Origin of the sequence: Nodosilinea nodulosa PCC 7104 (assembly GCF_000309385.1) — a bacterium.
Lineage (GTDB): Bacteria > Cyanobacteriota > Cyanobacteriia > Phormidesmidales > Phormidesmidaceae > Nodosilinea > Nodosilinea nodulosa.
In genome coordinates, this window is sequence record NZ_JH976537.1 from 2126795 (window position 1) to 2183203 (window position 56409).

Annotated in this window: 52 protein-coding genes and 2 tRNA genes (2 of these 54 only partly in view); 24 read left to right on the plus strand and 30 right to left on the minus strand. The window is 58.5% G+C overall.

All coding sequences use genetic code 11. From position 1 onward, the window contains the following. From LEPTO7104_RS0109690 to LEPTO7104_RS0109700, 3 genes are all read right to left on the minus strand, one after another. Positions 1–772 carry the 5' portion of a glycosyltransferase family protein gene (locus LEPTO7104_RS0109690; RefSeq protein ID WP_017298376.1) on the minus strand. Its footprint begins 485 nt before the window's first position, so the window shows 772 of its 1257 coding nt (coding positions 1–772); it begins with the start codon at positions 770–772; the stop codon falls past the left edge of the window. A gap of 453 nt (positions 773–1225) precedes the next feature. After that, positions 1226–1696, minus strand: a complete 471-nt coding sequence (locus LEPTO7104_RS0109695; protein WP_155523578.1) for a hypothetical protein — start codon at positions 1694–1696, stop codon at positions 1226–1228. A 44-nt stretch (positions 1697–1740) separates the two neighbouring features. Continuing rightward, positions 1741–1947, minus strand: coding sequence for a hypothetical protein (locus tag LEPTO7104_RS0109700; protein ID WP_017298378.1), 207 nt, complete (start codon positions 1945–1947; stop codon positions 1741–1743). Positions 1948–2245: 298 nt separating this feature from the next. Here LEPTO7104_RS0109700 and LEPTO7104_RS33345 point away from each other — a divergent pair, with 298 nt between their 5' ends. After that, the gene (locus LEPTO7104_RS33345; protein ID WP_017298379.1) at positions 2246–5425 is read left to right on the plus strand and encodes a hybrid sensor histidine kinase/response regulator; all 3180 of its coding nucleotides are present in this window, start codon (positions 2246–2248) and stop codon (positions 5423–5425) included. A gap of 6 nt (positions 5426–5431) precedes the next feature. On the opposite strand, the gene LEPTO7104_RS0109710 is transcribed toward LEPTO7104_RS33345, so the two are convergent. The 4 genes from LEPTO7104_RS0109710 to LEPTO7104_RS0109725 all read right to left on the minus strand — a co-directional run bounded on the left by LEPTO7104_RS0109710 (position 5432) and on the right by LEPTO7104_RS0109725 (position 11060). After that, on the minus strand, positions 5432–6127 hold the full coding sequence (locus LEPTO7104_RS0109710) for a type 1 glutamine amidotransferase domain-containing protein (protein WP_017298380.1): 696 nt from the start codon (positions 6125–6127) through the stop codon (positions 5432–5434). A gap of 113 nt (positions 6128–6240) precedes the next feature. Next, positions 6241–8907: a hybrid sensor histidine kinase/response regulator gene (locus LEPTO7104_RS33350; RefSeq protein WP_071527207.1), complete on the minus strand. Its 2667-nt coding sequence runs from the start codon at positions 8905–8907 to the stop codon at positions 6241–6243. Positions 8908–9547: 640 nt separating this feature from the next. After that, positions 9548–9964, minus strand: coding sequence for a hypothetical protein (locus LEPTO7104_RS0109720; protein WP_017298382.1), 417 nt, complete (start codon positions 9962–9964; stop codon positions 9548–9550). A gap of 67 nt (positions 9965–10031) precedes the next feature. Beyond that, on the minus strand, positions 10032–11060 hold the full coding sequence (locus LEPTO7104_RS0109725) for a hemerythrin domain-containing protein (RefSeq protein ID WP_017298383.1): 1029 nt from the start codon (positions 11058–11060) through the stop codon (positions 10032–10034). 259 nt (positions 11061–11319) lie between these two features. Here LEPTO7104_RS0109725 and LEPTO7104_RS33355 point away from each other — a divergent pair, with 259 nt between their 5' ends. Together LEPTO7104_RS33355 and LEPTO7104_RS36855 are read left to right on the plus strand one after the other, a co-directional pair. After that, positions 11320–11781 carry a BON domain-containing protein gene (locus tag LEPTO7104_RS33355; RefSeq protein ID WP_017298384.1) on the plus strand — a complete coding sequence of 154 codons (462 nt, stop codon included), beginning with the start codon at positions 11320–11322 and terminating at the stop codon, positions 11779–11781. A gap of 370 nt (positions 11782–12151) precedes the next feature. Further along, positions 12152–16252, plus strand: a complete 4101-nt coding sequence (locus LEPTO7104_RS36855) for a PAS domain S-box protein (RefSeq protein ID WP_017298385.1) — start codon at positions 12152–12154, stop codon at positions 16250–16252. 35 nt (positions 16253–16287) lie between these two features. On the opposite strand, the gene LEPTO7104_RS0109740 is transcribed toward LEPTO7104_RS36855, so the two are convergent. Beyond that, positions 16288–16680: a response regulator gene (locus LEPTO7104_RS0109740; RefSeq protein ID WP_026072538.1), complete on the minus strand. Its 393-nt coding sequence runs from the start codon at positions 16678–16680 to the stop codon at positions 16288–16290. Positions 16681–17027: 347 nt separating this feature from the next. Beyond that, the gene (locus tag LEPTO7104_RS0109745; protein WP_017298387.1) at positions 17028–17708 is read right to left on the minus strand and encodes a hypothetical protein; all 681 of its coding nucleotides are present in this window, start codon (positions 17706–17708) and stop codon (positions 17028–17030) included. A gap of 650 nt (positions 17709–18358) precedes the next feature. On the opposite strand from LEPTO7104_RS0109745, the gene LEPTO7104_RS0109750 reads away from it, so the two are divergent. Both LEPTO7104_RS0109750 and LEPTO7104_RS0109755 read left to right on the plus strand, forming a co-directional pair. After that, positions 18359–19648, plus strand: coding sequence for a glucose-1-phosphate adenylyltransferase (locus LEPTO7104_RS0109750; protein ID WP_017298388.1), 1290 nt, complete (start codon positions 18359–18361; stop codon positions 19646–19648). A 262-nt stretch (positions 19649–19910) separates the two neighbouring features. Then, positions 19911–20093 carry a CsbD family protein gene (locus tag LEPTO7104_RS0109755; RefSeq protein WP_017298389.1) on the plus strand — a complete coding sequence of 61 codons (183 nt, stop codon included), beginning with the start codon at positions 19911–19913 and terminating at the stop codon, positions 20091–20093. Between the two features lie 241 nt (positions 20094–20334). Here the strand turns inward: LEPTO7104_RS0109755 and moaC are convergent, their stop codons facing one another. Further along, the gene (gene moaC, locus LEPTO7104_RS0109760; protein ID WP_026072539.1) at positions 20335–20844 is read right to left on the minus strand and encodes a cyclic pyranopterin monophosphate synthase MoaC; all 510 of its coding nucleotides are present in this window, start codon (positions 20842–20844) and stop codon (positions 20335–20337) included. A gap of 48 nt (positions 20845–20892) precedes the next feature. Between moaC and LEPTO7104_RS0109765 the strand changes: the two genes are divergently transcribed. Further along, a tRNA-Arg gene (locus LEPTO7104_RS0109765) sits at positions 20893–20966 on the plus strand. 18 nt (positions 20967–20984) lie between these two features. On the opposite strand, the gene LEPTO7104_RS0109770 is transcribed toward LEPTO7104_RS0109765, so the two are convergent. Then, the gene (locus LEPTO7104_RS0109770; protein ID WP_017298391.1) at positions 20985–22298 is read right to left on the minus strand and encodes an MFS transporter; all 1314 of its coding nucleotides are present in this window, start codon (positions 22296–22298) and stop codon (positions 20985–20987) included. A gap of 88 nt (positions 22299–22386) precedes the next feature. Between LEPTO7104_RS0109770 and LEPTO7104_RS0109775 the strand changes: the two genes are divergently transcribed. Beyond that, positions 22387–22920: a DUF1643 domain-containing protein gene (locus tag LEPTO7104_RS0109775; protein ID WP_017298392.1), complete on the plus strand. Its 534-nt coding sequence runs from the start codon at positions 22387–22389 to the stop codon at positions 22918–22920. On the opposite strand, the gene LEPTO7104_RS0109780 is transcribed toward LEPTO7104_RS0109775, so the two are convergent. Further along, complete coding sequence (locus tag LEPTO7104_RS0109780; protein ID WP_017298393.1) at positions 22878–23582, minus strand: rhomboid family intramembrane serine protease; 705 nt, start codon at positions 23580–23582, stop codon at positions 22878–22880. The two genes, LEPTO7104_RS0109775 and LEPTO7104_RS0109780, sit on opposite strands and share 43 nt — an antisense overlap. Positions 23583–23783: 201 nt before the next feature. Then, positions 23784–23856: transfer RNA gene (locus LEPTO7104_RS0109785), tRNA-Arg, on the minus strand. A gap of 264 nt (positions 23857–24120) precedes the next feature. Here LEPTO7104_RS0109785 and LEPTO7104_RS0109790 point away from each other — a divergent pair. The 6 genes from LEPTO7104_RS0109790 (at position 24121) to LEPTO7104_RS0109820 (ending at position 28999) form a co-directional block, all read left to right on the plus strand. After that, positions 24121–24792, plus strand: a complete 672-nt coding sequence (locus LEPTO7104_RS0109790) for an Npun_F0813 family protein (protein WP_017298394.1) — start codon at positions 24121–24123, stop codon at positions 24790–24792. Between the two features lie 258 nt (positions 24793–25050). Further along, the gene (locus tag LEPTO7104_RS0109800) at positions 25051–26034 is read left to right on the plus strand and encodes a hypothetical protein (RefSeq protein ID WP_026072540.1); all 984 of its coding nucleotides are present in this window, start codon (positions 25051–25053) and stop codon (positions 26032–26034) included. A 68-nt stretch (positions 26035–26102) separates the two neighbouring features. Continuing rightward, positions 26103–27236 (plus strand): hypothetical protein, encoded by a 1134-nt coding sequence (locus LEPTO7104_RS33365; protein WP_017298397.1) that lies wholly within the window; start codon positions 26103–26105, stop codon positions 27234–27236. Positions 27237–27381: 145 nt separating this feature from the next. Beyond that, positions 27382–27939 (plus strand): DUF4126 domain-containing protein, encoded by a 558-nt coding sequence (locus LEPTO7104_RS0109810; protein WP_017298398.1) that lies wholly within the window; start codon positions 27382–27384, stop codon positions 27937–27939. Positions 27940–28005: 66 nt separating this feature from the next. Next, positions 28006–28617 (plus strand): hypothetical protein, encoded by a 612-nt coding sequence (locus tag LEPTO7104_RS0109815; protein ID WP_017298399.1) that lies wholly within the window; start codon positions 28006–28008, stop codon positions 28615–28617. Continuing rightward, positions 28610–28999 (plus strand): phage holin family protein, encoded by a 390-nt coding sequence (locus LEPTO7104_RS0109820; RefSeq protein WP_017298400.1) that lies wholly within the window; start codon positions 28610–28612, stop codon positions 28997–28999. Before LEPTO7104_RS0109815 ends, LEPTO7104_RS0109820 begins: the two co-directional genes overlap by 8 nt. Before the next feature lie 232 nt (positions 29000–29231). On the opposite strand, the gene LEPTO7104_RS0109825 is transcribed toward LEPTO7104_RS0109820, so the two are convergent. The 3 genes from LEPTO7104_RS0109825 to LEPTO7104_RS0109835 form a co-directional block, all read right to left on the minus strand. After that, positions 29232–29852 carry a glutathione S-transferase family protein gene (locus tag LEPTO7104_RS0109825; protein ID WP_017298401.1) on the minus strand — a complete coding sequence of 207 codons (621 nt, stop codon included), beginning with the start codon at positions 29850–29852 and terminating at the stop codon, positions 29232–29234. A gap of 136 nt (positions 29853–29988) precedes the next feature. Further along, positions 29989–30744 carry an ABC transporter permease gene (locus LEPTO7104_RS0109830; protein WP_017298402.1) on the minus strand — a complete coding sequence of 252 codons (756 nt, stop codon included), beginning with the start codon at positions 30742–30744 and terminating at the stop codon, positions 29989–29991. Positions 30745–30914: 170 nt separating this feature from the next. Beyond that, positions 30915–31127 (minus strand): hypothetical protein, encoded by a 213-nt coding sequence (locus tag LEPTO7104_RS0109835; protein ID WP_017298403.1) that lies wholly within the window; start codon positions 31125–31127, stop codon positions 30915–30917. A gap of 328 nt (positions 31128–31455) precedes the next feature. Between LEPTO7104_RS0109835 and ppsA the strand changes: the two genes are divergently transcribed. Then, positions 31456–33948 carry a phosphoenolpyruvate synthase gene (gene ppsA / locus LEPTO7104_RS0109840; RefSeq protein ID WP_017298404.1) on the plus strand — a complete coding sequence of 831 codons (2493 nt, stop codon included), beginning with the start codon at positions 31456–31458 and terminating at the stop codon, positions 33946–33948. Between the two features lie 166 nt (positions 33949–34114). On the opposite strand, the gene LEPTO7104_RS0109845 is transcribed toward ppsA, so the two are convergent. The 5 genes from LEPTO7104_RS0109845 to LEPTO7104_RS0109865 all read right to left on the minus strand — a co-directional run bounded on the left by LEPTO7104_RS0109845 (position 34115) and on the right by LEPTO7104_RS0109865 (position 38348). Then, on the minus strand, positions 34115–35413 hold the full coding sequence (locus LEPTO7104_RS0109845) for a dihydroorotase (RefSeq protein ID WP_225886958.1): 1299 nt from the start codon (positions 35411–35413) through the stop codon (positions 34115–34117). Beyond that, positions 35410–36771, minus strand: a complete 1362-nt coding sequence (locus LEPTO7104_RS0109850; protein WP_026072543.1) for a histidine phosphatase family protein — start codon at positions 36769–36771, stop codon at positions 35410–35412. Before LEPTO7104_RS0109850 ends, LEPTO7104_RS0109845 begins: the two co-directional genes overlap by 4 nt. Positions 36772–36901: 130 nt before the next feature. Then, the gene (locus LEPTO7104_RS0109855) at positions 36902–37123 is read right to left on the minus strand and encodes a toxin-antitoxin system HicB family antitoxin (RefSeq protein WP_017298407.1); all 222 of its coding nucleotides are present in this window, start codon (positions 37121–37123) and stop codon (positions 36902–36904) included. A gap of 5 nt (positions 37124–37128) precedes the next feature. Beyond that, on the minus strand, positions 37129–37551 hold the full coding sequence (locus LEPTO7104_RS0109860; RefSeq protein WP_017298408.1) for a putative toxin-antitoxin system toxin component, PIN family: 423 nt from the start codon (positions 37549–37551) through the stop codon (positions 37129–37131). Between the two features lie 59 nt (positions 37552–37610). Continuing rightward, entirely contained in the window at positions 37611–38348 is a 738-nt protein-coding gene (locus LEPTO7104_RS0109865) for a DUF554 domain-containing protein (RefSeq protein WP_017298409.1), read from the minus strand. Positions 38349–38618: 270 nt separating this feature from the next. On the opposite strand from LEPTO7104_RS0109865, the gene LEPTO7104_RS0109870 reads away from it, so the two are divergent. Beyond that, the gene (locus LEPTO7104_RS0109870; protein ID WP_017298410.1) at positions 38619–39584 is read left to right on the plus strand and encodes an Npun_F2552 family protein; all 966 of its coding nucleotides are present in this window, start codon (positions 38619–38621) and stop codon (positions 39582–39584) included. Between the two features lie 27 nt (positions 39585–39611). Here the strand turns inward: LEPTO7104_RS0109870 and LEPTO7104_RS0109875 are convergent, their stop codons facing one another. Beyond that, positions 39612–40913 carry a S41 family peptidase gene (locus LEPTO7104_RS0109875; protein ID WP_040695369.1) on the minus strand — a complete coding sequence of 434 codons (1302 nt, stop codon included), beginning with the start codon at positions 40911–40913 and terminating at the stop codon, positions 39612–39614. A gap of 374 nt (positions 40914–41287) precedes the next feature. Further along, complete coding sequence (gene hemC, locus LEPTO7104_RS0109885; protein WP_017298413.1) at positions 41288–42265, minus strand: hydroxymethylbilane synthase; 978 nt, start codon at positions 42263–42265, stop codon at positions 41288–41290. Between the two features lie 350 nt (positions 42266–42615). Between hemC and LEPTO7104_RS0109890 the strand changes: the two genes are divergently transcribed. The 7 genes from LEPTO7104_RS0109890 (at position 42616) to LEPTO7104_RS0109920 (ending at position 47756) form a co-directional block, all read left to right on the plus strand. After that, entirely contained in the window at positions 42616–43839 is a 1224-nt protein-coding gene (locus LEPTO7104_RS0109890) for a tetratricopeptide repeat protein (RefSeq protein ID WP_026072544.1), read from the plus strand. After that, positions 43839–44150: a TIGR03792 family protein gene (locus tag LEPTO7104_RS0109895; RefSeq protein WP_017298415.1), complete on the plus strand. Its 312-nt coding sequence runs from the start codon at positions 43839–43841 to the stop codon at positions 44148–44150. Before LEPTO7104_RS0109890 ends, LEPTO7104_RS0109895 begins: the two co-directional genes overlap by 1 nt. 157 nt (positions 44151–44307) lie before the next feature. Beyond that, positions 44308–44814, plus strand: a complete 507-nt coding sequence (locus LEPTO7104_RS0109900) for a hypothetical protein (RefSeq protein ID WP_017298416.1) — start codon at positions 44308–44310, stop codon at positions 44812–44814. A 184-nt stretch (positions 44815–44998) separates the two neighbouring features. Continuing rightward, on the plus strand, positions 44999–45274 hold the full coding sequence (locus LEPTO7104_RS0109905; protein WP_026072545.1) for a BrnT family toxin: 276 nt from the start codon (positions 44999–45001) through the stop codon (positions 45272–45274). Next, positions 45237–45524 (plus strand): BrnA antitoxin family protein, encoded by a 288-nt coding sequence (locus tag LEPTO7104_RS38110; RefSeq protein ID WP_071527208.1) that lies wholly within the window; start codon positions 45237–45239, stop codon positions 45522–45524. The genes LEPTO7104_RS0109905 and LEPTO7104_RS38110 overlap by 38 nt, the downstream gene beginning before the upstream one ends. A 267-nt stretch (positions 45525–45791) precedes the next feature. Then, positions 45792–47300: a DUF6399 domain-containing protein gene (locus LEPTO7104_RS41185; RefSeq protein ID WP_225886959.1), complete on the plus strand. Its 1509-nt coding sequence runs from the start codon at positions 45792–45794 to the stop codon at positions 47298–47300. Positions 47301–47402: 102 nt separating this feature from the next. Continuing rightward, the gene (locus tag LEPTO7104_RS0109920; RefSeq protein WP_017298420.1) at positions 47403–47756 is read left to right on the plus strand and encodes a hypothetical protein; all 354 of its coding nucleotides are present in this window, start codon (positions 47403–47405) and stop codon (positions 47754–47756) included. Here the strand turns inward: LEPTO7104_RS0109920 and LEPTO7104_RS0109925 are convergent. The 4 genes from LEPTO7104_RS0109925 to LEPTO7104_RS0109945 form a co-directional block, all read right to left on the minus strand. Then, on the minus strand, positions 47753–48709 hold the full coding sequence (locus tag LEPTO7104_RS0109925; protein ID WP_017298421.1) for an alpha-E domain-containing protein: 957 nt from the start codon (positions 48707–48709) through the stop codon (positions 47753–47755). The genes LEPTO7104_RS0109920 and LEPTO7104_RS0109925 overlap by 4 nt on opposite strands. 65 nt (positions 48710–48774) lie before the next feature. Then, entirely contained in the window at positions 48775–49338 is a 564-nt protein-coding gene (locus LEPTO7104_RS0109930) for a Uma2 family endonuclease (RefSeq protein ID WP_026072546.1), read from the minus strand. 92 nt (positions 49339–49430) lie between these two features. Then, positions 49431–50912, minus strand: coding sequence for a circularly permuted type 2 ATP-grasp protein (locus LEPTO7104_RS0109935; RefSeq protein ID WP_017298423.1), 1482 nt, complete (start codon positions 50910–50912; stop codon positions 49431–49433). 363 nt (positions 50913–51275) lie between these two features. Then, complete coding sequence (locus LEPTO7104_RS0109945; RefSeq protein WP_017298425.1) at positions 51276–52448, minus strand: transaldolase; 1173 nt, start codon at positions 52446–52448, stop codon at positions 51276–51278. 335 nt (positions 52449–52783) lie between these two features. Here LEPTO7104_RS0109945 and LEPTO7104_RS0109955 point away from each other — a divergent pair, with 335 nt between their 5' ends. Continuing rightward, the gene (locus LEPTO7104_RS0109955) at positions 52784–54175 is read left to right on the plus strand and encodes an IctB family putative bicarbonate transporter (protein WP_017298427.1); all 1392 of its coding nucleotides are present in this window, start codon (positions 52784–52786) and stop codon (positions 54173–54175) included. A 94-nt stretch (positions 54176–54269) separates the two neighbouring features. Here the strand turns inward: LEPTO7104_RS0109955 and LEPTO7104_RS0109960 are convergent, their stop codons facing one another. Together LEPTO7104_RS0109960 and LEPTO7104_RS33375 are read right to left on the minus strand one after the other, a co-directional pair. Beyond that, positions 54270–54587 carry a hypothetical protein gene (locus LEPTO7104_RS0109960; RefSeq protein WP_017298428.1) on the minus strand — a complete coding sequence of 106 codons (318 nt, stop codon included), beginning with the start codon at positions 54585–54587 and terminating at the stop codon, positions 54270–54272. Between the two features lie 312 nt (positions 54588–54899). After that, the gene (locus LEPTO7104_RS33375) at positions 54900–55478 is read right to left on the minus strand and encodes an SRPBCC family protein (RefSeq protein ID WP_017298429.1); all 579 of its coding nucleotides are present in this window, start codon (positions 55476–55478) and stop codon (positions 54900–54902) included. A gap of 92 nt (positions 55479–55570) precedes the next feature. On the opposite strand from LEPTO7104_RS33375, the gene LEPTO7104_RS0109970 reads away from it, so the two are divergent. Continuing rightward, entirely contained in the window at positions 55571–56083 is a 513-nt protein-coding gene (locus LEPTO7104_RS0109970) for a HugZ family pyridoxamine 5'-phosphate oxidase (protein WP_017298430.1), read from the plus strand. On the opposite strand, the gene LEPTO7104_RS0109975 is transcribed toward LEPTO7104_RS0109970, so the two are convergent. Further along, positions 56080–56409: the end of a DMT family transporter gene (locus LEPTO7104_RS0109975; protein WP_017298431.1), read on the minus strand. It continues 552 nt past the right edge of the window; only the last 330 of its 882 coding nucleotides appear in the window; the start codon falls outside the window, past its right edge; the stop codon is at positions 56080–56082. The genes LEPTO7104_RS0109970 and LEPTO7104_RS0109975 overlap by 4 nt on opposite strands.

Below are 56409 nucleotides of genomic sequence, written 5' to 3' on the forward strand. Positions count from 1 at the left end.
GGGCCATATTTCGGTAGACCTCGGCCAATAGCCCCACCTCTAAGCCCCAGTTGCCGGGGATGCGGGTGGTCAGGGCCAGGTCGCTGGAGAGGGCAAACTCGCCCGAGAGGGGATAGCGATAGGCATCGAGGTAGCGCAGATAATCGCTGTAGCCAAAAAGCTCCATCAGCGAGGTAATCAAAGGCGTCACAAACAACCGGGTGACTCGCCCGTGAAGGCTGCGGGGATTGTCGCCAATGCGGGCGTAGTAGGCTTTGCTGAAGGCAATGCCAAACTCCTGTTCGAGCAGGGGGTACAGCAGCTTGAGGGGATAGGAGCGATCGTAGGTGGTGATGTCGGCATCGTGAAGGGCGATCGCGGCGGCATGCAGAGATGACACCCCCAGCCCTAGCCACACGGCTCGCCCTTTGCCCTTAAAGCGCAGTAGATCCAGTCCCTTGTCCTTGAGGGTCTGCAAAATGTCGGTAATGCGGGGACCATTTTCCCACAGCACAAAGGTGGGCTGGGGCAGCGGCTCAAAGAACTGAACGGCGTGGCGGTACTGCTCAAAGCTGTCGGCGTAGAGGCAGACAATCACGTTGTTGACAAAGGGACAGTGGCTGAGGTGATCGCGAATGTTGGCCAGCGCTGGTCGCTCTAGCTCCTCGTACAGTGACGGAATTAGCACTGCCGTAGGGTTTGTTTGACTCAGTTCGGTCAGGCGCTGCTCTAGGCGTTCGGGGTCGTACCCGAGATCGTGGATAGTGGTAATTAGCTCTTGCTTGTAGTCCATACCCAGGTATCCCTAATGGCTAGATTTCATCATAGGGATAAGTGGCGATCGCAAGATGTCTGACTCAATACTCCTCTGAATCAATCCGCCGTGGCTCGGGCGGCAGGAAAAAGCCCAAAGAGAGGTTACAGCGACCCAAATTCTGCACCGATGTCCGCAAAAAAGCTCCTCCGCTTTTGGGCAGAATGGAGCGATCGCCACCGACCTGGCTGGTCTGCGGCGGCCCACCCGGCAGGGACTCCTCATTGTCTTGGGTCGGGCTGCCCTGAAGCAGATTGGGAATAGCGCCATACAGCTTTTCCCAATCTGCTTCTGTGGCATTGAACCTGTTTTGACCCTCTCACGGCTTGGCCCAGAGGTCTATGCGCCCGCTAAATTTTCTTGCTTAGAGTTTTGGAAATGCCTGATTTGCTCGGTGCGCTCACTTAACTTAAAGCGTTAAAGCGCGATCGCCTAAAAAATGATTATCGCTGCTAGCGCTCCGGCCAAAACACCATAGCAGCAGGCTAACAGGGCCTTAAAAGAGCCTCGGAATTTGTAGCGCCAAAGCATAGATGCCAGGGTAAGCGAGTAAAGCAGTTCTTCAACGGGAAAGTAGGGAACTTGCTTGTTGATATCGATGCCTATGACCAGCATGGTCCAGAACAAAAATATGACAAAGCTGTTGATGATGGGGGCACGGCTTTCCCTGGTCGGCACCTGAAGTCGAGCAATAAACCCGAGGTAGACCAAAATAATCAAAGGGAACAGTGCCGCAGCCAGCCCCCTAGCCCCGGCACCAAAAGAGTAGTCAAAGGCAAGAAAAACGCTGGAAAATAGCTGATAAAGCAAAAAGCCCACAGCCAAAAAAAGCACGAAGAAGCTGATTAAACCCTTCGATCCTCTGGTCCAATCGCCCGCTAGCGGCCTTCGACGAGATTGCATAGTAACCCTCAAAAATGGCTTTATTTGAGCTGCCGAAACAACATTTACAGCTGATAGTCTGGATCAGTCCAGCACTGGGGCAGGGGTTCTCCGGAGGGAAATTGCAGCTGCGATTTCGGAAACGCCTGGGCAGGCTGCTCTTCTTCCCCAGCCTGCTGCCGTCCCTGCACCTCGTTTTGGAGCGGATCGAACAGCTCTTGGAGACTGGTGACTTTAACTAAAGTCTGATCTTGGGAATTTTTAACAAACATGGCTCAATGCTTAGGTTGATAGTGCCGCCAGCGGGACCGACACCTGTGCATAGTCCAGATTATCCAGTTAGAAATGTCAGGGCTTCTGCCTAAATGAATAAATAATGGACAGATTCCTGGGTTGTTCAATAACCCAAATAAATATCTAATTTGCTAGCGTTACAAAATTAAATGAGGTTTTCTACCCTGGGGTAGATCTCCCTTTCTATAAAAGGGAAGATTATCAGTCATAGGTTTAAGCAAGGACGGCATGCCCCCCTCAGGAGTAACCCAGGATGTATTTTTAGGTCCAGGCCAAATGGCGTCCCTGATGCGATCGCACGCCTGGTCACAGACCGCCTTGGGCGAGGTTGCCCGCTGGCCTGCTGCGCTGAAGACGAGTCTGGGCATCTTGCTGAACTCGAATACGCCCATGGGGTGCGTTTGGGGCTGCGATCGCAGCCTGTTTTACAACGATGCCTGGGCTGCGCTGCTGTCTCCGACCTGGACTGCGGCGGTGGGGCAGCCCCTGGCCGCCGCCATGGACCAGGGAGCGATCGGGGTCGCCCTGGGACAGGGAATAGAGCAGGTGTTTGCCACGGGGCGATCGCTATCGGTGGAAGTAGCTCAGGATGCCAGCCCGCTGACGGTCAACCACAGCTGGGCCTGTAGCGCCATTTGGGATGAGGCTGGGCAGGTAGCTGGGGTGTTTGCCCTCGGTATGTCCGCCGCCGGAAGACCGCCGCTATCGCAGCTAGATCTGGCCCTAGAGGAGAGCGAAGAGCGCTTTGGCCACCTGGCCGACAACATTTCGCAGCTGGCCTGGATGGCAGATGCCAGCGGCTGGATTTTTTGGTACAACCAGCGCTGGTACGACTTCACCGGCACAACCTTGGGCGAAATGCAGGGCTGGGGCTGGCAGCAGGTGCACCACCCCGATCACCTCGATCGCGTGGTCAAAAAGGTGAGCCGCTGCTTTGCCACGGGCGAGGTTTGGGAAGATACGTTTCCCCTGCGGGGGAAAGACGGCGAGTATCGCTGGTTTCTCTCCCGCGCTACCCCGGTGCGCGACGAAGACGGGCAGGTGCTGCGGTGGGTGGGCACCAACACCGACATTACCGACCTGCGTCAGGCCGAGCAGGCCCTTGAGCAGGTAACGGAGCGCCTGAGTATCGCCCTCAAGAGCGCTCCTATTACGCTGTTCAATCAGGATCAGGAGTTGCGCTACGTCTGGGTGCACAACCCCACTCACAACTACTCCAAAGATCAGATGCTCGGTCGGCGGGATGAAGATTTGGTATCTACGGAGGCCGCAGCTCGGCTGAGTCAGCTCAAGCGCCGGGTGCTAGATACCGGGGTGGGCCTGCGGGCCGAAGTACGGGTGGAGCACAGCGTCTACGATATTACCCTGGACCCCATTTGCGATCGCCAGGGCCGCGTCGTTGGCATTGCTGGTGCGGCGGTAGATATCAGCGAGCGGGCGCAGCTGGAGGCCGAGCACAGACAGGCCGAGGCCACTCTGCGCAACAGCGAAGAACAGCTGCGCCTGGCCCAGCGCGCCGCCGGAGCCGGTCTGTGGGATTGGAATATGGTCACCAATCAGGTGACCTGGTCACCGGAGTACTACCACCTCTACGGCCTCGATGCTGAAGTTACCCCCTCCTATGAGAACTGGCTGGCCTCCATTTTGCCCGCCGATCGGCAGCGGATTGAACAAGCCACCCAGGCCGCCATCGAGCAGAGACAGGACCTAAAGGTAGATTTTCGCATTGTGCACCCCGACGACGGCCAGCGGTGGATTATGGTGCGGGGACAGACCTTCTGCGACGCGGTGGACAACCCCATTCGCATGACGGGGATTGCGATCAACATTACCGAGCGAAAACGCTTTGAGCAGGCCCTGGTGGAGAGTGAGGCGATCGCCCGGACCCAGGCCGAAGAGCTGGCTGCCCTAATGGAGGCCACCCCGGCGGCGATCTGGATTGCCCACGATGCGGACTGTCACTACATGACGGCCAACCGCATGGCCTACGAGCTAATGCAGACCGAACCAGGCGGGCCAACCACGGCCACGCCGCCCGAGGGTGAACCGGGGCTGCCCTTTAAGCAGTTTAAGGAGGGGCAGCAGATCGCACCCCAGGATCTGCCCATGCAGAAGGCGATTCGCACCCGGCAGGAGGTTGTCGATGACATCGAGTTTGTCTACCCCGACGGGACGGTGCGCTCTATCTATGGCAAGGCCGTGCCGCTCTACGGCCCCGGCGGAGCGGTGCGGGGAGCCATTGGCGGGTTTACCGAAATTACGGCGCTCAAGCGCAGCGAGCGCGAGCGCGAGCAGCTGCTCCAGCGGGAGCGCATCGCCCGCGAAGAAGCCGAGCAGGCCAATCGGCTCAAGGATCAGTTTTTGGCGGTGCTCTCCCACGAGCTGAGGTCGCCCCTCAACCCCATTTTGGGCTGGTCGAAGCTGCTGCAAACTCGCAGCTTCGACCCTGATAAAACCGCTCAGGCCCTGGCCACCATTGAGCGCAACGCCCAGCTCCAGGCCCAGCTGGTCGACGATTTGCTCGATTTAGCCAAAATTTTGCGCGGCAAGCTCCACCTCACCCCGGTTTCAATCGCCATGGCTGGGGTGGTTGAGTCGGCCCTGGAGACGGTAAAAACAGCGGCGGCCAAGAAATCCATCGCCCTCGCCCTCGACCTCGATCGCACCGTGCGGGTCGCTGGCGATGCGGCCCGCCTCCAGCAAATCGTGGGCAATCTGCTGTCGAACGCCGTCAAATTTACGCCCCAGGGGGGCCAGATTACGGTCACCCTGCGCGCCGCGACCGACCAGGCCGAGGTGGTTGTCAACGATACGGGCATTGGCATTAGCCCAGACTTTTTGCCCTACCTGTTCGAGTCGTTTCGCCAGGAAGATATTTCGATTACCCGCCGCCACGGTGGGCTAGGGCTGGGGCTGGCGATCGTGCGGCAGCTCGTGGAGATCCACGGCGGCAGCATTACCGCCTGCAGCCCTGGGGAAAATTTGGGCGCCACCTTCACCGTTCGGCTGCCCCGGCTGCCGGGCAATGCGGCTGAGGCTCCGGCTGCTGCTCTGGCTCGCCCGACCGTGGATTTAAAGGGCATTCGGGTGTTTTCGATCGACGATTCGGCGGATACGCGAGAATTTCTGACGGTGCTGCTGGGGCAATACGGTGCCGACGTGGTGACCGCAGGCTCCGCCGCCGAAGCGCTGGAAAGGCTAGAGTCCTGGCGCCCCGATGTGGTAATCAGCGACATCGGTATGCCCGAGATCGATGGCTACAGCCTCATCCAGCGCATTCGCGCGCTGCCCCCCGAGCAGGGAGGCACAATTCCTGCGATCGCGCTCACCGCCTACGCCCGCGATGAAGACCAGCAGCAGTCGCTGGCTAGCGGCTACCAGCGGCACCTGAGCAAACCCCTGGACCTCGAAAAGCTGTTGCAGGCGGTGGTCGAGCTTACCCAGGGCCGAACCTAGCCTCGCTTAGCTCCTAGCCCCCGCTGTGCTCAGCAATTGCAGCAGGGCCTGGGCGCTGGCTTCGGAGGAAGCGGGGTTTTGGCCGGTAATCAGGTGGCCATCGCCGACCACATAGGATTGCCAGTCATCGCCTTTCGAGTACAGGCCGCCGTTTTGCTTCAGCATGTCTTCTACTAAAAAGGGCACAACCTCGGTAAGGCCGACGGCGGCTTCTTCGGTATTGGCAAAGCCCGTCACCGTTTTGTTTTTCACCAAAAATTCGCCCTCGGGCGTTTTGACATGGCGCAGCACCCCAGGGGCGTGGCAGACAGCGGCCACGGGCTTACCCGCTCCGTAGAAGGCCTCAATCAGCGCAATGGAATGGGCGTTGTCGGCCAGATCCCACAGCGGGCCGTGGCCGCCGGGGTAGAACACGGCATCGTAGTCACTGGCGTCAATGGTTGTCAGTCGGGCCGTATTGGCCAGAGCGGCCTGGGCATCAGCGTCCTGCCTAAAGCGCTTGGTGGCTTCGGTCTGTGCGTCGGGGGCGTCACTTTTGGGGTCGAGGGGGGGCTGGCCGCCCTGGGGCGAGGCCAGGGTAACCGTGGCCCCGGCGTCTTTAAATGCGTAGTAGGGGGCGGCAAACTCCTCTAGCCAAAAGCCGGTTTTTTGGCCGCTATCGCCCAACTGGTCGTGGGATGTGAGTACCATCAGTATTTTCATAGGTCGTCCTTGTTTCTTGGGTGCTACTTGGTTTCTTGGGTGCTACTTGCGTTGTCAGGGGGAATATGGGCAGGGAAAAGGGTGTTTTGCCAAAGCTCAAAGCCCCCAGAGCCCTAAGCGCAAGGCTCAGCGTCGCCGATTAGCTCCGTTAAAGTAAGGCGCAGCTTTTCGACATCCAGGGGTTTGGTCAGGTGGCGCTGAAAGCCAGCCTCCAGGGCGCGATCGCGGTTTTGGGCATCGGCGTAGGCGGTGAGCGCGATCGCGGGAATGCGACCCCCCTCCACCTCAGGCCGCTGCCGCAGGGCGCGAATCAGCATAAAGCCATCCTGGTTGGGCATGCCAATGTCGCTGATCATCACATCGGGGCGGTGTTGGGCAACGATCTGAAGGCCCGCCTCTGCAGAGCAAGCCGTCAGTACCTCCATACCGTAATCCTCCAGCAGCGCCGTCAGCAGGTGCAGCGAGTCGAGATCGTCATCGATGACCAGGACCCGTCGCCCAGCGAGGCTAGCGGGTTGCGCTAGGCTGGCAAAGACCGGCAGCAGCGACGCCACCTCACGCCGGGGCAGCCGTACCGTAAAGGTGGATCCCCGATGAGCGCCGGGGCTAGATACCGAGACCTCGCCGCCGTGCTGCTCCGTCAGATAGCGCACGATGGCCAGCCCCAGCCCCAGTCCGCCAAAGGCGCGGGTGCTGCTGCTGTCGGCCTGGCGAAACTGCTCAAAGACATGGGGCAAAAAATCGGCGCCAATGCCCAGGCCCGTATCCTGCACTTCAATGACGGCATAGTTGCCATCCTGACGCAGCCTGACGGTGACCTCACCCCCCTCAGGGGTGAATTTGATGGCGTTTGACAACAGGTTCCACACGATCTGCTGGAGGCGGTTTTGGTCCCCTGACACCGCCCCCACCGCCGGGTCAAAGTCGGTGTGCAGCGTAATGGCCTTGGCCTGGGCCGACAGCCGCACCGTCTCCAGGGCAGCGTTGACCACGGGGGCCAGATCTACGGTGTGGATATCGAGCAGCAGCTTGCCGCGCAAAATGCGCGAGACATCGAGCAAGTCTTCGATTAGCTCGGCCTGAACTTTGGCGTTGCGTTCGATGGTCTCCAGGGCGCGGGCGCGCGTATCCTCGTCTAGGGGCCGCGATCGCAGCAGCGACGCCCAGCCCAAAATGGGGTTCAGCGGCGTGCGCAACTCGTGGGAGAGCATCGCCAAAAACTCATCTTTAATACGGTTGGCGGCTTCTGCCTCCGCCCGAGCTACCCGCTCCTGGGCCAGGGCGCGATCGCGCTCCACCAGCGCCAGCTTCTGGTCGTGAATATCGGTAGATGAGCCAAACCACCGCAGCACCTCTCCCCCGTCGCCCTGAAGCGGAAAGGCCCGCACCAGGTGCCAGCGGTATTGGCCATCTACAGCCCGCAGCGGCCTGACCTCCAGGGCCAGGGGCTGGCCAGTTTGCAGCGATTTGGTCCAGGCTATCTGGCAGCGATCGCGGTCCTCCGGGTGCAGCACCGACAGCCAGCCAGCCTCGAAGCTCTGGGCCGGGGTCAGCCCTGTGTAGTTGTACCAGCGCTGGTTGCAGTACTCTAGCTGGCCGTTGGGCAACGCCGTCCAAAACATCTGCGGCATCGAGTTGGCCAGGGTGCGAAAGTGCAGTTCGCTCTTGCGCAGGGCGGCCTCGGCCTGCTTTTGCTCCGTAACGTCGTAGTTAATTTCCAGGATGGCGTTGGGCTGGCCAACCGAGGTCTGCTGTAGCGTCCAGCGGCTGCTAATAATAGCGATCCGACCGTCGCGGGTGGTCTGGGTCAGTTCCCCCTGCCAGTGCCCCTCCCGCAACACAGCCGCGCGAATGGTTTCGAGCGGCTGGGGCAAAACGGTTTTCAGCAGATCCATGGCCGATCGCCCGATCGCCTCTTCCGCAGACCAACCGTAGCGCCGCGCCGCCCCCTGGTTCCAGTAGGTAATCTTGGCGCTCTCCAGCTCCCAGATCATAATGCAGTCGTTGGCTAGGTTCAGCATTTCCATCTGCTGACGCAGCTGGCGCTCGTCTTCCCGGCGATCGGTCAGATCCCGAAAGTAAACCGCCAGGCCATTGACCAGCGGATTCATGTGCATTTCAAACAGGCGATCGGGGTGAACAAAGCCCGATGTCTCCATGACAATCGGCTGTCGGGTAACCATCGCTTGCCGGAAGGTCTCCCCCATGGCGGTTCCTTCCAAGCTGGGCCACACATCCCAAATTCGCCGATTCATCAGGTCTTTGAGCGGGAGATTGAACACCCGCTGAGCCTGGGGGTTGACATACACCAGCCGCCACTGCAAGTCGAGGGCGTAAAACCCTTCGGTAATGCTCTCCAAAATAGCGGTAACCCACTGGTTGGTGTGGCCCAGGGAAGCTTCACTCTCCTGTAGCCTCAGGGAGCTGCGCTCCAGGCGTTGATGAGCCAATCTCAGCGAACCGCACAGGACGCTGATAACAGAGCACTGAACGACAAATACACCAAACCGAATAAATGCCGGAGCACCCAGACTGAAGGCGTACTCCGGCAGAACAAAAAAATAGTTGCTCACAAGGGCGGCCAGAATTGTGGTCAACAACCCGCAGCCAATTCCACCCCAGCGAGAAGCCACCACCACCGACCCAAAAAACAGCAAAAATGGGGTCTTAGCCATGTCTGCTACGGGATCGAGAATGCCCATAAGCAGTAGAGCAGTTGTCACGCAAAGCGCCGCTATGCCATAGGCCCTGGGCCGTAAATCGATCGAGTGTGAACTCATGGCGGTTTCAAGGTCAGCAGCACCCGGAAATATAGTACTGGGAAACGCAATTCCAGCCTGCCGCTGAAGTTATAGGTAAGTTATAAATACCCAGTAAAACAGCCTAACATAGTTCACCTTGCAAACCTTAATCCTGCGGCAAAACCCTCCTTTAGTCCTATGTCTTACGACAGATATTTAGCATCGTCTTCAGCCTATAGCGATTCCTAACGTGAATAAAAGTGTTTGCCTCTGGCTTTCAGAAAGTCATACTTCTAGAGAATATGCCTCTGTACTAGCTGTTTTTCCTAGTTCACTAGATGCATTTAATAGATACTCTCAGCCGTAGCTAGGTTAGCCTTAGAGCCGCCCAACAAAATCGTTACTGGTGTTGGGTTTCGCTTCGCTCAACACCAACCTACATTGGAGCTTTTATCAGCCAATCGGGTTTGCTAGATACACTCAGCCTAGTTCAAAGCTGCTGCGATATTAAAACATAGATTTAGACAGAAAAATCTGGCCTTCTGCCACCGTCAACGACATTGGCCTGCGGCCTCGGCCCATACAGCCCGCAGGTCAGGCCAGACAATATTAAGTCTGGCCTGACCTGCGGTGCTCTTTTATTTTCACCAACTTTTTGCCACCAAACGGTGAGAGCCGTTTAGTCTAGCGCGCTGGTGGCGCGATCGACCGCACCCTGGGCATTTTGCTTCAGGTTGCTGAGACTCTTCTGGGTGTTTTCGGCGGCATTTTCAGCGGCCTGCTGAGTCGATTCACCGATGTTGTCGGCTGCCTCTTTGAGAGGATTTTTGCTGTTTTGCTGAATCCTTTGCTCGGCCTGGCGAATCATGCGATCGGCCTTGGCATCGGCAGCGCTGGTGTCGCGGATGGTGTCTTTGTGTGGGTACATGCCCTCACTGTCGGCCGCTTGGGCGGCACCAAAAGTATTATTTGGAGCGGGCACGGCGGCCTGGGTAGTACCACAGGCGGTGGTAGCCATCACCACCAGGCCAGCGAGAAAAACAATGGCCCACTGCCGCCAGAGGGTGGGATTAAAAAATCGTTTTACAGTCTGCATAAACGTCTCCTTTGAATCATTACGTTGACATTGAACAAATCGAAGCTTTCTCTGCAAATCCCTAACTCTATATTTGGGTTTGCAGCGTTTGCTTACTCTCCTTAAACCGCACGCCCAGCTGCTGGCGATCGCTCGGGGATAGATGTTTGCGCATGGCTGCAAACATGGTGCTTTCCTCCTGACGGGTGTGGTCACCTACCATGGCCTTGAGCTGCTTGAGCTTGGCCATAAACAGATCATCCAAAGCGGGCATGGCCCTTAGATCGTCAAGCAGAGTTTCCATGGCGGTCTGCTCGTTGTACAGCTCCTGGGTGTTGTCGCTGCCGTAGAAGGGCCTGACCACCGGGTAAACCACGGCTTCCTCTGCTTTTGAGTGCACCAGCAGATCTTTGTAGAGCTGCCCAAACAGGACATTGCCCTGCTCGACGGTATTGGCGCTGCGAATTTCGCTGATCAGGGTTTTGGCCTTCTGGTGATCCATAAAGATCAGATCCATGACGTCGACGGCAGTGCTGCCTGACGCGTGGGTGGCAGCACTGCCGACAATTCCGGTGGCGGCAGCGATCGCATCCTGCACCCGCCCCCACAGCCCCTGCTGGGGTTCCTGGCCGGTTAGCTCCAGGGTGCCGAGATATTCGAGCATGCCCTTGAGCTGCTCCTGGTGGGCGCGATTTTCAAAATTGACGGTGTGGAGGGGGGCCAGGGCCGCTTCTACGTCTTTGCCCACCACCTGGGCCGCCTTGTGCACCACCAGGCCCGAAACCACCTGGCCATGCTTCAGCAGCTCGTGCTGAGATAGTTTTTCGTACAGGCTCAGCTCTGAACCGGCAAGGGTGTCCTTCACCGTGGTGATCATAGACTGCACGGTAGTCTTAGGCTCGGACTGCACGCCGTACTGAGTAATGGCAGTTTCTACAATATCTAAATTTTTGTGGTCGTCTTCGAGCATATCCTCCAGTCGATTGCGCAGATCGTCATTGCTGCACTGATTTAGAAATTGCTGCTCATTGTCAATAATTAAGGTTTGAATGGCCTTAATGTCGGCGAGTTTTTCCGCGATCGCGGCTCGCTTTTGATCATTTAGAATGGCGGGCATGAAGAGGTCTCCAGTGACATTCAGCTACAGTCTAAGCACTGCAAATCAGAGGCATATCTGTCCATAGAGCTGAAAAGAAACCTCAGCCAAAATAATTTCCTCAGCAGACAGCAGTAGAGCAGCTATATCTAGGGGTATAGCTGCTCTACTGCTGTTGAGAGATGTGTGTCTAAGCGCAGTTTCCTATACTACTGATTAGTTCTGAATAAGGCGCGATCGCCTCGCGACCTTTTCAACCATTTAGTATTGGAGTAGCCCTATGTCGATTGCTTTAGAAATTGGAATTGCGATTCTTGGCCTGGGGATAGCCCTGCAGGCGGTACGCCTGACCAGAGCAGGAAAGGCTGGCCTGGTAGCCCTAGCCTGCTTGGCGGTTATGCTGCTCGGGTTTACCCAACCGGCAGTTGCCGGGGCAGTCAACGGTGACACCTTAACCAGCGGCCAGAAAGACCTCAACGAAACCCTCCAGACCGATCCCCAGGGCAATCAGTACCAGGGCATTGAGTATGCCGACACCAAAGGTACTCCCCTGGGCGATCAGGAAATTACCGATCGCGTTGAAAGCAGCGCTCCCAAAAATTTGAAGGTCAGCGTGTCTAACGGCTCGGTCCGCCTTTCTGGCAAGGTATCTGACCGCAGCACAGCCCAGGCCATTGTAGAAGACATCAAGTCTATTCCTGGGGTCCATGAAGTAGCCTATGACCTAGGTCTGAAGCGCTAGTTCTAACTTCGTTAAAAACCAGGAAGCGGGCGATCCAGGGCGGATTGCCCGCTTTTTGTTAACTTCTGGCGCTGGCGCTAAGACATCGCTCGGGGGAGCAGGCCCAAAGTCTGCCAAAGTCTATCTAAGGAGGGAGTGCTTCTAGTTTGGGGCATTCTACCCTAGGCAAAGGGGAGATGAAGGGTTGATCGGCTCGTAAACACTAAAGTCCGTGACTGTTGCGCGGGCTATTTCTTAGTTGGATAGTTTGCGATCGCCTGGCTGGCTGCGCTGGCTTTTCGCTCTCGAAACGTAGCATTGAGATGGGGCGTTTGGCCCGTTGCAAAATGTGCTACGACAGGTTTTCTCCAGTGTATCTCCTGAATCGCCAATGCCCTCTGCTCCCCTCCCCCCCAACGAAGCGGAACGCCTGAAAGCTCTGCGGCGATACAACATTTTAGATACTCCTCCCGAGGCCCAGTTCGATCGCATCACCGCTCTGGCGGCGCGGCTGTTCCATGCGCCGATTGCGCTGATATCGCTGATCGATGATTCCAGAGCCTGGTTCAAGTCATGCTACGGATTCGAGCGGCGGGTGGTCCAGCGCCATGCCTCCCTTTGCAGCTACGCGCTGGCCTCCGACCAGGTTCTCGTTCTCCCCGATGTCAGCCAGGATGAACGCTGCGCAGATAACCCGATGGTATACGGAGATCCAGGGTTGCGCTTCTATGCTGGGGCGCCGCTACGCACCCAGGAGGGGTTTACCCTGGGCACCCTCTGCGTGCTCGACACCCAGCCACGCGAAGGGCTAAGCGAAGACCAAAAGGCCGTGCTGGCTGACCTGGCGGCCATGGTTGTCGATGAACTAGATCTGCGCCTGGCCGCCCACAGAGTTGCCGAAATTGACGCGGCTCTGCTGGCGGTAACCAAAGGGGTCGCAGATCGGACGGGCAGCGCCTTTTTTGCGGCCCTGGTACAGCACCTGGCCCAGACCCTGGGGATCGACTATGCCTATGTTGGCCTCGTCGATCGCGAGGAGCCGGACCGGATTGTCACGGTTGCCGCCTGGGGTCAGGGGAAACTTCTTGAGAATTTTGCCTACCTGGTGCGCCACACCCCCTGCCAGCAGGTGCTGCTCAGCCGAGAGCTGTGCTGCTATCCCGGCGGGGTCAGAACGCAGTTTCCTGACGCTGCGCTGCTTCAGCCGCTGGGCATCGACAGCTATGCCGCCATTCCCTTTTTGGATGCCCAGGGCGTGCCGCTGGGGCTGCTGGGCATCATGGACTGCAACCCCTTCCTCAACGTTCAGCTCACCGAAGCGCTGCTGCCTATTTTTGCCCTGCGCGTTGCCAGTGAGCTGGAGCGCCAGCACACCGATGCCGTCAGGCTGCGGGTGCAGCAAGATCTAGAAAACCTGGTGGCCCAGCGCACGGCGCAGCTGTACCAAACCAATCAGCAGTTGCAGATCGAAATTGCCGAGCGCCAGCAGGCGGACACGGCCCTGCGCAAGGAGCGGGAGATGCTGCGGGTGCTGCTTGAAAATGTGCAGGCGGGCATTGTGGCCTGCGATGAGGCGGGCATCTTGACCCTCTTTAACCAAACCGCCCGAGAGTTTCACGGTCTGCCCCAGCAACCTTTGCCCCCAGAGCAGTGGGCTACCTATTACGACCTCTACCAGGCCGATGGCAAAACGCCGATGCCGATGGCGGCGATTCCGCTGTTTCGTGCGCTCCAGGGGGAAGGGGTAGATAACGCTGAAATGGTGATTGCACCAAAACAGGGTGGCAAGAGCCGCACCGTACTGGCTAACGGCCAGGCGATCGCCGCCGTCGACGGCAGCTGCCAGGGGGCGGTGGTGGTGATGCACGATATCACCGAACGCAAGCAGATGGAAGATGCCCTCCGGGCCAGCGAGGCGCAGCTATCCAGCATTTTCGAAACTATTCCCGACGGCATCATTATTTTGGATCGGCATGGACAGCTGATTGCCGTCAACTCCGCCGCAGAGAAAATCTTCAGACTCAGTCGCGATGGGCTGACGGAGCGCACCTACAACGATCTGGCCTGGGCCATTACGACGGTGGAGGGGGACTCCTTTGACGAGGAGGATCTTCCCTTTGTGCAGGTGATGCGCACCCGCAAACCGATCTATGGCGTCGAGCACGCCATTACCCAGGCCGACGGCACGAGGACAATTCTGTGCATCAATGCCTCACCCCTGGTTAACCCCGAGGGCGAGATTAGCCATGTGGTGGCCTCGGTCAGCGACATTACCGAGCGCAAGCAGGCCGATCTAGCTCTGCAAGCCTCCGAAGAGCGCTATCGCTCAGTGATTGAAACCACCGCCGAAGGTATTGTATTGCAGGACAGTAGCGGCAGCATCTACACCTGCAACGCCAGCGCCGCTGAAATTTTGGGCTTGACCGTCGATCAAATTATGGGGCGCACCTCCCTAGACCCTCGCTGGTCGGCCATTCATGAGGACGGCACGCCGTTTCCGGGGGAGCAGCATCCGGGTATGGTGACCCTGCGCACAGGCAAACCGCAGTCTAACGTGGTGATGGGGGTCAACAAACCCGACTGTACCCTGACCTGGATTTCGATCAATACTCGCCCCCTGTTTCACCCCAAGCAGGACACCCCCTTTGCGGTGGTGGCCTCATTTTTTGACATCACCGATCGCAAACTGGTTGAGGCTGAGCGCGCCCAGCGCATTCGCGAGCAGACGGCTCGCCTGGATGCAGAGGCAGGGCAGTTTCGAGCGGCCCTGCTGGTCGATATCAGCACTACTCTGGCCTCGCTCCTCAATCACACCGACACCCTACAGCGGGTGGCCGATCGGGTGGTGCCCTTCTTTGCCGACTGGTGTGCGATCGATTTACTGACTCCCAGCCAGGGCCTAGAGCGGGTGGCCATAGCCCACTGCGATCCAGCCAAGGTGGAGCTGGGCTGGCGGGTTCATCGACAGTACCCCACAGCGATCGCCGGGACAGCGGGCATTGCCAAGATTTTGCGCAGCGGCCAGACCGCGCTAGCGACGGATATTCCGGCATCGGCCCTGGCGGCAGTGGCCCAGGATGGCGAGCACCTGCGTCTGCTGCGGGAGCTGGGGCTAACTTCCTGCATTGCGGCGCCGCTGGTGGCTCGGGGCCAGACCCTGGGGGTGATTTCTTTTATCACCGCTGAATCGAATCGCCGCTATGGGACCACCGATCTGGCCCTGGCCGAGAATGTGGCCCACCAGGTGGCGATCGCCGTAGACAACGCCCGTCTCTACCAGGATGAACAGAACGCCCGCAGCGAGGCCGAGGCCGCCAATCGCATCAAGGACGAGTTTCTGGCGGTGCTCTCCCACGAGCTGAGGTCTCCCCTCAATCCGATTTTGGGCTGGTCGCAGCTGCTGCAAAAGCGCCAGCCCGATGCGGCCACCCTGACGCGGGGCCTCCAGACCATTGAGCGCAACGCCAAACTCCAAACCCAGCTGATTGCCGATCTGCTCGATGTCTCACGCATTTTGCAGGGCAAACTCAGTCTGGAGATCGCCCCAGTATCGCTCCAGGCCACCCTGGAGGCCGCCATGGAAACCGTGCAGCTGGCGGCGGAGGCTAAGGCCATTCAGCTGCGTACCCGATTTGACCCAGCCTTGCCCACCGTTCTGGGCGATGCCGGTCGACTCCAGCAGGTAGTCTGGAACCTGCTGTCTAACGCGGTAAAGTTTACCCCCGAGGGGGGCCAGGTGGAGATTGAGCTAGAGGCTGTCCCCGCTGAATTCCCTGGCGCCAGCGCAGTCGGCCAGCACCCCCCTCTGGCCCACGCCCAGATCACCGTTACCGACACCGGCAAGGGCATTACCCCAGAGTTTTTACCCTATATCTTTGACCGCTTTCGCCAGGCAGACAGCAAGACCACCCGCCAGTTTGGCGGGCTGGGGCTGGGGCTGGCCATTGTGCGGCAGCTCGTGGAACTCCACGGCGGCACCATTGCGGTGGCTAGCCCCGGCGAGGGGCTGGGGGCCACCTTTACGGTGCGGCTTCCCCTCCAGAGCGGCGCTACTCCCCCCGACAGCGGTGAAAACATCGCCCCGGCCCATCGCTCGGGGCAGCCCGCCACCCTTACCGGCGTGCGCATTCTGGTGGTCGAAGACGAGGCCGACGCCCGCGATCTGCTGGTGCTGGTCTTGGAGCAGGCTGGGGCGATCGTCACCGCTGTCGCCGCCGCCACCGAAGCCCTAGAACGGCTGCCCCACCTCGACTTGGATGTGCTGATTAGCGATATCGCCATGCCCACGATGGATGGCTACATGCTGGTGCAGCAGGTGCGATCGCAGCTGGCTCGCCAGGGTAAACAGCCCACATTTAAAGCGGTAGCCCTAACCGCCTACGCTGGAGAAATCAATCAGCAGCAGGCGCTAGCCGCTGGCTTCCAGCGCCACCTCAGCAAACCCTTTGAGCCCGCCGATCTGGTAGCTGCGATCGCAGCCCTGATGAAATAACGGTGCTTTCCTTGTTCGCTCAGCCCTTAGCTCGATCAACTGTCGTGCTCGCAATCCTCCAGGAGGGTTGCCACTTTGCTGAGGAGTTGATCAAACTCAATCGGCTTGCGAATAAAATTATTCGGCCCCAAAGCAAGACCCTGAGCAGAACTGATGGTGTCGTAGGCCGTAACCATTAAAATCGGCATAAACGGCAGATTTGGGTTTTGCCGAATTTGTCGGGTTACCTCGTAGCCGTTCATATCCGGCATCATCACATCCATCAAAATTAGGTCGGGAGGCTCACGCTTAACTTTTGCCAAAGCCGTTCCGCCGTTGCCCGCGGTATCGACTTCGTAACCTACAGTTTCTAAAACAGTCTGTAGCAAAAACAAATTGTCATCGATATCGTCGACAACAAGAATCCGAAAATCTGATGGAGTACACACAGTAACAGGTTGATAAAGGTATTGAATATCGCATTTCTCAAACTAGTGAGCTGCACCACCGAACGGACTAAATCTCTCAGCTAGGTTTTGCCGTCAAGCAACCCTGTGGAGAGTTAACCGTGGCGAACCGTCCACAGCCTGGGCTGCTCAAAAGCAGCCCAAAGACCGATTTCGCTGGCTATTTAAGGGGCTCACTGGGGGCGTCTTACTATGCAATTATCCTAATCGATAAGCGATTATGCTTACCTCAAACTTCCGACACAGATCAATTTAATTCAAGGTATAAAAAAAGGTAGGCCGAAACCTACCCTTTAACTGTCTGCTGTGTTGACAATATCGGTGCTTAGTTAGCGATCGCCAGCCCCGTAGACCCGAGGACGGCGGGCGCCTGAGGCGGCACCAGCCAGGGAAGCCACCAAACCCAGCAGCGACCCCAAGGCAAAGGACCAGCCAACGGTAGCGGCATTGCCAGCCACCCGCTGGGCCTGCTGGGTGGTCACGCTGGGATCTTGAGGCACATCGGGCAAAACGTTGGGAGGCACCTGATTGATCACGGCGCTAGCCCCCTGAGCCGCCAGACCAAAAGCGCCCGCCACGCCGCTGGAGAGCAGCCAGGCGCTGACGGCCAGAGTTGTGGCCCACAGAATTGCGCCGTTGAGCATGGCGGTTTTGCGGTTCATGGGACCGCAGGCACGGGCGGCAATCCAGCCCCCCAAAAACAGCGCAATCAGCAGGCTGACAATCGACCAGATGCCAACGGCGGTGCCAACCCCAGCGGCATCTCCCTGGGGCGTATCCATATTGGCCAGGCTGGTAAGGCCAATAGCTGCTCCTAGCCCGGTTAAAACCAGCTGGGTCGCGATCGCAACCACCAGCCCGGCAAAAATCGGCCCCCAGCGCACTAGGTCGTGATACTCAGCTACCGGCACCACAGCCTCGGTCCCTCGGTAGTTGGGGTTATTAACAGGGGTGTCCCTATAGGGGCCTGGCTCGCTTCTGAGCCCGCCTGGATCATTGGAGTAAGTCATTGGTTCACATTCCTTTCAGTCAGATGCTTGCGCTTGCTGCTGCCAAACATATTTTCAAATCAATTCTTGCCCACTAATTTATGCCCTAGCTGTATCGGCCCCATCTACCCACGGGTACAAAAGGACCGTCCAAAAGAGGCATATGACCCTTGGAGACACTTCCGGGAAAGAGAAATCTCGAGGAAAATTAGGAGGACCAATAGGGGGAGCAAATGAAACCTCAGCTTAAGTTTTTGGGTTTCGACTTCGCTCAACCCTCTACCCATCAATGGAGCGAACATTGAGTAGAGCCGAAATGCGTTTCATAGACAATCAGACCTATCTACTTATTATTGCAGCAGCCCATACTCCTTGGGCTGCTGCAATAAGTATTCTGCGCGAGGCTTCTCTATCGTTCAGAGGAGGTGATTTACAAAATTTAATCGCTGACCGAAAATAATTCTGCCTTTCGGTACATGTTAATGGGAAGAGTAAACGTTTATTTCTGATAATAAATAAAATACAGTTGTGGTTGCGGTTTTAGGCACGCGATCGCTGGCCTTCTGACAAGCCGTTAGCCTAGGTTTAGCATTATTTTTTGGGCGCACTTTTAACTGAGTCGAGAAATTAAGCCGGTCTTCATTCAAAAGCAAGAGCAGCAAGGAGATATTGTGAACAACGTGCTAGGAATTATTCTGGGTGGTGGGGCTGGCACTCGCCTCTACCCGCTGACCAAAACCCGCGCCAAGCCTGCGGTGCCCCTGGGAGGGAAGCATCGGCTGATTGATATTCCAATCAGTAACTGCATCAATTCCGATATTTCAAAAATTTACGTGCTGACGCAGTTCAACTCGGCTTCCCTAAACGCTCATATTTCCCGATCTTACAGCTTCTCAGGGTTTCAGCAGGGGTTTGTAGAAGTACTGGCTGCCCAGCAAACCCCCGAAAACATGGAATGGTTTCAGGGCACTGCCGACGCCGTGCGGCAGTACATAGATCGCTTTAAAGACATGAATGTAGATGAGTACTTAATCCTGTCGGGCGATCATCTGTACCGCATGGACTACCGCGATTTTGTTCAGCACCACCGCGATACCAACGCCGACATTACGCTATCAGTACTGCCGGTAGACAGCAAGCGGGCCTCCAGCTTTGGCCTGATGAAAATTGACGATTCTGGCCGCATCGTTGACTTTAGCGAAAAACCGAAGGGCGATGCCCTGGCAGACATGCAGGTAGATACTACTACCCTAGGCCTTTCCCCCGAAGAAGCCAGGGCAAAACCCTACATTGCCTCCATGGGAATTTACTTATTCAAGCGTGAGGTGCTGATTGACCTGCTCGATAAGTATGCTGACCAGACCGACTTCGGCAAAGAAATTCTCCCTAACTCCGCCAAAGATCATCGAGTCCAGGCCTACCTGTTTAACGATTATTGGGAAGATATTGGCACTATCGAGTCATTTTTTAACGCCAATCTGGCTCTGGTCAAGCAGCCCAACCCGCTGTTTAGTTTCTATGACGAGTCTGCCCCGATCTACACCAGGGCGCGATACCTGCCGCCCACTAAATATCTCCAGTGTACGATTAGCCAGTCCATGGTAAGTGAGGGCTGCGTACTCAAAGAATGTCAGATTAGCAATTCGGTGATTGGCATTCGCTCTCGAATTGAGTCGGGCTGCATGATTGAGGACAGTTTGGTAATGGGGGCTGACTATTACCAGGATAATTTTGAGCGACGAGGCAACTGCGATCGCACCACTATTCCCCTCGGCATTGGCTCGGGCAGCACTGTTCACCACGCCATTATCGACAAAAATGCCCGCATTGGCTGCAATGTTCAAATTCTCAATAAAGACCGTGTTGAAGAGGCCGACCGAGAGGATGAGGGATTTTACATTCGCAGCGGCATTATCACCGTGTTGAGGGGGGCTACTATTCCCGACGACACCGTTATTTAGCCTAGATGTAGCCTAAAGCAGCGGATTTTTAGCTTGTAGCCACAGTCACTCAGGTCATGGCATCCAGAGGCGTTTGAGCATTTTGAGGGGAAATGCCTTAATCAATCAGACCAGACTGGCTACAGCCATATCTGACCACCAACTGCGCAGCAGGCCAATGGACTGAAGTCCTGCTTTAGCGAAAGTGTTCCTATTGACCGATGGGCAATACAGGCAGCTTTCTTAGACTGTAAGGGTGTTCAATGAATTTGGAGAATAACCCATGGGTATTCAAGATAGAGCCGAAGCTACCGCCAAGAATGTTGAAGGTAAGGCCCAAGAGGCCGCTGGTAAAGTGACCGGCAGCACCTCCGACCAAATGGAAGGCAAAGCCAAGCAAGGCGAAGCCAAGGCTAAGCACGCTAAAGAAGATGTAAAAGATCAGGCCAAAAAAGCCATTGACTAGTTAAATTTGGCTAACCGTTTTAGCCAAATTTAACCATCAGCTTAGGGAGCAGTCTCCTGCTCCCTATTTTTTTGCCAAGCAGCTGAACAACGCTGAAGCTATTGCCATAGTCAAGTTGGTTAGGACATCCAGAAACCCTATGAATATTCAAACGTTTGAACGTTCATAGGGACATGTCTTAACCAGACTGAATACAGCTATATTTTTTGAGTTTTTTGCCGATGCCGCCGATTGATTGAGATCAGCTATCCACCGAGTAGCTGCCCGACTTGCCGCCGATTTTCGACAGTAGGCGAATGCTGCGAATTTCGATGGATTTCTCTAGCCCCTTAGCCATGTCGTAAAGGGTGAGGGCGGCAACGCTGACGGCGGTGAGGGCCTCCATTTCAACGCCGGTTTCGGCTTTGGTTTTGACCGTCGCCTGAATTTGGTAGCCCGGCAGACTCGGAACGGGAACGATCTGCACCTCCACCTTTTGGAGCGGCAGAGGGTGGCAGAGGGGTATCAGGTGAGCGGTTTGCTTAGCGGCCATAATGCCGGCGATGCGGGCAGTCCCCAGCACGTCACCCTTGGGGGCGTTGCCAGCCTCAATCGTGGCCAGGGTTTGGGGCTGCATGACGACCGTGGCCTCGGCTATGGCCTGCCGTACGGTCTGGGCTTTGGCGGCGACATCGACCATGTGGGCCTGGCCCTGGGCATCGAGGTGAGTCAGCGCCGCCGTCGAATCAGACACGGAAGGATTAGTTGTCATGGATATAAATTTGCCAAAGGAACATGCTATTATAGGAAGCCTGCACAAGGGCGTGTAGCTCAGTGGACTAGAGCACGTGGCTACGGACCACGGTGTCGGGGGTTCGAATCCCTCCTCGCCCGTTTCTAATCAAGTCTCGCTTACCCAGCTCCGTTAGGGCTGCGGTTGGGCGGCTCAACGGCATAGAGGTCTCGGCCATGGCCCAGGGCAAACCTGAGGGAGTGACTGAGGTCTTTGCTGTTGGCGGTGACAAAAATGGCCAGACCCAGGCAGGTCATTAGCCTAGAGAGGCCAAAGATGCCCCGGTAGCCCAGCTGATCGGCAATGGTGCCAAAGATGGGGCCAGCCAGGGCGATGCCAACGTCAAATCCCACCATGGCCAGACCAAAGGTGCGACCGCGATCGCTGGGGGTAGAGCGATCGCCCATCAGCGCCGCAATCATTGGAATCAGAGTGCCGCCCGCAAATCCCTGGACCAGTCCCGCCAGCAAAAACATCGGCGCGCTGCGGGCCAGCCAAAACATCCCCATGGCCAAGCTATAAACGAGCAGGCTGGCGGTAATAAACCGCCCCCGCCCGTAGCGATCGCTGGCCCGCCCGGCCACCAGGCGAGACATAAAGCTGGCCAGGGCCGAGGCGCTGTAGATCAGCCCCACATTCAGAGCCAGGCCCGCCTCGCGCACGTACAGCGGCACAAAGGTGCTGAGGGTGCCAAAGGCTAGCCCCACCAGCAGCAAAATCGCCGCTGGGGTTCGTACCCGGCCGCTCCACAGCTGCCCCCAAAACTCCTTGGCCCCGTCGCCTTCAGCCCGGCGGGGCTGATAGGGCTCGTGCAGATACATCACCAGCCCCAGGCCAACGATACCCAGCAGCCCCATGGCCAAAAATGCCGTGGTAAACCCTGTCGCCTCGTAGAGAAAGCCCCCCAGGGCCGGGCCGAGGGCCAGGCCAATCGGGTTAACCAGGGTCATGTAGCCAATCAGCTCGCCGCGCTGGGCGGGAGGGGCCAAATCGAGCACCAGAGCGCTGTAGGCCACCACAAAGGCGGCAATGCTCAGCCCGTGAAAAGCCCGCACGGCGACCATGGCCAGGATCGAGGTGTCGAGGGTAATGGGTTGTCCGGCCAGCGACAGCGGCACTGTCCAGCGGGGCAAAAACTGCACCAGCAGGTAGCCAAAGGGGGCGATCGCGATCGCCCCCATCCCCACCAGCAGCACCACCTTGCGGCCCCGCTGATCGGCCAGTCGCGCCAGGTAGGGCCGCGCCGCCAGCAGGCCGATGGCGAAAGACGCCATCACAATGCCGATCTGCTGACCGCTGCCGCCCAGGGTTTCAATAAACAGGGGCAGCGTTGGCAGCAGGCCCGCCAGCCCGGCCCAAAAGCACAGCCCAGCGGCGAACAGCACCGTCAAATTGGTGCGCACCGAGGGGCTAAAGGTTGAGAAAATAGTCAAAACAATCGCTCTCCGAGTAGAGTTCCGGGTGCTCGGCAGCATGCCGCTCCGGTTGAATCACCGCATCCCAGTCTTCTAATGTAAACAAATGTTGCAGTCGTCAGCCATAGAGCGCAGCGCCAGCTTTGATCCCACGGGCCGCTATCGGTACAGTCTGGGGCGTCGGTGGAGCTCAGCTCCCACCTTGGCCATCATCATGCTCAATCCCAGCCAGGCGGACGGTAGCGTAGACGACCCCACCCTGCGCCGCTGCATCGGGCTGGCTCGGGGCTGGGGCTTTGGGGCGATCGCGGTGGTCAACCTGTTTGCCTACCGCACCCCCCACCCGAGAGTGCTGCGCCAGGTCGATGACCCCGTTGGCCCCGACAACGATGCGGCCCTAGTCTCAGCCGTTCAGCAAGCTAGTCATATTCTGCTGGCCTGGGGTAACGAGGGGCACTGGCTGGGACGCGATCGCGCCATCCTGGCGCTGCTGAATTCCTACCAGGCTCAATGCCACTGCCTAGGACAAAACCGCACCGGCCAACCCCGACACCCCCTCTACGTACCCCGCAGCGCGTCGCTACAACCCTGGAGCCGTCAGGTATCCCGCCGCGACGAACCCCGCCGCTCAGGTTTTTGATAAACCCCATAGGCGGCAAAAATGCCTAGCAAAAAACCAAACAAGTGGCCCCACCAGGCCACCATGGGCTGGGTCGGCAGCATGCCAAAAATAAAGTAGCTGTAGTTGATCAGCACGAACACCGAAATCAGCAGCGGCACCACCCGCCGCTCTAGCCAGCCAATGCAAAGCAGATAGCCAAACAGCGTGTAGACAACGCCGCTCAGCCCGTGAACGCTGCTGGGGCCAAGCAGCCAGGCCGCCACACCGCCCCCCAGCCAGCCCACCAGCAGCGTAATCCAGTAGTCGCGGCGGCTTTTGGCCAAAATCAGCCAGCTAAAAATGAGAAACCCAACCGTGTTGGCCATCAGGTGAGCGAAGCCAGAATGGGAAAACGCCGACAGAAAAATGCCCGGTATACCCTCAATGCTGCGGGGGTGTAGGGGCAGGTTCCAGCGACCGCCAAACACCACCTGATCGATAATTTCCTGCGCCCAGGGAATGGCTACCAGGTAAAGAGGTAAGAAAAAATTAGCCTTTAGCTGCTGGCCCCAGCTGCCAGGCGCCGATGTATTGGGGGCTGGCGCCGATTTGTCGGCAGGGCGCTGGGCCGCCGGAGGAGAGGCACTACCGATCTCCACCTCTAGCTGCTTGAGTCGGGCCTGTAGGTCTGCGTCGTCCAAGGTGGTTGCGAAGAGTGGCGAAAGGGGAATCTGCCCAGGTAAACTCTGGGGCTATAGCCAGAGTAGCGCTTCCGTCCTGCCACTGCCCAGCACCAAAATTCCGGCCCTGGGGCTAGCTTGGTGACAGATTGGACACAGTTCTCTAGCTACAATCTCTTCAGGCTGAACGACAGAGCGCTGTAGCCTTTGCCCCACAGCCAACGGGCCATGCTGGAATCGAACCAGCGACCGACCGCTTAGAAGGCGGTTGCTCTATCCGCTGAGCTAATGGCCCCAATAAATCGCCCCTCTATTTTAGGGGGTGTAGGTAGATCTCAGGGCAGACTAGACAAATAGAATGTTGAAAAAACCGCAGCGGAATGCTGTCGGTGCAGCCAGGGCCGCTAAAATAGGTCTCTTAACGACAGACTTTACAATATACGAGGGTTTGCCAGACTTTATCCCATCAACATTGACGCAGTATTAAGGGTGCGGTTTACCGTTGCAGCCGCCGCCTACTGCAGGTACTCACCTCAGCTAGGAGTCAGCAGGCCATAACATGTTTATCCTCAAGCGGCAGGATGTGGACATCAAAACGATGCACCATCCTCAAAAAGATCAACAGATCCCGATTTTGTCTTACCAAGGGCAAACCTTTCGGCTGCTGAGCGTGTTTACCGCTGCCCAGGAAGACGATGCGAGGGCGCTGTGGCGCGACCTGACCGACAACCGGGGCAAAGCCTGCGTACTGCTAGAAGAACCCGAGCGCTTTAGCATCTGGGGCAAGATTCGCCTCGACCAGTTTGACCACGATACGGGCGGCGATACGGGCACTCCGCCAGCGGAGGCGACCTACATTAAGGCCTGCCTGCTCATGCTCCAGGTGCTGTACATGGATGTGGAAGACTTGCTGGGGGCCAAGCAGGCCCGCCAGTTCGAGGGCGACATTAGCAAGGTGTTTGTGGCCTGGAAGTTTCCCCAGGCGGCCACCCCCGATGCCGTGAAAAATTTGTTGACCGTGGACCCGCTAGCGATGCCGCAGCTGCCGCCCTGGCAAGATCACCACCTGCATCGCCTGCTAGAAGAAACCCACCGCATTGGCAAAGACTACTTTGGCAACGCTAACTTTGGCGATCGCGCCCTGGAGGCCGTCGAAGATCTCACGACCAACGAGCAAGCTCTGTTTCGGCAGTGGTTGCAGCAGTCGCCAACGGGCAAGCTGTGGGTGTAGCAGGCGTATGCTCAGCCCTGGGTGCCCAGCTCTAGAGTTTAAGAATTATTGCTCTGCGCGACTAATTAGATCTATTCTTGGGGGCCGGATGCCCATAGGCGTAGGTACTCGGTACAATTCAGGCGTTGCGCTGGGCTTTTTGCCGAGGCCGCTCGATGGTTGCGGTGGTCAAAGACCGTCCCTGGGGGCCATCGCAGTTTTTAGTCGGCATTGGTGCAGTCGGCATTGGTGCCGTTGAGTTCCTTCAGGAGTGAACCCTTGAGCAAGTCATCAACCCCTTCTTCCGCCCGTGATATGTCTACCCCGCTGCTGGTGGGGGCATGCATTGCCTGGGGCACGGTTACGCTGCTGTTCTTTTTGCTGTTTACCGCCCCAGGGGAGGATGGTGCTCAGCCCGCCTGGTTTTTGCTGGGAATCAACCTGCTAGAAACCGGTGCCTTTCTGCTGGCCTCGGTGCTGTGCTTTCGCAACTGGCGCAGTACCCAAATTGCCAGCGGTCGCAACGTGTGGTTCTGGATTGGCCTGGGGCTGTTGTTCTATGTTTTCGGCAACATTTTGTTCTTCCTGTGGGGAAATATCTGGGGCCTCGACCCGGCGGTGTCGCTGGGCGACTTTTTCTACATCTTTAGCTATATCTTTCTGGCGGCGGGCATGTTTAAGGCGGTGCTGCCCCGGCGGCTAAACCTGGAGCTGCCCCAGTGGCTGATGGTGATTGGCATTGGTCTGGGCGGTATTTTGCTGGCAATTTTTGTCAATCTGGCGGCGGCGGAGGCGACGGTAATACCCAGCGCCCCAGGAGCCGAGGTTTACCTATCCCAGGCGGAGGCGCCGCCGGTGGCCGTGCCGGACGCAGCGCCGGAGGTTGCCCCCACCCCCCCCGAGCCGTCCAAAGCCCCTGGCTGGGTGTCGCAGCTAGACAAAAAACTTGAGCCGCTGGCCGATGGGGTCGGCCTCATGTACCTGATTGGCGATATTGTGCTGCTGATTATTGCCGGGACGCTGCTGGTGGCGTTTTGGGGTGGGCGCTACTCGCAGTCCTGGAAGCTGATTGCGATCGCGGCCTTTTGCCTCTATATCGCCGACATGTTTTTCGCCTACGCGGTCAACACTGACACCTACATCGAAGGCAGTCTTTGGGAAGTCTTCTGGACGTTTTCGGCGGTGTTTTTTGGCCTCGGGGCGGTGGTCGAGCACGCGGTTTCTGTCCATTCCCGGCGCAGCACCCGGCGCCGCCGCAGTTAAGCCGATGGGACATCCTCCAGGGATATTGGCCTTAAGATGTTAGATGGCATTGTTACGGAACCCACGGCATGGCACCCAAAAAGCTGACAGAGGCTGACAAGACATCTATCTTGAGCCTGTACCGCCAGCCCAAAGAGACCACATCGACACTGGCGGAGCGCTACGGGGTCAGCAACAGCACGATCAGTCGGCTCCTGAAGGCCAGTCTGCCCGAGGCCGAGTACAGTGTTTTGATTCAGAAAAAGCGAGGCGCTACAGAGAAGACCGCTCCAGAGAAGGCTGCTTCAGAAAAGCCTGTAGTCGTCCCCCCAGCGCTATCCCTAGACGAAGCCCCGGCCAAAGCCAAGCCCCGCCGCAAAAAAGACGCCGATCCCGAGGTCGCTCCCTCCGAGCCAGCGGCTGAGGTCGCGCCCGCCGAGGCCGAAGCCGACGCGATCGCCCCGGCCAAACCCACTCGCAAGCGGCGCTCCAAGGCGGCTGAAGCATCCACCGCTTCTGATGCCGCCTCCGACACCTCCGAAAGCTCCCCCGAGGTTCTGCCTGAGCCTGCCCAGCTTTCGCTGCCCGAGCCGACGGCGGCCCCAGAGAAACCGGCCCGCCCGGTCCTAAAGTCGTCCCAGGCGGCGGCGATCGCCCCTCCACCGACCTCGAACGAGGCCAAAGCTGCCTCAGAAGCCGCTCCAGAAGCCGCTGATCTCGACGACGACTGGGACGACGACGCCATTCTGGGCGACGATTACGACGATGGCGACGACAGCGACGACGAGGATGACGACGACGAGGCCGGCTACGCCTGGGAGGGCAGCGGCACGGCCCAGCGGCAGGGCGCTGATAGCTCCAACCTTGGTATTTTAGAGATTTCACCCCTCACTGCCGAAGCGCTGCCGCCCTTGTGCTATGTCGTGGTCGAGCGCACTTCCTCGGAGCTGGTAGTGCTGCCCCTGCGCACCTTTGCCGACCTCGGCCAAATTCCTGAGGCCGAAGGCGATTCGCGCACCCTGCCCGTGTTTGAAAACCACAACGTGGCCCGTCGATTTTCGCGGCGCAACCAGCGGGTGGTCAAAGTGCCTGACGGAACCCTGCTCCAAACCACCAGTCCCTACCTCCAGGCTAAGGGCATTACCCGCCTGCTAATTGACGGGCAGGTATTTTCCCTCGGCCAGGACCCGGTAGAGGCGGTGGCCCCTAGCTCCGACGAGTAGCCAGCCTGACTCCTCAGCGCTGGTCCCCCGGTCAGCGGGCAGGTCAAACCTAGGAGAAAGTGCCGAAAAAAGTTAACCTTACCCGCGTACATTTTCTCTCGATCTCCCCATAAACTAAGCTTTGGGGCCTGTACTGCGGGGATCTATGGATGTACTTCTGCAAATCGCCATTGGCATTGGGCTGAGTGCAGCGGCCGGATTCAGAATTTTGGTGCCTTTCTTAATTGCTGGCATTGCCGCCCAGCAGGGCTATCTAACCCTGTCTCCCGGCCTGGCCTGGATGGGAACAACCCCAGCCATTTTGGCGTTTACCGCCGCCACGGTTCTGGAGGTGCTGGTTTACTTTGTGCCGGTGGTTGACAATCTCATGGATGCCGTAGAGCTGCCCGCCGCCGCGATCGCAGGTACAGTGCTTACCCTCGCCGTCACCGGCGACATGAACCCATTTTTGCAGTGGAGCCTGGCGCTGATTGCCGGGGGCGGGGTGGCCAGCAGCACCCAGGCCTTTACCGGGCTAACGCGGCTGGCCTCTACGGCAGCGGCTGGTCCGGTGGGCAACATTGCCGTTTCTACCACAGAGCTAGCCAGCTCAACCATCCTTTCGGTACTGGCGATCGCGGTGCCAATTTTAGTACTGATCGTAGTGGGCGTGCTGCTGTATTTGGTCTTTCGGCGGCGGGGCCGCAAACGACGGGTCTACTAAAACCCCTGCCCCCTGCGTACCGCCAGCCCGCCCAACATCCACGCACCGCTACAGGAATCGCCAGCTATGGCTACCAATACCACCATTACCCCAGCCCAGTCAGCCTTTGAGCACCATTTCAAGGCAATGGTGCCGCTGATTTTATCGGAATGGCCTCAGCTAATCGAAGAAAATTTGCTGGCCACCGAAGGCGACCTGGATCTGGCTGTGGCCTATATCAGCGATGAAACCGATCACACTCAGACCCTTACTCGCCATCACCTCGACGAGTTGGCAACCCTGATTGCGCCAGCCAGTACCAAGGCCAAAGCGCCCGCCAAAAGCCCAGACGCCGCAAGCCCAGACGCCGCAAGCCCAGACGCCGCAAGCCCAGACGAGGAAGAAGCATTCAGGGCTGACACAGTCTTAGCAGATAGCGTGCCCACCAGAGTTGGCACCTTTTTAGAGGAGACAATCCCCTCCGCCGTCAGCACCATTCTGGAGGAGACGGTGCCCTCCAGCGTTGACCAACTGCTGAACGAGCTAGAATCTCGAGCCGAGCACCTGATCGCAGAACTCAAGGCCGACATGCTGCCTGAACTAGAGAAAAAAGCCCGTGGCAATCTCGGCACCAGTCTGCTGATTGCCCTGGGGCTAGGGTTTGTCTTAGGGTTGCTCGTAGGAGGCAAGCGTGACTAGTTCCACATCCACCTGGGATCACATCGAAGACTACTTGCGACGGGTGCTGCGGCTAGGAACCGTGCTAATCGACACCCATCTGGATATGGCGGTGCAGGAGGCCAACTACGAAAGCCGCCGCCTGATCGGTGGCGTTATTATGCTGGGCATTGGCATTGGCCTGTTGACCACCGTGGGGGTTTTAGCCCAAATTATGGGCGTTTTATTTGCCTACGACCAGGGGCTTTCCTGGCTAGAGGCCGTTGGAGCCGTAGCTGGAGTTAACCTGCTGCTCGGCATTGTGTTGCTCGTGGCCGGTCGGCTGCGGCTGCGGGGTCCAGTGATGACCCAGACCCAGGCGCGTTTGGCGCGATCGATGGCGCTGCTCAAAGCTAAGGAATGATCCAGAGCGGACCTGTGCCAATTTTAGAGTTCTGATGTAGGTTGGTGTTGAGCGAAGCGTTCGCGTAGCGTCTCCAGGGGAGAAAACCCAACTCCAGCAAGGGTTTTGTTGGGTTTTGCCAGCTCAACCAAACCTACGACTGGTCAAAGCTATAGCAACATCCAACTTTGAGCTGAATAGAGGGAATCAGGCTTTAGTCATGGCCTGCTGAGTCAGCAGAGTTGACTGCCAGTTACCCAGAAAAACTGGTCTGCGTAATGGGAATGTGGTTGGGCTGGCCCGCCACATCCTGCAACCAGCGGCAGACATTGGCAAAGCGACTTAGCTCAAAGCCGCCCTCGGAGGCGACATGGGTATAGGCATAGAGAGCGATATCGGCAATGGTGTAGCGCTGTGCAACAAAGAACTGATGGGCTGCCAAATGCCGATCCATTACCGCCAGAGCATCGTAGCCCTGCTCTTGCTTGTAGGGCAGGGCAATTTTTTGGTAGGGGTTGAGTTCGGGTACATGGCAGAGCCAAAACCGGGGTGTGGCAATATTCGGCTCGTGGCTATACTGCTCAAAAAACATCCAGCTCATCACCTGGGTTTGTGCCAGGCGCTCCTCGGGCAAAAAGGAGGTTCCCTGGGCCAGATAGAACAGAATCGCGTTTGACTCTGCCAAATAATAGCCGGGCTCAATCTCTAAAACCGGAATGCGCCCGTTGGGGTTTTTGGCCAAAAACTCGGCGGTGCGGGTCTCGCCCTGGAGAATATCCATCTCGATATACTCGAATGGAAGGGATAGCTGAGACAGCAGCAGCCTGACCTTATAGCCATTGCCCGAGGGCTGGTAGTCGTAGAGTCGATACATCGCCTCACCTGTGGATGTTGCTAGGGGTGTTGTACCAAACCCGACTTCCAAAAAACCTGAATTAACATCAGGTATCTCGCAGGGGCAAACGGCTGCTTGTCCTGGCCCATTGGGAGTATACAACCAGAATTCGGGGCTAATCTTGCTGAGTCGAAAACTGGCGCGCGCCGATCGCCGCCAGCACCGCCGCCGCCACAATCAACACCGGGATGGTAAACCACGGAAACTCGGCGATGGGCTGATAGGCCGCCGCCCGCAGGCCCACCGTGGTGTAGGTCAGGGGCAGCAGATAAACAATTACCTTCAGCGCCATCGGCAGGGTGCTGGGGTCGAAGAAGGTGCCGCCCAAAAACGACATCGGCACGATCAAAAAGTTGTTGAACAGGCCTACGCTTTCCAGAGACTTTACGTTCAGGCCGACGATTACCCCCAGACCGGCAAACACGGCGCAGTTGAGCACCACCAGCAGCAAAAACAGCGGGTTAATAAAGCTCCAAAACCGCCCGGTGAAGAGAATCGCTACCAAAATCACCGAGCCTGCCGTCATTAGCCCGCGCACAATGCCCGCCAGCATTTTGCCCAGGTGCAGCGCCAGGGGATGCACCGGGTAGAGCAGCATTTCCTCAAAGGTTTTGGTAAACAGGCGATCGCCGCAAATTGAAAACGTGGTGCCGCCAAAGCTAATCACCATCGACGACAGCGCCACCATGCCCGGCAAAATAAACTCCAGGTAGTTGTCGCCCGCTGGGGGTGTCGTGACCTGGTCGATGGCGCTGCCCAGGCCCAGGCCAAAGGCCAAAATATAGATCAGCGGCGACACCAGCCCCGACGCCGCCACCTGGGGAATCCGCACCCGCAGATCTAGCCAGTCGCCCCAAAATACCGTGAGCATATCTGCCCAGAGGGTGCGCAAAGGCAGCGCCTCGATCTGACGCGAACGGGGACGGGAGAGAATATTAGTCACGACATCATCTGTAACGCTTCTTAATAGTCTAGGGCGTCGGGGGCCTCTCGTCAGGCCGTCGGGGAATTAGGCACCCTAAATCTATCGGCGGACTCAGCCTAGGGGTTGAAGAGTTCGTCCTCGCGGCCAACCCACCACTCGCCCAACCCCATTAGCTCTTGGTGCAGGGCGCTGAGTTCTTCCATATAGACCTCAGGGGGCGTGGTATCTTTGCGCTCTTGCAGCTTTGTCAATCGCAACAGCACTAGCAGCCAGGGTTTGGAGATGCCATCTCTGGCCTCAATGAATTGGGCTAGTTCGCGACTATCCATGGTGAACCTGCAGGTCGGGGCTATGAATAACTTAGCAGTGGTTCAGAAGCGTTGCCTGCCTGGGGAGACTCCCTAGGGTTGTATATATCTATTGCATTCGAGACACGAAAATTTAGACTAGCTTGTTGCCTAATCCCCGGCTTTTTAGCATGAAGATAGGCCACGCCCTGGCGTTCGCCCTGGCGGAGCGTTCCGGAGGAAAGCGTTCCGGAGGAAGGCTTTGCCAAAGGAAACTCGTAGCCCCTACTCCAGACCAGCTCCACGTTTCTGGGTAGGGCCTTGCCAATGCACAGCAGTTCTATTGACTTAACAGATTTAAGGTGATCCCATGGTAGCGACATCTACGGCCCAGCACCCACTGGTGCAGCGCGATCAGCAGCTAGTGCTCTGGCTGGACGAGCTACGCCTGGAGGATGTGCCCATCGTAGGCGGCAAAAATGCGTCCTTGGGGGAAATGATTCAGCAGCTTACTCCCCAGGGCATTCGCGTGCCATCGGGGTTTGCGACGACCTCCTATGCCTACCGCCACTTCATTGAAAAAACTGGCCTCGATGCCCAACTGCGCGCAGTGCTGGGTGGCTTTGACATCAACGATGTCACCGAGCTGCGGCGGCGGGGTAGAAAGGCGCGATCGCTGATTCTCAACGCCGTTTTTCCCGACGACCTCAAGGCCGCCATTCTCAACGCTTACCACCAGATGTGCGAAGCGGCGGGCCAGAACCTGTGCCTGGGGGATGAGTCGTGCCTGGCCGACCACGCCTACACCGAGGTCGATGTGGCTGTGCGCTCCAGCGCCACCGCCGAAGACCTGCCCGATGCCAGCTTTGCGGGCCAGCAGGAAACCTACCTCAACGTCTACGGCGACCAGGCGGTGCTGATCGCCTGTAAAAAGTGCTACGCCTCCCTGTTTACCGATCGCGCCATCTCCTACCGCACCACCAAACATTTCGATCACTTCGATGTGGCTCTTTCCGTCTGCATTCAGCGCATGGTGCGCTCAGATTTGGCTACCTCGGGCGTCATGTTCTCCATTGACACCGAGACCGGCTTTCAAAATGCGGTGCTGATCACCGCCGCCTACGGCCTGGGCGAAAACGTGGTGCAGGGCAGCGTAAATCCGGATGAGTACGTGGTGTTTAAGCCCACCCTCAAGAGCGGTCACGCCCCCATTCTCAGCCAGCGCTTGGGCACCAAGTCGCTGCGCATGGTCTACGACACCACCGGCACCGAGCTGACCAAAAACGAGCCCGTGCCCCTGGCCGACCAAAACCGCTTTGCGCTCGGCGAAGACGACATCTTGCAGCTGGCCCGCTGGGCCTGCACCATTGAAGATCACTACAGTCAGCTGCGCGGCGCCTACAGCCCGATGGATATTGAGTGGGCCAAGGATGGCCTGACGGGGGAGCTGTTCATCGTTCAGGCCCGGCCTGAAACCGTGCAGTCGCAGAAGTCACAGAACGAGCTGCGATCGTACATTCTAGACCTGCCCGATGGCGCGGAACCCGTTGCTAAGGGCCGCGCCGTGGGCGATCTGATTGGCCAGGGCGAAGCCTGCGTCATTCTCGATGTGCACCAGATCGCTCAGTTTCGCCCCGGCGAGGTGCTGATCACCGCCCGCACCGACCCTGACTGGGAGCCGATCATGAAGCAGGCCAGCGCGATCGTCACTGACCAGGGCGGACGCACCTGCCACGCCGCCATCATTGCGCGGGAGCTGGGCATACCCGCGATCGTCGGCACGGGCAACGCCACCCAGCTGCTCACCACCGGAGAGCCTGTCACCGTGACCTGTGCCGGAGGCGAAGAAGGCCTGATTTATCGGGGTGAAATCCCCTTCCGCATCGAAACGACTAAGCTGGATAGCCTGCCCGAAACCCGCACCAAAATTATGATGAACGTGGGCAATCCGGAGCTGGCCTTTACCCTGGCGGCCCTGCCCAACGACGGCGTCGGCCTGGCCCGGCTGGAGTTTATCATCGCCAACCATATTCAGGTTCACCCCCTGGCCCTGCTCAACTTTGACCAGCTGCCCGACGGGGCCGAAAAACGGCAGATTCAGCAGCTCACCGCCCTCTACGACCACAAGCCCGACTACTTTGTAGACAAGCTCGCCCAGGGGGTGGGCACCCTGGGCGCGGCCTTTTACCCCAAGCCAGTGGTGGTGCGCCTGTCCGACTTTAAGAGCAACGAGTATGCCCACCTGCTGGGCGGCAGCAGCTTTGAACCCGACGAAGAAAATCCCATGATTGGCTGGCGGGGAGCTTCCCGCTATTACGACGATCGCTACCGCGACGGCTTTGCCCTGGAGTGCAAGGCCCTCAAGCGAGTGCGCGACGACATGGGCCTCACCAACGTAATTTTTATGGTGCCCTTCTGCCGCACCCCCGACGAAGGTCGCCGGGTGCTCGAAGAAATGGCCAAGCACGGCCTGGTGCGCGGCGAGAACGGGCTGCAAGTCTACGTGATGTGCGAGCTGCCCAACAATGTGGTGCTGGCCGACGAGTTTAGCCAGGTGTTCGATGGTTTCTCCATTGGCTCCAACGACCTCACCCAGCTCACGCTGGGGCTCGATCGCGACTCGGCCCTGGTGGCCCACCTGTTCGACGAGCGCAGCACCGGAGTCAAGCGCATGGTGAAAATGGCGATTCAAACCGCCAGGGAAAACAACCGCAAAATCGGCATCTGCGGCCAGGGGCCGAGCGACTATCCCGAGTTTGCCCGCTTCCTGGTCGAGCAGGGGATTGATTCGATCAGCCTCAACCCCGACACAGTGATCAAAACCCGCCTGGAGATCGCCGACATGGAGCAGCAGATGACGTGAGGCCACTGTTCCAGGAGTTGGCGAAAAACTCTGGGGGCAGAGCCGAGCAGATTAGGGCTCGCCTATGCCATCAGCAGAGTTTTGGATTGGTTGGGCAGGACATCCAGAACCCTAAGAACGTTCGAACCTTGGAACGTTCTAGCAGACATGTCTCCAACCAGACTGGCTACAGCGGCGGCACCCAGCTGCGCAGGACTTGACCCGGTATGGACTTTCCCAGCCAGGGAGTGTTGGCAGAGAGGGATTGAAGCGTGGCGGGACTGACGGTCCAGCTTGCCGCTGGGTCAAACAAAATCATGTCGGCGGGCCGCTGGGGTTGAATGGTGGGCGGAGTTTGGCCCCAGCAGGCAGCAGGGTTCGTGCTCAAGGCTTGAAGCAATGTCAGGGGTGACCAATCGCCGCGGGTCACGAGGGCATCCCACAGCAGCCCCAGCGACAGCTCTAGGCCGATCGCCCCCGGCGGCGCGGAGGGAAAGCCGACGGTTTTGTCTTCGTAGGCTTGGGGGGTGTGGTCGATCGCGATCGCATCAATCACCCCCGCCTTTACCCCTGCAATCAGCGCCGCTTGGTCTGCGGGATTGCCCAGGGGCGGCGACAGCCGCAGGCTGGGGTCGTAGCCGCCCAAATCTTTGGCGCTAAACAGCAGATGCATCCAGGTGGTGCTGGCCGTCACGGGTAAGCCGCGATCTTTTGCCTGGTGAACCAGCTCCACGCCCCGCGCCGTAGACAGGCGCATCAGGTGAACCGGAGTGCCCACGTCGGCGATGCATTCCAGCAGCGCCGCCAGGGCAGCGGTCTCAGAGCTGGCCGGATCGCCCACCAGGCCGTAGATTAGCGAGAAGGGACCCTCGCGGGCGACGCCACTGTCTCGCAGGGTGCGATCGCAGCTATACAGCGCCACCGGCTTACCCAGGGGCTGCACGTACTGCAACAGGCGCTGGGTTAGCAGCGGGTTTTGAATCGCTCGACCGTCGGCAAAGCCTGCGATCGGGGCCTCTGCCAGTTCGGCCAACTCGGCCATCTGCTGGCCCTGGGCCGCTTGGGTCAGCGCGCCCCACAGGTGGAGGTGCGGCAGGGATGGGTGAGCGCGCGCCAGAGCTTCCCGCCGCGCCAAAATTCTATCCACCATGGCTGGATTGTCGATCGCAGGTTCGGTACCCGGCAATATGCCCAGGTGGGTAAAGCCTCCGGCCCGACCCGCCTTCAGCAGCGATTCCAGGGTTTCCCGCGATTCGTTCCCCGGTTCTCCCGAGTGGCTGTAGAGATCGACCAGGCCGGGCAGCAAGACCTTTCCCTCGCCTGAGATCATCTCGGCCCTGGCGGGAATAACGGCGATGGAAGGGGCGATCGCCGTCACTACCCCATCCTGCACCAGCACGTCTACCACCTGGTCGGCCTGCGTAACCGCATCCAGCATTCTCACCTGCTGAATTAGCTGTGCCTCGAGACTGGAAGACCCGGTCACAATGCCCCCGCTGCGGTTTTGTCTAGCACGCTGCCCGACAGGTGAATGGTAATGTTGGCCGTGGTCAGCACCGGGGCACTGTCGATGCCGTTGGGGTAGTCGATCACGCTCACCGCTCCGTTGCCCTGCTTAAACCGCCAGAACGATGCAGGCCCCAGCCCCAGTACGTGGCACAGCAGCGCCTTATTCACCGCATCGTGGGCAACAACGAGAATGGTTTGCACCCGCTCGCCGCCGCTGTGGGCGGTCACGATTTCTTTCCAGGCTGCGATCGATCGCAGCCACACCTGCTCCAGGTTTTCGCCCCCCGGCATTTGCACAGTTTCGGGTGTGCCCTGCCACTGCTCCAGCAGGCCGGGGTAGCTGCTTTCAATCTCCGACTCGTACAGGCCTTCCCACTCGCCGTGGCTGATCTCTTGCAGCTCGTTCACCGAGTGCAGCGTCAGGCCGGGGTGGTGCTGAAGAATGATTTCCGCCGTTTCCTTCGGTCGGGCCATAAAGCTGGTGTAGGCGGCATCGATGGCCACAGATTTGAGAAACTCCGCCGCCTTTTCGCCCTGGGCGCGACCGTTGTCATTCAGCGGCACGTCGATCTGGCCCTGAAAGCGGCCCTGGCGATTCCACTCGGTTTCGCCGTGGCGCACCAGCAGCAGGCGGGGACCTTTGTGGCCGCGCCGCATGTCGGGCAGCGGCGCACCCATGTGGCTGGTTAGGTTCATGGCCTCCACCTGCACCGGGCTGCCCCAGCCCCCGCCAAAATTCAGCACGCTGATGTTGCAGTTGGCCTGGTTGAGGCTGTTAAACCGCTCTGGCCCTAGGCCAATGGCGGTGCTAATTAGCGCCCGGTTAATGGCGCTGTGGGCCACGACCAGAATGGTCTGGCCCTGATGCGCGGCCAGCAGCTCCGGCCAAAACCGCGCCGCCTGCTGATACAGCTCGCGAATGGGGTAAAAGTCTGTCGTAGACCCATCGGGCTGGGGCACGGCCATAACAAAATTGGCCGGATCGGTGCGCCACTGGTCGAAGATTTCGGGGTGCTGGGCCTCGGCCTCGGCAAAGGGCACGCCCTCCCACAGGGGCAGGCTAACTTCCTTGAGGTTGTCGCTAAAGCTGGGCGCGGCCAGGCCAGGGGTCGCCTTTTGCAGCTCAGCGGCAATGATTTCCGCCGTTTTGCGGGCGCGCTTGAAGGGGCTGGCCCACACCGCATCGAAGGGAATGCCCACCAGCGCCTGACCCACCTGCAATGCCTGGGCCTCGCCTGCGGGAGTGAGTTCTGATTCGTCGCAGTGGCCTTGAATGCGCTTTTGCTGGTTGTAGGTGCTCTGCCCGTGGCGAACGATAATAACGCGGGTTTTCAGGGGTCTGTCCTCTCAGTTGCTCAACCAACGTCAGATTTTACCCTGTCGCGGAGACCCACCGCAGCTTTGCCGGGCACCTACTCCCCAAGAAACTGAGCCTTTTTCTTGAACGTTGCCCCTGCCTTACAGGTCAAGCTTGTTCATGAGCATCAAGCTTATCAAGAAGCTTTAAGCCTATTTGAGGATTTCCTGCCGCAGCCATAGCCTTAAATCGAGTATGTGTATCAAATTCTACGAGGGCAATGGTAGACAGCTCCTCCATGAGCTTATTAACGCTGATGCCTTTACTTTGAGCCAGTTCTTTCAGTCGCTCGTGCTTATCGTCGGGTAAGCGAATCGTTAAAGTAGCCATGGATTTTACCTGTTAAGAATATCTGCTGGGGTGAGAATTTGCAGGCTGGGAAAAAGCAGCTCAGCGTTTTGAAAGTCTCGGATATTTTGGGTAGCAATGACGCTGGCACTACCCGCTACAGCCAGCTCAATTAAATGATTATCAGCCTCATCTCTGAGATTAGGTCGCCAAGTGTAATAAATAAACGTCCACTTACATACCCCCATAAATGCTTGCAGCAAGGCACCTATTTCCGGCTTGGTGAGGGGACATTGAGCAAGAACGCGCTCTCGCTCTATTACAGCCTCATATTCAGCAAACAAGGCATTACCCATTAGAGGTTGATAGTCTCCCAAGAGACAACGTCGAATCAACGCTCGGCTGGGGCCGGTTGGCCCAATGAGAGCACCTACGAAAACGCTGGTATCGACAACTATTCTGTCCGCCATGACGCGATGATAGCCTATGTGCTATCAATTCTTCCTGAGCTGTGATGGAGGCTCTTAGCTCAAAGCCGCTGGGCGATCGCGATCGCCAGCGGACTCAGCAGCAGGGCCGGTAAAAACGAGGCCACCCTCACCTGACCAATTTCCAGCAGGTTGAGGCCAATGCCCAAAATCATTAGCCCGCCCGTACCCGTAATCAGCAGCACCTGGGGGCTGGCGGTGGGGTCTGGAATAATGGCTCCCGAGACGCTGGCCACCAGCGACAGCGCCCCCTGCACAAGCAAGACGCTCAGGGCCGAAAAGCCAACGCCAATGCCGTAGGTGCCAGTCAGAGCGATCGCGGCCAGCCCGTCCATGGTGGCCTTGAGGGTGAGCAGAGTGTTGTCGCCCGCCAGGCCGTTGTTGAGGCTGCCTACAATGGCCATCGGGCCAATGCAAAACAGCAGGCTGGCGGCCACAAACCCCTCCGTAAAGCGGCCCCCGCCCCGCACCCTGGCCTTGAGCCAGTCGCCCAGCACCGACAGGCGCTTCTCGATCTGCCACCATTCGCCCAGCAGCCCGCCTATCACCATCACCAGCAGCGCCAGAATGATGCCGTCGATGGGGCCAGCCTCTAGGGCTGAAAGGCTGCGGGCCATGGTGACCCCAATCACCAGGGTCATTAGCCCCACGGCCTGGGTGATAATCTGCTGCATTGAGCGGGGCAGGCGACTGCGCAGCATCAGCCCCAGAGCCGTGCCCAGCACAACGGTGGCAACGTTGATCCAGGTGCCGCTGGTAGCAGCCCACAGGTTGAGCATAGGGGGTCCTCATGACGAACTAATAAAGTGCAAAATTCAAAGTGCAAAATTCAAAGTGCAAAATTCAAAGTGCAAAATTCAAAGTGCAAAATTCAAAGTGCAAAATTCAAAGTGCAAAATTCAAAATTTTGAATTGTCAATTTTGAACCTATCCCCACCCCACAACTATCAACTCCACCCACCCATCTACTCACCTACTCACCCACCCATCCACTTTCCTCCCCATCCGCGTTATTCTCCAAACAGGCCTATATTTCCCTGGAGACTACCATGGCGGTGTCAGTTAGCCTTGTCCGTGCCCAGTCTTACCGCCTAAGTGAACTGACGCGATCGCTGACCCAGGTGCTCGACCCGCTGGGGGGCATGGCGGCCTTTGTCAAACCCGGCGATCGCGTGCTGCTAAAGCCCAACCTGCTGACCGGCGCTCGCCCCACCAAAGCCTGCACTACCAGGCCCGAGCTAGTATACGCCGTGGCCCAGCAGGTACTGGCCGCTGGCGGCAGGCCTTTTTTGGGCGATAGCCCCGCCTTCGGCAGCGCCCACGGGGTGGCCAAGGCCAACGGGCTGCTGCCCCTGGCCGAGGAATTAAACCTCCCCATCGTTGAGCTGCACGGCCACCGCTACCCCACCGACAACCCCGAGTTTGACCATCTGCGCCTTTCTAAGGAAGCCATGGAGGCCGATGTGGTGATCAACCTGCCCAAGGTCAAGTCCCACGTGCAGCTGACCCTGACCCTGGGGGTAAAGAACCTGTTTGGCTGCGTGCCCGGCAAAATGAAAGCCTGGTGGCACATGGAAGCGGGTAAAGACGTGCAGCGCTTTGGCACCATGCTGGTGGAAACCGCCCGCCTGATCGACCCCGCCCTCACCATTGTCGATGGCATTGTCGGCCACGAAGGCAACGGCCCCAGCAGTGGCGAACCCAGGGACCTGGGCGTTTTAGGTGCTTCTGGCCATGTCTTTGCCCTCGATCGGGCGATGGTGACCCTGCTAGGGGTCGATCCCCTCGTCGTGCCCACCGTGGCTCAGTCGATGCGGCTGGGGGTCTGCCCCGCCTGGGATGAGATCGCGTTTCCGCTGCTGGCCCCTGAGGATCTGCGGGTGGCCGACTGGCAACTGCCCGCCGAACTCATGCCCATCGACTTTGGCATGCCTCGGGTGGTGAAATCGACCTTCAAGCACCTGTACATTCGCTTTATTCAAGAACCCGTAGCCACCTACGCCGGGCGAATTTAAGTCGGGAACAGCGCTCCGAGTCACCCTCTACTCAGCGGGGGTAACCCGGCCCAGGCGGCTGGCTCCGGCCTCGGGCTGTCGCTCGCTGGCGAGGATGGTTTGCTCTAGCACCTCAGCGGCGCGGAGGTATTGGGTGTCAGCTTCCGTGCCGAGCAGGGCGGGGTTGCTAAACAACTCGCGGCGCTGGCGATCGCTCAGGGCGATCGCCACATCGGGGGTAATGCCCCGGCGGCTGATGTCGGTACCGTTGGGGGTGTAGTAGTGGGCCACGGTCACGGTCAGGCCAGAGCCATCGTTGAGGCCGTGGAGCGACTGCACCAGGGCTTTGCCGTAGGTGGGAGTGCCCACGACGGTGGCGCGGTTGTTGTCGCGCAGGGCACCGGTCAAGATTTCGCTGGAGCTGGCCGATCGCCCGTCTACCAGCACCGTCAGCGGCAGGTCCGTCAGGGCGGTGCGATTGGCGGAAATCGTCTCGTCGTTGCTGCTGCGATCGAGGGTGCGCACAATCGCCCCGTGCTGGAGCCACATGCGGCCAATGTCGATGCTGGCCATCAGCAGCCCGCCGGGGTTGCCGCGCAGGTCGAGCACAAAGCCTTCGACCCCGGCATCGCTCAGGCTGCGAATAGCGGCGGACATTTGGGCGGCCGCGTGGGCGTTGAACTCAATCAGACGAATGTAGCCAATGGAGCGGTCCCCGACGGTTTTTTGGGAGTACTCCACCGTGGGCAGATCCATCAGGGCACGGGTCAGAATGACGGTGCGGGATGCGCCGCTGTCGCGCGATACGGTTAGGGTCACCTGGGAGCCTTCGCTGCCCCGCAGCTGCTGTAGAACTCCCTCAGCGGTGAGGCGCTCGGTGCTCTGGCCGTCAACTAGCAAAATGCGATCGCCCACCACGATGCCAGACTGTTCTGCCGGAGAGCCGGGGGTAACACTGGTAACCAGCACCACCCCAGACTGATCGTTGCGCTCCAGCTGTACCCCAATACCCGAAATTTCCCCCGAGGTTTGGTCGGTGAGGTCGGCATACTCCGTCGGCGAGAGAAAGCGGGTGTAGGGATCGTCTAGCCGCCGCAGGGCCGATCGCAGAGCGGTGTAGGCCGCCTCTTGAGAGCTGTACTCTCGCCCCAGCAGCTCCTGGCGCACGGCCTGCCAGTCCACGTGGTTGAAGTCACCGTCTACGTATTCCTGGTCGATAATTTGCCAGGCTTCATCGATAACGACTTTGGGGCTGTCTTTAAACTCTGCCAGGGGGGTAGCGGCCAAGGTAGTTTTGGCCGCCCCAGCGACCAGGGCCAACGGTACAAACGCCAGAATAGAAGGGCGCATCAGAGACAAAAGCCGCGGAGAGGGGGGGAGTGACATTGTGGTAATACCAGCCTGGGCAGGGGAGGAAGACAAGCCTAGGGCCATAGACAGTCGGTCAATGTTGACCTTATTGTGACCGATGGTCTATCTCTTTGGACAGATACGAAAGCTACTTTTGGTGATTTTAGGCTTTTCTTCAATTCAGCTGGGTAAAGCAGGCCAATTTTCAAACTGGCTCGCTTGGCGCTCTATTTTGGCAGGTATCGCTTTGGTGAGCATAGCCCCGTCAAACTTACCGGTCGCGCCGCGATCGCATCGCTCTTTCCACAGCACCCCTTGCCTGAAAATCCTCAGCCCCTGGAGATCTTTACGCTGGGCCATCGCCCTGGCTCTCCCTAGGCGCGGTTGGTGGCATTGATTTCGTCCAGAATGGTTTGGGCTCCCTTGGAGCGCAGATGCCGGGCCAGCTGGACTCCCAGATCCTCAGCCGCAGCGGTTGGCCCCTGCACGGCGTCTTTAATCACTTGCTGGCCGTCGAGGCTGGCCACCAGGCCGGTCAGGGTGAGGCCGTCGCCCTCCAGAACCGTGTTGACGCCAATGGGCACCTGGCAGCCGCCCTCTAGCTCCCGCAAAAAGGCGCGCTCGGCCAGGCAGCGGGCGGTGGTAGGCCCGTGGGAAAGCACGCTCAGCAGCGTCAGAATCTCCTCGTCGCCGGTGCGGCACTCAATGCCCAAGGCCCCCTGCCCCACGGCGTGGAGAGAGATATCGGCGGGCAAAATTTCGTGGATGCGATCGCCCATATCCATGCGCTGTAAGCCAGCCACCGCCAGAATGATGCCGTCGTAGCCGCCCTCGTCGAGCTTGCGCAGGCGGGTGTTGAGGTTGCCGCGAATGTCTTTAAAGGTGAGGTGGGGATAGTGGTGGCGCAGCTGAGCCAGCCGTCGCAGGGAAGACGTGCCGATCACCGCACCCTCGGGCAGGGTGGCCAGGGTTTTGTCCTTATTCTTTTCGTGCACCACCAGGGCGTCGGCAGGGTCTTCGCGCTCGGTGACGCAGCCCAGCATTAGCCCCTCGGGCAGGCGGGTGGGCAGGTCTTTAAGGGAGTGCACGGCAAAGTCGCTGTCGCCCCGCAGCATGGTGTCTTCTAGCTCCTGAGTAAACAGGCCCTTATCGCCAATTTTGGAGAGCGACACGTCGAGCACCTTGTCGCCCTGGGTTTCCATGGTGACGATCTCAAAGGCCAGCTCAGGAAAACGCCGCTGGAGTTCGTCCCGCACCCAGTGGGTTTGAATCAGCGCTAGCTGGCTCTTGCGAGACACGATGCGAATAGTGCGCTGGGGGGTTGAAACGGTAGGGGCGACGGTGGAGTGCATAGTCTGAAAGCGAGGCTTGCAAAGGGTTAGTAACGGCACTGCGGCGACTGCCATTCAAGTCAGATCCTTCCTATGGGGATCAGCCTGAGGCAGTTTCAAACCAAATAGAGGCCCTTAGTTCTCTTGGTCTCGGTCATAGACTGAGAAAACCTGGCTTCAGCGATTTGGCCAGCGCTATGGTAGGGCGGCTTAACCGCCACCGAATCTTCAGATTACAGGATGGCGGCTCTCTCTATGGTGAGCCTCCCAGAGATGTTAAGGGGTTGTCACATTAGAGCACTGGCGGCGTTTATGATAAGTGGGCAGCTTGGGGAAAACCGTTGCTCTCTCCATTTTTTAACCGCAGGTTGTTGCCGAGCGCAAAGCACCGCCGTCGATGGATCGGTGCGCTCTCGCTGGCGATCGCGCTGACCTTGACCTCAACCGCTCGGGCGCTGGCCCAGGCCCTGCCGCCAGCGGTTCGCTTTCCCTTTTTGGCCGACCCGCTGCAAGACACCCCCCTTGACCCGCTGCTGCCCAGGCCGGTGGTGTCGCGCCCGCTCAGTCCGCTGGAGCTGTACGCCCTGGAGCAGGACCTCGATCAGCTGGCCCTGGAGGCCGAGGCCCTGGCTAAGGCCGGGAATCTAGACGAGGCCCGCCCGATGTGGCAGCGCGAGATTCGCCTGCGCCGCCTGCTGGGCCCTGAGGCCGAACTGGCGGCTATTGACCGGGTGGGGCAGTGGCTGCGCGATAGCAATGCCACCCAAGACCTCCAGCTCTACGCCGTGCGGCTGAACGAAATTCGCGCTGAGCTTACCCTGACCGAAGACCGCGCCCTGCTGGAGCGTATGGCCACCACCTATGTGGTGCTGGGGGATGTCGATGCCGCCGCCGAAATCCGCCGGGACCTGGCCGCTGCCGCCCTGGCAGCAGGTGACGGGGCGGAGTACCGCCGCCAGCTCGAAATTTTGGCGGTCCTGCGGGCCGACTGGTTTTACTTTCCCGAGGCGGCTGAGGTCTACGGTGAGCTGGTGGCACTGGCCCAGAATGAGGCCAACCGCGACGACGAACTGCGCTACCTGGGGCTACAGGCCGACAACCTGGAGCAGGCCCAGGATTTTGCCGGGGCGATCGCCCTCCAGCAGCGCCAGCTCACCCTTTACCAGAGCGACGAAAGCCTGTGGCCGCAAATTGCTCCCCTACAGCACCGGATTGCCAACAACTACCGCACCCTGGGCGATCTCGACATCGCCGCGCGCCAGTACCAGGCCGCCTACACCAACGCCATTGAGCAGCAGCAGATCGAGGTTGCCGCCAACGCCATTAACGACCTGGCAGACATCTACAAAACTCTGGGCCGCTGGACCGATGTCGGCTATCTCTACGAACAGCTCTTGGTCGTAGAACAGCAGGCCCACAGCGCCTACGGCATGATGGCCGCCTATGACGAGCTGGGCCAGGTGCATGAGCAGCTAGGCTCAACTCCCATGGCCCTGGCCGCCTACCGCGAAGGATTGGTGCTGGCGCGGGTGTTGGGCACCCACCAGGACTACTTCGAAGCTCAGATTGCGCGTCTTACCGGGGAAGCATCCTGATGGTGATTGAATGGCTGACCTTTGCGGTCGATCCCGATCGCCGCGAAACCTTTATTCGTCTCGACAGTGAGATCTGGACGGCGGCCCTCAGCCAGTATCCCGGCTTTATCTCTAAGGAAGTGTGGATATCGCCGGATCTGCTGGATCAGGTAGTAGTGGTGATCCGCTGGCAAACCCGTGAGCAGTGGAAGGCCATTTCCCCGGCCGATTTGGAGGCGATCGAGCGCCAGTTTGACGAGGCCGCAGATTTCTTCCACCGCATCATCGACTCCCGCGAGTACCAGGTGCGGCGGTATCCTGCGCCCGTCTAGCCGAGAGGCTCAGTATTTAGCAGCAAATTTAGCAGCAAAAATTGGGCTTTACCGGATTGATTGTGCGATCGCCCGAACCTTTGGTCTATATCTATACAGCTAGAATATGTGGAAACTTTCTCTCTAGATAAGATTGTTATCTCGCAAAGTTAGTCAGATGTTGCCTCACGAGGAAGCCTGGGATCTGAAACCTGAAAATGGTCATGTGAATGCCCAATCACTACTGATTGAGTCTTACTACTGGGACTGCGTCGACGAAAACTCTCCATTGGGAAGCGATACCGGTGCTGATATCCTCTCGTTCTACAGTAAGGCGATCACTAGCGACCGAGAATTAGACCCCGTGAAGTTTATTGAATCTACTCTGGAATCATGGGAGATGCTGATCGACGACTGGTCGTTGAGCGATGAAGCGTCAATTAAGCAGCGAATGGTAGATGATCCCCATACCATTCGAGTATCTAATGAAGCCGTGATTGCTTTGGCCTTCGCTATGTACGTTATGCACGGTGACGTTGATCCGCGAATACGTGATATGGCGATCATCGCAGTAGATCGTGAAAGTACTCAGGCACTACTCGCCGAGTGGTGCTCAGCACGTGAGCGATCGGAGCGACTGGCTGACTTTAGGTATAAGCTCACGCAAATGCGGGAAACGAGATAACAGTTGTAATCCCGGGGCAATCTAAGTCCAAGCATCAAACTTCGCAGTGCGGTGATATAGGACGTTATGCCGCTAGGACAGAACTTGAAGTCACGTGCGGGACAAAGGCGATCAAAATCACTTGGAACGGTGGCTGTAACGACGATTTGTAACTACAATTAATTCCTGTAGCTGCCGTACAGTGATGGAATATGAATGGGATGCAGCAAAACGTCTCGCTAATCTTCGTAAGCACGGCATCGATTTTGCTGACGTTCCGGCTGTGTTCGATGGCGACATCGTAACAGTTGAGGACAATCGTTTTGGTTATGGAGAGCTGCGTTTTGTCACCTTCGGTTTGTTGCAAGGGCAAGTGATTGCTGTTGTCCATACAGAACGTGAGGATTCTACCCGGATCATTTCTGCAAGAAAGGCGACGAAATATGAACGACGAACCTACTTCGAGCAACTCTCAAACTGATTGGCAACGATTGGATGCCATGAGTGATGACGATATAGACTTGTCAGACTGTCCGGAGATCACACCAGAAATGTTTGCTAATGCAGTTGTACGGCGGGGTTTGCCTGCTCCAAGAGCCAAGGCTCAAGTTACCCTTCGCATCGATAGTGATGTACTGGAGTGGTTTAAGTCTCATGGGCAGGGCTACCAAACACAGATTAATCAACTGCTACGAGCGTATATGGAAGCACATCAAGAACGAGCCAGTTAATGCCGCGAGCTCTTTTTGACATGTCGAGGGGCAGCAGGGTACCAACGTAAGGTGGGATAAAGAGACACTTGATTTGGGGTATCAATAAGCACTCTATCAAAATGATATAAAAGGCTCTGGGCGTTGCCGCAGAGCCGGGTATCGTTACCGGAACGAATTCAACCCGGAACGATGACCTCCAATATATGAGAACGGCGACACCAGGTCGCCGAATTTTTGAGAACGCAGGGTCGAGCGGCGCTGAGCGTGATAGCCGAGGCGACGGGAATGAGCCGTAGCAGTGTCCATCGCCATCAGCAGTCGATAGACCGTGCTGAGCAATACCCTGAGTCGGGTGGGTGGGAAACCGTAGTGGGGTATCAGTGGCTGGTGCGCTTGGTGATAGCGGTGGTGTATCACTTTGGGATTAAGCAAGGGGTGGGTGCCGAGAGCCTATCGGCATTTTTCAAAGCGATTCATGTCGATACTCATCTCGGCTGTTCGCCCACAGCGCTGCGACAATTGAAACGTCGGGTGGAGGCCGCTATCGTGGACTATGGCCGCACCCAAGCCGAGCGATGCCAACCGACTGAGGGCCAGGACGTCTGGCTGGGGGCCGATGAAACCTTCTTTGGCCTGCCCACCCTGGTGTTGATGGAGTTAGCTAGTGGCTTTATTTTCACTGAGGTTGAAACCCAAGACCGCACCTACAGAACCTGGACATCGCAGCTCCCGCCCGAGTGGGAACAAGCCGGATGGACCTGTCACAGCCTGGTTAGCGATGAGGCGCGGGCGCTGATTAAATTGGCCACCACAGGCTTAGGCACCGTCAGTGTAGCGGACTTATTCCATGTTCTGCGCAACCTGGGACGACCGCTAGGGCGGAGCCTGGGGCAACAGTTAGCGCAGGTGGAGACGCAAGCCAGGCAACTGCTGCACCGTCTGAGTCAAGCGTCTACCGACGCACCTGACCCCAGCCTGCAGACTCAATATGACGCCGTTGTCCAACAGCAGCAGCAGGTCATCGACGACCAACAGCGCTACCGTCAGACGCGACAAGCCATCAGTCTAAGCGTCCATCCCTTCGATCTCGAGACCGGCCAATGGCAACTGGCCACCGACCTCAGGGCTCGACTCAGCGCCCTGCTGCCCACCCTCAATGCCCTGGCCGCAGACTACGGTGGAGCATCCGCCTGGTCTGCCGTGGCGACCTTTGAACGTCAGATCCCGGCCTTAGCCCAAGGCGTCCACGCCTGGTGGCGTTGGGCCACCCACGCTCTATCGGTAGAAACCCAAGATCCTGAGGTGCAAACCTGGGTGCTGACGGTTCTATTGCCCTGGCTATATTGGTCGCAACAAGCCGATAAAACCCGCACCCCTCACCTCAAGCATCGCTACCAGCAGGCCGCTAGTGATGCCTTCAATTCCTTGATGAAAGCCGAGATGACGCTGATGCTCCAGGCGGCTGATGTCCTACGGTGGATACAATGGGGCCGACGGATGTGTGCCAACTATCAGCGCACCTCATCGGCGGTGGAGGGCCGCAATGGCTATCTCGCCCAGCGACATCACGCCTCTCGGGGCTTTTCGCCCCAGGCCCTCTCAGTGCTCACCATCCTCCACAATTTTGACCTCAAGCGCCCGGATGGCTCCACCGCCGCCCAGCGTCTCTTTGGTCATCCCTTTCCTGACCTCTTTGAGTCTGTCTTAAGTACCTTTACGGAGCTGCCTATGCCTAGACGGTCTTCTGTGTCACAACAGCCCAATCCCTGGTACGGTCAATCTGTCCCGGCTTAAGTTGATACCCGGGCAGCATTGACAAAACCTGGCACGCAGGCTGTCAGACCGAATTTGAGGGCTGCGGCTGCGCTAGGATACGGGCAGTACTGCCTTCTTGCCATGCTGTCGTGTCCCCGCTGCCAGGCCACCCTCGAACCCACCGCCATTCAGTGCCCTCGCTGTCGGCTTCCCCTCAAGGCCCACGGGCACCCTGGCATACCGCTGCACCGTACCGAGGGTGGTGAGGCCCTGTGTGCCACCTGTGTCTACGATGCCGATGACACCTGCAATTTTCCCCAGCGACCCCACGCCGAAACCTGCACCCTTTATCGGTCTGTCAATGCCGCGCAGGATATGGAGCTGCCAGCCCTCTCACCGGGGCAGCAAATTAGTTTCTGGGTCCGCAACCACCGGGGGCTGATGGCCCTGGGCGGCCTACTGCTGCTGAGCCTGGTGCTGGTGCTGGTCCGCTAGGTCAGCGACATCGGCTCTAGGGCAAAAAAGTCCGAGAAGATGTTTGCTCCCACGTCGTTAAGTCGATTTTGCAGGCCGTCGAGAAACTCGTGCAGCCCCCGCTCGGTAATTTCTTCAATGGTGAGGTAGTCGAGCTCGGAGCGCAGGCGACCCAGGGCGCGATCGCTGCCCGTGCGCCAGGTGCCCGACGGCGTGCCGGAGATGCAGTGCAGCGATCGCTCCGCCTCAATCAAACAGAACTGGATCGAGCGCGGAAACTCTCGATTGAGAATCAAAAACTCCGTCACCCCGCGCGGGGTAATGCGGTACTGGCACTTGCGGTACATCTCGTAGGCGCTGGCCGACTTCAGCAGGGCAATCCACTGCAAATCGTCCAGGGGCGAGCCCACATCGGTGACCGAGGGCAGCAAAATGTAGTACTTGACGTCGAGAATGCGGGCGGTTTTGTCGGCCCGCTCCAGCAGTCGCCCCAGCTGGCCAAAGTGCCAGCCCTCGGTGTGGGCCATGGTGGCATCCATCACCCCGGCAAACAGGTGACTGGCCATTTTGACCTCGGGAAAAAAGGTGTGCAGCTCCGACAGCCGCCCCACATTCGCTGCCTCGTTCACCATCAGGTAAAACGAATTCACCTGCTCCCACATTTCTGAAGAAATCACCTCCCGCACCGATCGCGCATTTTCCCGCGCCGACCGGAGGCAGGAAATAATCGAGTTGGGGTACTCGCGATCGAAGGTCAGGAACCGCAGAATATTGTCGGCGGTGGCCTCGCCATAGCGCGCCGCAAACATCGCCTGATCGCCCGTCGTTCTGACCAGGGGTTCCCACTGCTGCTCCATATCCGGCGGGGCGTCCAGCAGCAGGTTGAGGTTTACATCCACAAAGCGGGCCACGTTTTCGGCCCGCTCGACGTAGCGGTTGAGCCAGTAAATCGAATCGGCGACGCGGCTGAGCATAAGAGTGGATAGGTAGGAGAGTGAGTGGGTAGAGGGGTAGGAGAGTGGGTGGGGGTTCTTGCCGCTCACTCCAGGAGCCAGTTGAACAAATCCTGAATGGTGAGGGCTAAATCACTAGCGAAGGTGGGTACGGGCAAGACATCCTGGGGTCGATCAAAAACAGCCGTCTCTTGTTTAGGGCGATAGACAAAGACCGTTTGTTCATCAGGGTCGATCAGCCAGCCCACTTGAGTGCCGTGCCTGAGGCAGTGGAGAATATTTTTTGTGACCCTGGTTTGGCTTTGGTCTGGGGAGAGGATTTCAACTGTCCAGTCTGGAGCAACAGCAAAAGTATTAGCGACTTCACCATTGTCATCGCGAGGAATGCGGCTCCACGTCATTACCACCACATCTGGGACTACAGAGCGATTCCCAAATGTGCACCGCAGTTCTGGAAAAGCGCGAGCAGTGCGTTTTGGTTTTAAAGCAGTGTTAACAAATGGTACAAATTCACCCTGAATGGCACTGTGCTTTCCTTGAGGCATAGGTTTTTGAAGAATTTGTCCATCCATAAACTCACTGGCAGGTTTGGTTTCTGGTAGCTTCAGAAACTCTTCCAGAGTCAATGTTTTAGAGGAGAGTTGCACCATTTAAAACCTACAACTAGCTAATTGAAGGGTGAGCTGTTCCCATCGTAATGAGTTCTTGAATGTGCTGTTGCTCGCGCGCTTTGTCCGACGCCCTATTGGCTTTGACCCTGTCTTTGAATCGGTAGCTGGGCGTTGGGGTCGATCGATTTCACCACCCAGGTGTCTTTGCTGCCGCCGCCCTGGGAGGAGTTGACCACCAGGGAGCCGCGCTTGAGGGCGACGCGGGTGAGGCCACCGGGGTTAACGTAGATATCCTGGCCGTAGAGGATGTAGGGCCTGAGATCGACGTGGCAGCCCTCGAAGGTGTCGTCGATTAGGGTGGGTACCCGCGACAGGCAGAGGGTGGGCTGGGCAATGTAGCCTCGGGGGTTGGCGCGAATGCGATCGCTAAACTCGGCCTGCTGTTCCTCGGTAGAGTGCGGGCCGATCAGCATGCCGTAACCGCCGGAGGCGTTGGTGGCCTTCACCACCAGCTGGTCTAGGTTGTCGAGTACGTGGGCCTGCTGGGTCGCGTCTTCGCACAGGTAGGTGGGCACGTTGGGGATGATCTGATCTTCGTCGAGGTAGTAGCGGATCATCTGGGGCACGTAGGCGTAGACCAGCTTGTCGTCGGCGACGCCGGTACCAAGGGCATTGGCCAGCGCCACTCGCCCCGCCCGGTACACCTCCATTAGCCCCGGCACCCCCAGCAGCGAGTCGGGCCGAAAGGCTTTGGGGTCAATGAAGTCGTCGTCGATGCGGCGGTACATCACGTCTACCCGCTCCAGGCCTTTGGTGGTGCGCATCTTCAGGTAGCCGTCCGACACCACCAGGTCGCGACCTTCCACCAGTTCAGCCCCCATCTGCTGAGCCAAAAAGGAATGCTCAAAATAGGCCGAGTTGTACATACCGGGGGTGAGCACCGCCACCCGGGGATTGATCAGCGTCTCAGGCACCAGGCTCAGCAGGGTTTCGAGCAGCTGGCTGGCGTAGTCATCTACGGCCGCAATGTCCATGGCGGCAAACAGGTGGGGAAAGGTGTTCTTCATCACCCGCCGATTTTCCAGCACGTAGGAGACCCCGGAGGGGCAGCGCATGTTGTCTTCCAGCACGTACCAGGTGCCGTCTTTGTCGCGCACCAGGTCGGTGCCGGTGATGTGGCACCAGATATTGTTGGGCGGGTTTAGGCCCATGCAGGGCTTTAGGAAGCCCGGTGCCGACTCCACTACGTGGCGCGGAATCACGCCGTCGTTGAGAATCTTTTGGTCGTTGTAGACATCGTGAATGAAGCAGTTGATCGCGTAGATCCGCTGCTTTAGGCCTTTCTCTATCCACTCCCACTCGTGGCCGGGCACGATGCGGGGAATCACGTCGAAGGGAAAGATGCGCTCGGTACCCTGGTTGTCGCTGTAGACGTTGAAGGTGACCCCCAGCTTAAACAGGGCATTTTGCGCCGCCTGCTGCCGCTGTTGCAAATCGGCCAGAGACAAAGCATTGACCCGCTGCACGAGCAGGTCCGCCTCGGGGCGCGGCTGGCCTTGGCCTAAAAACAGCTCATCAAAAAAGTCGCCGGGGTCGTAGGCGTCAAATAGCACCAGGGATCTCCAAAAATAAGCTTCGGGTATCGAATGTATGGCTAGGCACCATAGGATTGATCATTACCGGGGAGGGTAGACCTAAGGCTGTAGTTTACGCTACGAAGTCGTTGGTCAAGCCCGCCGAATGCGCACTTCCGGGCTAGCTTTAGGATTCAATCAGCCTCAACCTGGCGGGGCCGCGCGATCGCCCAAACCGCACCAAACCCAAAGCAATCGGCAGCGGCAGCCCGGCATTTGGCCATCGCTAGCCCTGCTGGACAGCGGGGGGGCCAAATCTCAATCCACTCGCTAAAAGCGATCGCACGAGCTACCGCGCGATCGCCTAGATTCCTTAAAAACTAGCTCTCAAAACCCCAGCGGTTAGGCCAGCTGAAAGGCCGCGCCCAGCCCAGCCCCAATTTCCGCCGGGGAGAGCTTGCCGTCGTGGTCGAGGTCGAGGGCGTCGAAAACGGCGTCGGTGCCCAGCCACTCTTCTCGGGTGATAAAGCCATCGCCATCAAGGTCGTAGGCCTTGAACAGGTCGTCGCGAGCGTGGGTAATTCTCACCTCGCCCTCGGAAAGCTGAGTCAGACGGGTCGCGAGGAAATCCTCCAGCGATTCGAGGGCCTTGCTAAAGCCCTTGATGCCTTCGTCGAGCTTCTCCTTGGCCATGCGATCGCTCTCGTGCATCGATCGGAAGGTGGCCTCGTCGATAGACAGCTTTTCAATATCTAGGTTGGCGGCCTTGGCGGGATCGAGCTTGCGGGGTAGGTCGGCCTGGGTACTGTCGAGCTGGGCCAGCAGCTGGGGCGAAATGGTCAGCAGGTCACAGCCAGCCAGCTCGGTGATTTCGCCCACATTGCGGAAGCTGGCCCCCATCACCTCGGTCTTATAGCCAAACTTCTTGTAGTAGTTGTAGATCTCCGTCACCGACACCACGCCCGGATCTTCGTTGGCGGGATACTCGTCGCGGCCGGTGTCTTTCTTGTACCAGTCGAGAATGCGGCCCACGAAGGGAGAGATCAGAGTAGTGCCTGCCTCGGCACAGGCGATCGCCTGGTGAATACCAAACAGCAGGGTCAGGTTGCAGTGAATACCTTCTTTTTCTAGAATCTCAGCGGCTTTGATACCCTCCCAGGTGGAGGCAATTTTGATCAGCACTCGCTCGGGGGTAATGCCCAGCTTGTCGTACTGCGCAATGATATCGCGGGCGGTAGTGACGGTAGCCTCGGTGTCGTAGCTGAGCCGGGCGTCGACCTCGGTAGAAACGCGGCCGGGGATAATGCCCAAAATCTTGTGGCCAAAGGCCACCGCCAGACTTTTAAAGGCCAGGTTGGCGATGTCCTTATCCGACGCGCCGGGCCCCGAGTCGGCTTTAGCCTTGAGCAGGGTGTCATCCACAATGGCCTGGTACTGGGGCATCTGGGCCGCCGCCGTAATCAGTGAAGGGTTAGTGGTGGCGTCGCGGGGGGTAAATTTTTCAATGGCTTGAATGTCTCCGGTATCGGCGACAACAACGGTCATTTGCCGGAGCTGCTCTAAGAGGCTGGCCATGGGTTTCTCCTGAAAAAAAGTCGAGGGGCAAGGGGACGTCTCGTGTTGCCCACATTCTAAACAGGGGATCACAGGCGATTATTAACCCTTAATTAAAGCTACCGGGGGGTTACAAAACATTGCGTACCCCCTGAACAATTCCCAATTCCTAACGCTTTCTTAAGGGTTTGGGACAATGCGAGGCGAGCTGGGGCTGGTTTCCCAGGGCCGTCGCCCCATCTGCCCGGCTTCGGCCAGTCGTTATTGGCTGGCGGCGGCTTTAAATTGGCTGCCCCAGATGGGCCAAACCTTGGCATGATGGGAGGGATTTATCCCCTCACCTGCGCTCAAGACCCATGCTGACCGACTTTTGGCAACAGTTTACCCTGTCGACCTTTGCCTTTAGCCAATGGCGCGAAGCCAGCCTTCTGCACCGCCTGCTGGCTCCCCTGCGGCGCTGGCGACAGGGCAGCTGGCTGCTGCGCTGGGGCGATTGGATTGGCCTGGCGATCGCGATCGTGCTGTTTGCCCTGGCGCCCTACGTCTCAACCGTGCTGATTGGGGTGCTGCTGATAGCGGTGGCGGCCCTGTGGGCCTTGCTTACCCTCACCGACGATGCCGGGGCGGGGTTGTCGCCGGTGCACATTGCGGTGGCGCTCTACTGGGGCACGATGGTTCTGGCCACGGCGCTGTCGCCGGTGCGGAGGGCGGCCCTCACGGGTTTAGTTGAGCTCACCCTCAACATTGTCCTGTTCTTGCTGATCGCGCGGGTGGCGCGGCGCCCCAGAGCCAGGGGGTTGCTGATTCTGGCCTATATTTTGACTACCTTGCCGGTGTCGATCTACGGGCTGCGGCAGTACTTTTTTGGCGCGACGGCCCTGGCCACCTGGGTTGATGCCAACTCCGCAGCGGCCGATCTGACGCGGGTGTACAGCTTTTTGGGCAACCCCAACCTGCTGGCGGGCTACCTGCTGCCGGGCATCATGCTCAGCGGCGCCGCGGTTTTTGCCTGGCCCCGCTGGGGGCCGAAGGGGCTGGCGCTGCTGGCCACCCTGGTGAATACGCTGTGCCTGATTTTCACCCTCAGCCGAGGCGGCTGGATCGGCTTTTTGATCGCTGGTTTTGTGCTGATGACGCTGCTGGTGCAGTACTGGAGCCTCTGGTTTTCACCGTTTTGGAAGCGCTGGGCACTGCCGGTGCTGCTGGGCGGGGCGGCTGCGGTGGTCATCCTGGCGATTGTTTCCATCGATTCGCTGCGGGAGCGGGTGCTGAGCATCTTTGTGGGCCGGGCCGACAGCAGCAACAATTTCCGCATCAACGTGTGGGCGGCGGTGCTCGACATGATTCGCGATCGCCCCATTTTGGGCATCGGCCCCGGCCACGATGCGTTTAATGCCGTCTATCCGCTCTATCAGCGGCCGCGCTACACGGCCCTGAGCGCCTACTCCATCTTTCTAGAGGTGCTGGTGGAGGGAGGAATACTGGGGCTGCTGGCGTTTCTGTGGATGCTGCTGCTGATCTTCCACCAGGGCTGGGTGCAGCTCCAGCGGCTGCGCGAAACCCAGGATGCCCAGGGATACTGGCTGATGGGGGCGATCGCCTCGCTGATCGGCATTTTGGGCCAGGGCATTGCCGACACAGTGATGTATCGGCCCCAAATTAGCACCCTGTGGTGGATGGCGATCGCCCTGGTGGCCAGCTTCTACCCCAGCCAGGGCAAGCGCTTTTTCAAGGTCCAGCCCGATTGAGCCTCCGGCGGGGTGCTACCGAGCGATCGGGCTGGGTACGCAGCCCGGCGGGACCAACGGCTACCAGCTGAAGTCTAGGGGGCCAAGAGTCGGCCTAGTCGTTGCCCTCGGTACCGTCCCAGGTGGCGTGGGGCATGAGCTTGACCTTGCCCTTGCGGGGCAGATCTTGGCTGGTGGCCAGGGTGCCGCCGTTGAGGGCGAGGTGGGCCTTGAGGCGCTTTTTGGCCTCGGCGATGGACCCCACCCGCAGGTTGAGAATGTAGAGATAGGGCGATGGGCTTTGATCTAGCTCAGAGGCACTTTCCCAGATCCGCAGCCGAATGCCGTCGGGATCGCTAATGATTTTATAGAACAGCAGATGATCGACTGCTGGGGCATAGCGACTGAACTCGGCGGAAAACGAACTGTGCATGTCCCAACACCAAAATCAAACGACCCAACCAGCGACCTGTACCATCAGCACCTTCCTTGAGATTACCCAGGGGAGGACCTGCAATCTAAGATGTCTTTATAATTTCCTTACATTTAGGCAAAGGCCACCTGCCCGATTAGGGATAGGGGAGCGCCGCAAAATGGTCAGGATTATGCCCCGATCCCAGGTGAAAAGGCATTGCCAATAATCTGCGTCATCGGCAGTTGCCTTGGTCCAGTATCCAGTAAAGTGCGATCGCGGCTCGGGTCTTTACGGTTAAACCCAGTAAAAATGCCTAAAAATTCACACTTCCTAAAGATTAGACGAAGCGGCCCGTCGCTCCATTTCGGTCCGCAGGGCCTTGATAGTATCTACCAGACCAGCTTCAAACAGGTTGTAGAACATGGCCTTGAAGGGTCCGACATCGGCTTCTGCCCTGACCTGCTGCGAGAGCAGGCACACCAGCTCACCCCCCAGGGAGGGTGGGGCCGCGTCAATGCGCCAGTGGCCGTACATGTACTCCAAATTGCCCTCCAGCAGGCGAAAGCTAATCTGCTGACCGTGCAGCTCCAGGTTCTCGGTCAGCACCTTAGATTCCATCGTGGTGAGCAGAATGCGCCGCCGATCGACCTGTTCGACAATGGTGCGATCGCCGTCTGATTCAACAACCCGGCTTTTGACCACCGTCGGCAGGAACTTATAGAAGCTGCCGTAGTCGGTTAGCACGGCCCAGGCAGTAGCCTGGGATACGGTGGTGGCGATCATGAGGCCGTACTGCCCCTGGCCTCCCTTGACCAGTACGTTGCGCTTGGCCAGGGTTGCCCAGTCAGCCTCAGTGAGTTTGGCCAGATAGGCCTCGGCGGGCTGAACCTGACGGGATAAACGCGACATAATACCAGAGAACCAGAATGCAATAACTGTAGCGCAACCCGCAGCGGCAGCCACAGTCCCGGTTGCATTTATAGCGCGCCTAGCCCCTACCTATGCCCAGTTTCGATGCAGTTTTAACGGCCTACCAGGGGTTGCCCGCCCGGGTGCTCAGCCTGATGCTAAGCACGGTCGATGGCCAGGGCCACCCCCACGCCAGCTATGCTCCCTACGTCATCGACGACGACTACCAAATTTATATCTTTACCAGCGGCCTATCGACCCACACCCACAATTTGCAAACCACAGGCCTCGCCAGCGTGCTGCTGATTGAAGCTGAGGCCGAGGCCCCTCAGGTATTTGCCCGCCAGCGCATTACCTACGACTGCCAGGCCCAATGCCTGCCCAGAGGCACCGAGGCCTGGGACGGCGTTGCCGATCGCTTCGAGCAACGCTTTGGGGAAATTATTGCCATGCTGCGATCGCTGGAGGATTTTCAAATCTTTTGTCTCAGTCCCCAGGCGGGGCGATTTGTGATGGGGTTCGGAGCTGCCTACACCGTGGATCCCCAGAATCTAAGCCAGCTGGTGGGTCCACCCCAAACTGGCGCCGAAAACTCGCCCGGCTAGCCGTTGACCAAAATGGCAATGCCCGCCAGGGCCACCCCTGCCCCGGCGGCGGCCCGCAGGCTGACGCGATCGCCCAGGGCTACCGCCAGGGGCAGAACAAACAGCGGGCTGGTCGAAGTCAGCGCCTGGGCCACCCCTGTCGCGGCATACTTGAGCGCCATTTGCTGAAGGTAAATGGCCAGATAGGTGCCCAATACCGCTGCGATCGCCACGCCCAGCAGCAGTCGGGGCGATCGCAGCGGCCTCAGCGCTCCCGCCACCGACCCCTGGTAGCGCAAGATGCCCAGAATGATGACGCAGCCCCCCGTCAGCCGCAGCAGCGAACT

What these genes read in the sequence shown, in the direction of transcription:
- LEPTO7104_RS0109790 (WP_017298394.1), top strand. Translation starts at nt 24,121, where the DNA reads ATGTTTATCCTCAAGCGGCAGGATGTGGACATCAAAACGATGCACCAT.
- LEPTO7104_RS0109870 (WP_017298410.1), top strand. Translation starts at nt 38,619, where the DNA reads ATGGCGGTGTCAGTTAGCCTTGTCCGTGCCCAGTCTTACCGCCTAAGT.
- LEPTO7104_RS33345 (WP_017298379.1), top strand. Translation starts at nt 2,246, where the DNA reads ATGGCGTCCCTGATGCGATCGCACGCCTGGTCACAGACCGCCTTGGGC.
- LEPTO7104_RS0109960 (WP_017298428.1), bottom strand. Translation starts at nt 54,587, where the DNA reads ATGCACAGTTCGTTTTCCGCCGAGTTCAGTCGCTATGCCCCAGCAGTC.
- LEPTO7104_RS0109865 (WP_017298409.1), bottom strand. Translation starts at nt 38,348, where the DNA reads ATGCTCAACCTGTGGGCTGCTACCAGCGGCACCTGGATCAACGTTGCC.
- LEPTO7104_RS0109920 (WP_017298420.1), top strand. Translation starts at nt 47,403, where the DNA reads ATGCTGTCGTGTCCCCGCTGCCAGGCCACCCTCGAACCCACCGCCATT.
- LEPTO7104_RS0109720 (WP_017298382.1), bottom strand. Translation starts at nt 9,964, where the DNA reads ATGCAGACTGTAAAACGATTTTTTAATCCCACCCTCTGGCGGCAGTGG.
- LEPTO7104_RS0109775 (WP_017298392.1), top strand. Translation starts at nt 22,387, where the DNA reads ATGTTGCAGTCGTCAGCCATAGAGCGCAGCGCCAGCTTTGATCCCACG.
- LEPTO7104_RS0109835 (WP_017298403.1), bottom strand. Translation starts at nt 31,127, where the DNA reads ATGGATAGTCGCGAACTAGCCCAATTCATTGAGGCCAGAGATGGCATC.
- LEPTO7104_RS36855 (WP_017298385.1), top strand. Translation starts at nt 12,152, where the DNA reads ATGCCCTCTGCTCCCCTCCCCCCCAACGAAGCGGAACGCCTGAAAGCT.
- ppsA (WP_017298404.1), top strand. Translation starts at nt 31,456, where the DNA reads ATGGTAGCGACATCTACGGCCCAGCACCCACTGGTGCAGCGCGATCAG.
- LEPTO7104_RS0109945 (WP_017298425.1), bottom strand. Translation starts at nt 52,448, where the DNA reads ATGGCCAGCCTCTTAGAGCAGCTCCGGCAAATGACCGTTGTTGTCGCC.
- LEPTO7104_RS38110 (WP_071527208.1), top strand. Translation starts at nt 45,237, where the DNA reads ATGAACGACGAACCTACTTCGAGCAACTCTCAAACTGATTGGCAACGA.
- LEPTO7104_RS33355 (WP_017298384.1), top strand. Translation starts at nt 11,320, where the DNA reads ATGTCGATTGCTTTAGAAATTGGAATTGCGATTCTTGGCCTGGGGATA.
- moaC (WP_026072539.1), bottom strand. Translation starts at nt 20,844, where the DNA reads ATGACAACTAATCCTTCCGTGTCTGATTCGACGGCGGCGCTGACTCAC.
- LEPTO7104_RS0109930 (WP_026072546.1), bottom strand. Translation starts at nt 49,338, where the DNA reads ATGGTGCAACTCTCCTCTAAAACATTGACTCTGGAAGAGTTTCTGAAG.
- LEPTO7104_RS33365 (WP_017298397.1), top strand. Translation starts at nt 26,103, where the DNA reads ATGGCACCCAAAAAGCTGACAGAGGCTGACAAGACATCTATCTTGAGC.
- LEPTO7104_RS0109875 (WP_040695369.1), bottom strand. Translation starts at nt 40,913, where the DNA reads ATGCGCCCTTCTATTCTGGCGTTTGTACCGTTGGCCCTGGTCGCTGGG.
- LEPTO7104_RS0109695 (WP_155523578.1), bottom strand. Translation starts at nt 1,696, where the DNA reads ATGCAATCTCGTCGAAGGCCGCTAGCGGGCGATTGGACCAGAGGATCG.
- LEPTO7104_RS41185 (WP_225886959.1), top strand. Translation starts at nt 45,792, where the DNA reads ATGAGCCGTAGCAGTGTCCATCGCCATCAGCAGTCGATAGACCGTGCT.
- LEPTO7104_RS0109955 (WP_017298427.1), top strand. Translation starts at nt 52,784, where the DNA reads ATGCTGACCGACTTTTGGCAACAGTTTACCCTGTCGACCTTTGCCTTT.
- LEPTO7104_RS0109895 (WP_017298415.1), top strand. Translation starts at nt 43,839, where the DNA reads ATGGTGATTGAATGGCTGACCTTTGCGGTCGATCCCGATCGCCGCGAA.
- LEPTO7104_RS0109755 (WP_017298389.1), top strand. Translation starts at nt 19,911, where the DNA reads ATGGGTATTCAAGATAGAGCCGAAGCTACCGCCAAGAATGTTGAAGGT.
- LEPTO7104_RS0109815 (WP_017298399.1), top strand. Translation starts at nt 28,006, where the DNA reads ATGGCTACCAATACCACCATTACCCCAGCCCAGTCAGCCTTTGAGCAC.
- LEPTO7104_RS0109725 (WP_017298383.1), bottom strand. Translation starts at nt 11,060, where the DNA reads ATGCCCGCCATTCTAAATGATCAAAAGCGAGCCGCGATCGCGGAAAAA.
- LEPTO7104_RS0109825 (WP_017298401.1), bottom strand. Translation starts at nt 29,852, where the DNA reads ATGTATCGACTCTACGACTACCAGCCCTCGGGCAATGGCTATAAGGTC.
- LEPTO7104_RS0109710 (WP_017298380.1), bottom strand. Translation starts at nt 6,127, where the DNA reads ATGAAAATACTGATGGTACTCACATCCCACGACCAGTTGGGCGATAGC.
- hemC (WP_017298413.1), bottom strand. Translation starts at nt 42,265, where the DNA reads ATGCACTCCACCGTCGCCCCTACCGTTTCAACCCCCCAGCGCACTATT.
- LEPTO7104_RS0109900 (WP_017298416.1), top strand. Translation starts at nt 44,308, where the DNA reads ATGTTGCCTCACGAGGAAGCCTGGGATCTGAAACCTGAAAATGGTCAT.
- LEPTO7104_RS0109810 (WP_017298398.1), top strand. Translation starts at nt 27,382, where the DNA reads ATGGATGTACTTCTGCAAATCGCCATTGGCATTGGGCTGAGTGCAGCG.
- LEPTO7104_RS33350 (WP_071527207.1), bottom strand. Translation starts at nt 8,907, where the DNA reads ATGAGTTCACACTCGATCGATTTACGGCCCAGGGCCTATGGCATAGCG.
- LEPTO7104_RS0109860 (WP_017298408.1), bottom strand. Translation starts at nt 37,551, where the DNA reads ATGGCGGACAGAATAGTTGTCGATACCAGCGTTTTCGTAGGTGCTCTC.
- LEPTO7104_RS0109925 (WP_017298421.1), bottom strand. Translation starts at nt 48,709, where the DNA reads ATGCTCAGCCGCGTCGCCGATTCGATTTACTGGCTCAACCGCTACGTC.
- LEPTO7104_RS0109970 (WP_017298430.1), top strand. Translation starts at nt 55,571, where the DNA reads ATGCCCAGTTTCGATGCAGTTTTAACGGCCTACCAGGGGTTGCCCGCC.
- LEPTO7104_RS0109905 (WP_026072545.1), top strand. Translation starts at nt 44,999, where the DNA reads ATGGAATATGAATGGGATGCAGCAAAACGTCTCGCTAATCTTCGTAAG.
- LEPTO7104_RS33375 (WP_017298429.1), bottom strand. Translation starts at nt 55,478, where the DNA reads ATGTCGCGTTTATCCCGTCAGGTTCAGCCCGCCGAGGCCTATCTGGCC.
- LEPTO7104_RS0109700 (WP_017298378.1), bottom strand. Translation starts at nt 1,947, where the DNA reads ATGTTTGTTAAAAATTCCCAAGATCAGACTTTAGTTAAAGTCACCAGT.
- LEPTO7104_RS0109855 (WP_017298407.1), bottom strand. Translation starts at nt 37,123, where the DNA reads ATGGCTACTTTAACGATTCGCTTACCCGACGATAAGCACGAGCGACTG.
- LEPTO7104_RS0109830 (WP_017298402.1), bottom strand. Translation starts at nt 30,744, where the DNA reads ATGCTCACGGTATTTTGGGGCGACTGGCTAGATCTGCGGGTGCGGATT.
- LEPTO7104_RS0109745 (WP_017298387.1), bottom strand. Translation starts at nt 17,708, where the DNA reads ATGACTTACTCCAATGATCCAGGCGGGCTCAGAAGCGAGCCAGGCCCC.